Raw genomic sequence first — 56419 nt, 5'->3', positions numbered from 1 at the left:
GGCCAATCCATGCAATGCGATGGCGGTGCTGTAGGCGAGTATGCGTGACGGTTCGAAATGGACTGACGTGACGCGGTGCTGCGTGCGGACCATGTTCCACCTCCATGCGTGGGCGTGTGACGGATAACAACGCGCGGTGATGCAGGACGGAGCTGCAGGCTCCCTGTCTGCAGCTGCAGTGCGCCCGCAAATGCGCAAACCGGCAAGAGGGGCCGCTGTTTGCGGTTAAGCGCCGGACAGCTTCGTCCTCGCATGCGGACGGGTGCCCGTGGCACATATACGCATGGCGCTTGCCGGCCTCGCACACAACAACGGCGCCCGTAGGCGCCGTTGTTGGTGATGCGCCGGGTGCCGATCAGCGTCCCAGTTCGAACACCACATCCAGATTCACCGAGACCGTGGTTTCACCCGGCGACACGGCGGTATCCATCTCGGCCTTGGCGCTGCGGCCAGCGGCCATGGCCATCATCGGCATGGGCCGGAAGCCGCCCTGGCTGCCCTCGGAGATGCTGACGATGCGGCGCACGCGCAGGCCCAGCGACTTGGCATAGGTCTCGGCGCGGGCCTGTGCCTTTTTCAGGGCGGCCAGGCGGGCTTCGTCATAGACCGGCTCGGGCTGGTCGATTTCGAAGCTGGGGCCGTTGATCTGGTTTGCCCCCTGGGCGGCCAGGCTGTCGAGCACCTTGCCCAGTTTGGTGATGTCACGCACCTTCAGGCTGACCGTGTTGTTGGCCTGGTAACCGGTGATCTTCGGTGCTTCGTTCTCGGTGTAGCGGTACTGCGGGCTGAGGTTGATGCCGCTGGTCTGGATATCGCGCTCGGCGATGCCGGCCGCCTTGATCGCAGCCATCACCTTGTCCATCTGCAGCGCGTTCTCGCGCATGGCGGTGTTGCCGTCGGCGGCCTGGGTGACCACGCCGGCCGACAGCGTGGCCACGTCCGGCACCCGGCGCGCTTCGGCCTGGGCGGAGATGTTCAGCAAGGTGGCATCGCTGGCCACCACGGTGGGCACGGTTTGGGCATGGGCGGACATCGAAGCTCCCAGGGCAAGTGACAGGGACAGCAGCAGTGGCGCGAGGGCGGTGTGGCGCATGGTGATCCTCCTTGGATTGGACCGGAAAGGTGAACGCAGGGCGATGAACGGGTAGTGAGCCGTGTCGGGGTTTGGATGGCTTTCCTTGCTTCGCCGATCATTCAGTCAGGCCGCGCAGGTTATCCTTCTTCGATGCTCTATCTTGCCTCCCGCTCCCCCCGCAGAAACGAACTCCTGTCGCGGCTTGACGTGCCTTTCCGGGCGCTGGATCTGGAGGTGCCGGAAGTCCGCGGCGCGGACGAGACCCCCGAAGCCTACGTGCGGCGGGTGGCGCTGGACAAGGCGCGCGCCGGTCTGGCGCTGGTTGCGCAGGATACGGATGCGGTCGTGCTGGGCTCGGACACCGAGGTGGTACTGGGCGACCGGGTCTACGGCAAGCCGGTGGATGCGGCGGATGCGGCAGCGATGCTGGCGTCCCTGGCCGGGCGCACGCACCGGGTGATGACCGCGGTGGCGCTGGTCGCCCACGGGCGCGAGCGGGTCCAGCTGGTGAGTTCAGAGGTGACGTTCGCGGCCATGAGCGCGGCGCAGATCGCCGGCTACGTGGCCAGTGGCGAGCCGATGGGTAAGGCCGGCGGTTACGCGATCCAGGGCGGCGCCGAGCGCTTCATCAGCCATCTGGCCGGCAGCTATTCCGGCGTGATGGGCTTGCCATTGCAACAGACAGGGGAGCTGCTGCGCGAATTCGGCGCAGGGGCGGACGATTCCATGGACAAGGGGGAATGAAGGACGTGTCCGAAGAGATTCTGGTCAATGTCACCCCGCGCGAAACCCGCGTGGCGGTGATCGAGAACGGCATGCTGCAGGAGCTGCACATCGAGCGCGGCTGGCGCCGTGGTGTGGTCGGCAACATCTACAAGGGCAAGGTGCAGCGGGTGATGCCCGGCATGCAGGCCGCCTTCGTCGAGATTGGCCTGGAGCGCGCGGCCTTCCTGCACGCCAATGACGTGGTGCGACCGGCGCCGGTCACCGCCGATACCGAGGAAACCACCCCCACTCTGCCGCTGCCGTCCTCGGTGCCGATCGTGGAATTGCTGCGTGACGGCCAGGATATCGTGGTGCAGGTGGTCAAGGACCCGATCGGCACCAAAGGCGCGCGCCTGACGACCCAGATCAGCATTCCCTCGCGCTACCTGGTGCTGCTGCCGCAGTCCAAGATGGTGGGCGTGTCCGCCCGCATCGAGGATGACGCCGAGCGCGCACGCCTGAAATCACTGGTCACCGAGATCTCCGCCCAGCACGGCGGCTACGGCTATATCGTGCGTACCAATGCCGAAGGCCAGCCGGCCGAGGCGCTGGCTGAAGATATTTCCTATCTTTCGCGGGTTTGGGCGGTGGTCGAGCGGCGCGGTCGCGAAGTGCCGTCCTGCAGCACCATCTATGAAGACCTGAGCCTGCCACTGCGCTCGGTACGCGACCTGATTCGCAAGGATGTGGACAAGGTCAAGGTCGATTCCAAGGAAACCTTCGCCCAGTTGCAGGCGTTCGTGGCCAAGTACATGCCGGTGCTCGGCGAGAAGCTGGAGCTGTACGCCGGCGATCGCCCGATCTTCGACATGTTCGGGGTCGAGGACGAGATCGGCCGCGCGCTGGACAAGCAGGTGCCGCTCAAATCCGGCGGCTATCTGGTGATCGACCAGACCGAGGCGATGACCACGATCGATGTGAACACCGGTTCCTTCGTCGGCCAGCGCAACCTGGAAGAAACCGTGTTCCGCACCAATCTGGAGGCGGCGCAGGCAGTGGCGCGACAGCTGCGGCTGCGCAACCTGGGCGGCATCATCATCATCGATTTCATCGACATGGATGACGCCGAGCACCGCCGCCAGGTGCTGCGCACGCTGGAAAAGGCGCTGGCCCGTGACCATGCCAAGACCACCGTCTACGACTTCTCGCCGCTGGGTCTGGTGGAAATGACCCGCAAGCGTACGGTGGAAAGCCTGGAGCGCCAGCTGTCGGAGACCTGTCCGCAGTGCAACGGTCGCGGCAGCATCAAGACCACCGAAACGGTGACCTACGAGATCTTCCGCGAGATCACCCGTGCCGTGCGCCTGTTCGAGGCCGCGCGACTGCTGGTGATCGCCTCCAGCAAAGTGGTGGCGCGCATCACCGATGAGGAGTCCGCGGCGGTGGCCGAGCTGGAGGAGTTCCTTGGCAAGAGCATCCGCTTCCAAGCCGATGACCAGTACCTGCAGGAACAGTTCGATGTCGTGTTGCTCTGACATAGTCCTGATCCCCGTCGAGGAGGACGGCGTGGCCTGATGACCACGCTGTTGCGCCACCGTCTGCGTCGGTTGCGACGCCATGTGCTGTACGCGCTGGCGCTGGCGCTGGTGTGCGTGGCGTTGCTGGTGGGCACCTTCAGCCAGTTGCTGCCGCTGGTGCAGTCCCACCCGGACAAGGTCGCCGCATGGTTGAGCGCGCGCGCCGGGCAACCGGTGGCCTTCGAGCATCTGGACACCCGCTGGACCCGTCGCGGCCCGCTGCTGCGGCTTGACGGCCTGCGGATCGGCCAGGGCGAAGGGGTGCGGGTGGGCCAGGCCGAAGTGCTGGTGGCGCTGTATTCGGGGCTGCTGCCGGGTGCGCCGCTGACCGAGCTGCGGTTGCGCGGCCTTGCCTTGACCCTGCAGCGCGCCGAAGACGGCCGCTGGTCCGTGCAGGGGCTGCCCAGTGCACGCAACGGGGGCGACCCGCTGGAAACCCTGCGGCGGCTGGGCGAGTTGCAGGTGATCGGCGGCCGCCTGCGCGTGGATGCGCCATCGCTGGGCGTGGCGACCGAGATTCCGCGTATCGATCTGCGCCTGCGGGTGGACGGCCAGCGGCTGCGTGCCGGCGCCAAGGGCTGGATCGACACCGCGGCGCCGCCGGTGACCGCGGTGCTGGATTTCGACCGGCAGCAGGGCGATGGACAGGCGTGGCTGGCGGCCGCGCCGGCCGATCTGTCGGCCTGGTCATCGCTGCTGCGCTTTGCCGGGGTGAGTGTCCAGCAGGGGACAGGCGCGGCGCGGGGCTGGCTGCAGGTCCGTGACAACAAGGTCGTGTCGGTGACGGTCGATGCCGACCTCAACGGGCTGCTACTGGCCGGAGCGCCGTTCAGCGAAGGCACGAAGGCGCCTTCCACATTTCTGCACCGGGTGCAGGCACGCGCGCGCTGGAGGCAGATCGAGGGCGGCTGGCGGCTGGACGCGCCGCAATTGCGCATCGCCTCGGAAGGGCGCATGCAATCACTCGATGGTCTGCTGTTGGCCGGCGGCAACGATTTCGCCCTGCAGGGCAAGCAGATCGATGTCACGCCATTGCTGCGCGTGGCCGCACTGGGTGAACAGCTCTCTCCGCCCCTGCGTCAGTGGCTGCATCGCGCCCGCCCGGTGTTGCGGTTTTCGGATGTGAGCATCGCCGGCCACCGCGGCGGCGCGCTGCGGGGCCGTGGCGAGCTGGAAGAGGCGGCATTCGATGCCATCGGCGGCAGCCCGGGGCTCAGTGGTCTGCGCGGGCATTTCGAAGGGGATGGCCAGGCGGTGGCGCTGACGCTGCTGCCGGACCGCACGGTCAAGTTCGACTGGCCCACCGGCTTTGGCGTCACGCACGAGCTGAAACTGCGTGGGCAGCTGGTGGGCTGGCGCGAAGGCGATGGCTGGCAGGTGGGCACGCCGGCGTTGCGTGTGCAGGGCACCGATTATGCGGCCGATCTGCGTGGCGGACTGTGGTTCCAGGGTGACCGCACCCGTCCATGGATCAACCTGGCGGCCAAGCTGGACGATGTGCCGATGACCGTGGCCAAGCGCTTCTGGGTGCGCTCGCGTATGAGTGAGACGGCGGTGGCGTGGCTGGACGCGGCGCTGGTCGACGGTCACCTGCGCGACGGCATCGCATTGGCGGTAGGTGACATGGACGACTGGCCGTTCAATGGCCACAACGGTCGCTTCGAGGCGCGTGGCCGGATCGATGAGGGGGCGATCCGCTTCGCTGGCGATTGGCCGCTCATCAATGGCGTGGATGGCGACATCGCCTTTATCGCCAACGGTTTCGCGTTGCAGGGCAAGGGCGAGCTGGCCGGGGTGAAGATCGACAGCTTCCAGGCCGGGATCGCCGATTTCCGCGAGTCGCGCCTGCATGTGGCCGCACGTACCGTCGATGACAGCAGCCACCTGCTGGCGATGCTGCGCAAGAGTCCGCTGCAGGCCAGCTACGGCGAAACCCTGGACAACCTAGCAGTGTCCGGACCGGCGAGTGTGACCTTCGATCTGCTGCAGCCACTGCGCGGCGGCGCGGGCCGGCTTGCCGGCGAGGTGGAACTGCGCGGAGCCAGTCTGGCTGACAAGCGGTGGGATCTGAAGTTCGACAATGTGCGCGGCACGGCCAGTTACGGCGGCAATGGCTTTGACGCGCCGGCGCTGGCGGTGCGCCACAGGGAGCGTGATGGCCTGCTGACGCTGCGCGCCGGCGCGCCGGTGCGCGATCCGGCCCATGCGTTCGAGGCCGAGCTGACGGCGGCGCTGAGCGCCAGCGATCTGCTTGACCGGGCGCCCGAGCTGGATTGGCTCCGGCCCTATATCCAGGGCACCTCGCAGTGGACGATCGGAGTCACCTTGCCGAAGGGTGCGCCCGGCAACCGTTCCGTGCCGCCGACCCGGCTGACGTTGCGTTCGGCGCTGCAGGGCACGCGCCTGCAGTTCCCGGCACCGCTGGACAAACCGGCGGCCGAAGCGCTGGGCACCACGGTGTCGGCGGCGCTGCCGTTGGGCAGCGGCATCACTGAAGTCGCTTTCGGCCAGCGTCTGGCATTGGCCGCGCGCACCCACAATGGCAAGACCGGCGTGCAGGTCACGATGGGCAGCGATCGGGTGGACCGTGAGCCGCCGGCCGAGGGCCTGGTGGTCAGCGGGCGCACACCGGCGTTGGACGCGCTGGAGTGGATCGCCCTTGCGCGCGGCAGCAGCGGCGGCGACGCGGACAGCGCCGGGCTGGCGCTGAACCAGGTGGATGTGCTGGCCGAGCGGCTGTTGTTGATCGGCGGCCATTTCGACCAGACCCGGCTGCGTTTACGGCCCGAGCCGGGCGTCATCGGCGTGCAGCTGGACGGACCGGCACTGGCCGGCACGCTGACGGTGCCCGATGGCCGGGGCGGCACCGTGCGCGGGCAGTTGGCGCGGGTGCATTGGCAGGAAGCCGCGGGTATGGGCGAGGCTGGCGCGGCCGCCGATCCGCTCGATCCGGCCAATATCCCGCCGCTGGCATTGGATATCGAAGACCTGCGCGTCGGCAGGACCGCATTGGGCCGGACGGTGCTGCGGACCCGGCCGTTGGCCGATGGCCTGAAGGTCGAGCAATTGCAGTTCCGCGCCCCCAAACAGGCGATCGATGTGGAAGGCCAGTGGCGCGGCATCGGCGCCCAGGCGCACACGCACGTGGCGGTGCAGGTGGACAGCGAGAATCTCGGCGGGCTGATGGACAACCTGGGCTATGGCGGGCAGCTGCGCGCCGGCCAGGGCCAGGTGCGGTTCGATGCCCGCTGGCCGGGGGCGCCACGGGCGTTCCAGCTGGCCGCGCTGGAGGGCTCGCTGAGTCTGGACGCCCGCAACGGCCAGTTGCTGGAAGTTGAACCGGGCGCCGGGCGGGTGCTGGGCCTGCTCAGCGTGGCCCAGCTGCCCCGCCGGTTGATGTTCGATTTCCGCGATTTCTATTCCAAGGGTCTGGCGTTCAACCGCGTCGAGGGCCAGGTGCGCTTCGGCGACGGTGTGGCGCGTACCGACAAGATCGTCATGGAAGGACCGGCGGCGGACATCACCATCCGGGGCCAGACCGACCTGCGCAGCCAGCAGTTCGACCAGACCATCGATGTGAATCCGCGTTCGGGCAACCTGCTGACCGTGGTCGGCGCGGTGGCGGCCGGGCCGATTGGCGCGGCGGTCGGTGCTGCGGCCAACGCGGTGCTCGGCAAGCCGCTGGGAACCATCGGTGCCAAGACCTACAAAGTCACCGGGCCATGGAAAGATCCCACCGTGGATGTGGTCGAGCGCGAGGCGCCGCGTGTACCGCCGCCGCTGGTCAGCCCCGACAACCGCGGCTCTCCGTGATCCCCGCATCGGCTTGCGAACCGCGCCCAAGCCCCCATCTGGAATGACATGACTGATAACGTAATGACGCTTGCCGAGTCCCGCCTGCTGCTGCCGGCCGGGCTGGACGCCAACCGCCTCGAGCGCACCTTCGGCACCCTGCTGGGGCCGGGCATCGATTTTGGTGACCTGTATTTCCAGCACTCGCGGCGTGAAAGCTGGAGCGTGGAAGACGGCATCGTCAAGGACGGCGCCCACTCCATCGAGCAGGGCGTGGGTGTGCGGGCCATTTCCGGCGAGAAGACCGGTTTCGCTTATTCCGACGATATCCAGCCGGCCGCCTTGCTGGCGGCGGCGCAGTCGGCCCGGGCGATCTCCCGCGAGGGCGGCGCGCAGAACGTGCGCCCGCTGGTAAGCGGCGGCGGTCGTGTGTTGTATCCGGCGCTAGACCCGGTGGACAGCATCGGCAACGAAGCCAAGGTCGAGGTGCTCAAGCGCCTGGACCAGTACCTGCGTGCGGCCGATCCGCGCGTGCAGCAGGTGATGGTGAGCCTGTCCGGCGGCGTGGACACGGTGCTGATCGCGCGCAGCGACGGCGTACTGGCGGCCGATGTGCGGCCGCTGGTGCGTCTGAATGTGCAGGTCATCGTCGAGCAGGGGGGCCGCCGCGAATCCGGTTATGCCGGCGGTGGTGGCCGATACAGCTATGAAGAACTGTTTGCCGGTGAGCGCCCGGAAAGCTTCGCCCGCGAGGCGCTGCGCCAGGCACTGGTGAACCTGGAGGCGATTCCGGCCCCGGCCGGGGTGATGCCCGTGGTGCTGGGCCCGGGCTGGCCGGGTGTGCTGTTGCACGAGGCGGTCGGCCACGGCCTGGAGGGCGACTTCAACCGCAAGGGCACCAGCGTCTATGCCGGCCGTATTGGCGAGCGGGTGGCTTCACCGGGGGTGACCATCGTCGATGATGGCACCCTGGACGGGCGTCGTGGTTCGTTGAACATCGACGACGAAGGCACGCCCACCCGGTGCACCACGCTGATCGAGGACGGCATCCTGGTCGGCTACATGCAGGACACGCTCAATGCGCGGCTGATGGGCGTGGCGCCGACCGGCAATGGCCGCCGCGAATCGTTCGCGCACATGACCATGCCGCGCATGACCAACACTTATATGCGCGCCGGCACCCACGACCCGCAGGAAATGATCCGCTCGGTGAAAAAGGGCCTGTACGCGGTCAACTTCGGCGGCGGCCAGGTCGACATCACCAGCGGCAAGTACGTGTTCTCGGCGACCGAGGCCTACCTGATCGAAGACGGCAGGATCACCGCGCCGGTCAAGGGCGCCACGCTGATCGGCAACGGCCCGGAAACCATGCAGAAGGTGCGCATGATCGGCAACGACCTGGCGCTGGATGAAGGCGTCGGCATCTGCGGCAAGGACGGCCAGAGCGTGCCGGTGGGTGTGGGCCAGCCGTCGCTGCTGATCGAGGGCATCACCGTGGGCGGTACCCAGGCCTGAGCGGGACGCCGATGATGCCTGCGACGCTGAGCGCAGCGGCTGCCGGTGGATGCCGGCAGCCTGCGGCGGGCTCAGTCCTGCGCGTCGTCCTCGAGCTCGCCGTCATCGTCGCTGTGGGCCGCAGTCGCGCCGCCAATCACTGCCGGCAGCATCAGCCCGCGCAACACCTGGAAGATCTCGCGGAACGCGCGCGGCGGCTTGTTCTTGGCTTTTTCCGCCTGCGCATTGCGCAGCAGCGTGCGCAGTTGCTGGCGGTCGGCCTGCGGGTATTCGTCCAGCAGCTGGCCCAGCGCGCTGTCGCCCTCGGCCAGCAGGCGCTCACGCCAGCGCTCGATGCGATGCATCATCGCCACTTCCCGGCGCGAGGTCTCGCTGTTGGCGCTGAGCGCGTCACGGATGGCCTGCAGCGTGGCTTCATCCTCGCGGCGCATGTGCTTGGCCAGGAACGCCAGCTGGCGCTTGCGCGCGCCATGGGCGGTGATGCGCTTGCTGTATTCGATATGCGGCAGCAGGTCTTCGGGGATCGGCAGCCGCGCCAGCTGTGCCGGCGTCAGGTCCACCAGGGTTTCGCCCAGGGCAAGTATCTCCAGGGCCTCACGGCGGTTCTGGCTGCGGCTTTCGCCCAGGAATTCACCGGTTTCTTCGTCGCGTCCGCGCATCGTCTTCCACATCCTTACATTCGCCCCGCCTCGCGCAGGGCCATAACTATCGACAGGATAAAGCATTGAACGCCATTACCACCGATGCCGCCGGCATCGACGACAGCCTGCCCCGCCTGGAACAGCTGGCCGCTATCTCCCAGCGCCTGCTGGAAAAGGCCCGCGCCATGGGCGCCAGCCAGGCCGAGGTCAGCTGCAGTGAGGAACGCGGGCTGGATGTGAATGTGCGCCTGGGCGAGGTGGAGACCGTCGAGTCCACCCATGACCGCGGCATTGCGGTGACGGTGTACTTCGGCCAGCGCAAGGGCAGCGCCAGCACCGCCGACCTGCAGGAGTCCAGTCTGGAGGCCACCGTGGCGCAGGCCTGCGCGATCGCCCGCCATACCGAGGACGACCCGGCCGCCGGCCTGGCCGATGCCGGGCTGATGGCGACCGCGTTCCCGGACCTGGACGGCTGGCACCCGTGGGCACTCAGCGCCGAGCAGGCGGTGGATCTGGCGCTGGCCTGCGAGGCGGCCGGGCGCCAGGCCGATGGCCGGATCAGCAATTCCGACGGCGCTTCGGCGGCGACCGCGCAGAGCCTGTCGGTGTACGCCAACTCGCACGGTTTCATCGGCCGCGAGCGCAGCAGCCACCATTCCATCGGCTGCGCGCTGATTGCCGGGCAGGGCGATGGCATGCAGCGTGACGGCTGGTACACCAGTGCTATCGCCCGGGAAGACCTGGAAGATCCCGCGGCTGTGGGCCGGCGGGCCGCCGAGCGCACCGTCGCCCGGCTGCAGCCGCGTTCGCTGCCGACCGGCGAGGTGCCGGTGCTGTTCAGTGCGGAAATGGCGCGCTCGCTGATCGGCCACCTGCTCAGTGCGGTTTCCGGTGGCGCGCTGTATCGCCGTGCCAGCTTCCTGCTCGACAGCGCCGGCACCTCGCTGTTCCCGGACTGGTTCGCCATCGACGAGCGGCCGCTGCTGCGTCGCGGCCTGCGCTCGTGTGCCTTCGACGGCGAAGGCGTGGCCACCCGCGATTCGGCGCTGGTCAGCGGCGGCATATTGCAGCGCTACATCCTGAGCAGCTACTCGGCGCGCAAGCTGGGGCTGACCACCACCGCCAACGCCGGCGGCGTGCACAATCTCAAGGTCGCCGCCAACGCCGGTGACCGGGCTTCCCTGCTGGCGGGGATGGGCACCGGCCTGCTGGTGACCGAGCTGATGGGGCAGGGCGTCAATGGCGTGACCGGCGACTACTCGCGCGGCGCGGGCGGTTTCTGGGTGGAGAACGGCCAGATCGCCTATCCGGTGGACGGCATCACCATCGCCGGCAACCTCAAGCAGATGTTTGCCAGCATCGAGGCGGTGGGCAGCGACGTCGACCCGCGCTCGCATGTCTCCACCGGCTCGATCCTGGTGGGGAAAATGACGGTTGCCGGTAACGATTGACGTATCCTGTCGGTGAGCGGCGTGGACCGACTCCGGTCTGCCGCCGGACACAACAATCCAACAAAGGAATAAGGGGAACGCAATGAGCGACTTCGACAACATCACCACTCCGCCGCCGCCGCCGTCGAGCCCTGCGCAGGGCGATGACAACACGCTTGCCATGCTGGTGCATCTGTCGGGCATCGTGCTGTGGTTCATCGTGCCGCTGATCGTGTGGCTGGTGAACAAGGACAAGCCGGAGAAGGCGTTCCTCACCGACCAGTCCAAGGAAGCCCTCAACTTCCAGATCACGCTGACCGGGGTGTACATCATCGGCACGATCCTGACGGTCATCCTGATCGGCATGCTGATCAACTTCGCCGCGTGGGTCGCCTGCATCGTGCTGAGCATCCTGGCCGGTCTGGCCGCCAACCGGGGCGAAGCCTACCGCTACCCGTTCGCCATCCGCCTGATCAAGTAACCGGCGCAAGGTGAAACGAAAAGGCCCGGAAATTCCGGGCCTTTTTTGTGGGGCGATCTGTGGGTTCAGTGGGTGCGCTGCACCGTCAGCCGTGCCAATGCGGCCAGCGCGCTGGCGCCTTCGCCGTAGCCCTGCAGGCATTCGTCCATCTGCAAAGAAAGCGTCTGCAGGCGGGCCTTGGCGCCGTCCATGCCCAGCAGCGCCGGGAAGGTGGACTTGTCTTGGGCCTGGTCCTTGCCGGCGGTCTTGCCCAGCTGCTCGGAACTGGCTTCCACATCGAGGATGTCATCGCGCACCTGGAACGCCAGTCCCAGGGCGTTGGCAAACGTGTCGAGCGTGGCCAGGTCGGTTTGGCCGGCACCGCCGCACAACGCGCCCATGCGCACGGCCGCGCGGATCAGCGCGCCGGTTTTCAGTGCATGCATGCGCTCCAGCTCGGCCACCGTTTGCAACTGGCCGGTGGCGTCGATATCCAGCGCCTGGCCGCCACACATGCCGGCCGCACCGGAGGCGGTGGCCAGCGTGCGCAGGCAATCCACCGCCAGCGCCGGGGCCAGCGGCGCCCGGGCCAGCAGTTCGAAGGCGCGGGTCTGCAAGGCGTCGCCGGCCAGGATGGCAGTGGCCTCGTCGAAGGCGATATGGGTGGTCGGGCGGCCGCGGCGCAGCTCGTCATCGTCCATCGCCGGCAGATCGTCATGCACCAGTGAATAGGCGTGGATCAGCTCCACCGCTGCGGCCGGCGCATCCAGCAGGGCTTCGTCGGCATCGAACAGCTGCCCGGCGGCGTAGACCAGCAGCGGCCGCATGCGCTTGCCGCCGCCCAGTGCCGCATAGCGCATGGCGCGATGCAGCCCGTACGGGGTGGTGTCCGGATCGGGGAGCGCGGTGTCGAGTTGCTGTTCGGTACGGGCCAGCCAGCGGGTGAACAGGGCCTCAGTCGTCATTGCCGGCGGTATCGAAAGGTTCGGACTTTTCCGGCTGGGCCGGATCGCTCAGCAGGCGCACGCGCAGTTCGGCCTGTTCCAGCGCCTGCTGGCACTGGCGGTAGAGGCCGACGCCGCGCTCGTAGGCACCGAGCGACTGTTCCAGGCTCAGGTCGCCGGCTTCCATTTTTTCGACCAGCTGCTCCAGTTCTTCCAGCGACTGCTCGAAGTGGGCGACCGGGGAGATTTCGTTGGGGGACTTCTTGGGCATGGCCAAAGTGTGAGCGGCACGGCCGGTGGGGTCAATTCGATCCGCCGGCCGGTTGCCAGCGCAAGGTGGCCTGGTTCACCTCCAGCCAGTGCTGCAGGGTGTCGGAGATCAGGCAGTCACCGGCGGCGAGCACTTCATCGCCGGTGCACAGCAGCGGCAGGTACGGGCGTTGCCACGGAGGCAGTGTCGACTCCTGCAGCAACTGTTTGAGTGCATGGGAATGTGTGCGGCCGGGCAGCCGGATGCGTTCGCCGCCCTGGCGCGTCCGTACCGTCAGCGGTGTGGCGAAACCCTGCGTGCCATGCAGGTGCAAGGTTCCACCATCAGGCAGGGACAACGGCGCGGCCCCATCCCACTGCCGCTGCCAGCCGGCCGGCCATGGCGTAGCGGGGCGGCGGAGATGCAGCTGCTCACGCCAGCGGATGATCTGCACGTTCTGCCAGGCGAAGCTGGCCTGTGCGTCCGCCCGCGCCGACAGCAGCTGCTGTTCGATCGCCCGCACCCCGTTGCCGGGCAGCGGCGGGAGGTTCTGTTGGACCACCCAGGCGCGCAGCACCCGCGCACGTTGCGCTGCCGAAAGGTCCCGCAGCCGGGCCAGCGACAGGCTGCCGTCTTCCCTCTGGCAGGTCTGCAGTTCGTGCCGGTCCTGTGCGGCCAGCAGGCCTTCGGCCTCGGCGGCGAGGGCGGCGCTGCGGGCCAGTGCTGCGGCGGCGTGGGGCCAGCGTTGCGCCAGCAGCGGCAGCACCTGCAGCCGCAGGAAATTGCGGTCGAAGCGGTCGCTGGCGTTGCTCGGGTCTTCGATCCAGCGCAGGCCATGCTGCCGGGCATGTCTTTCCAGCGCGCTGCGCGGTGCATGCAGCAACGGCCGCCACAGTTGTCCTTTGCCGAAACCGCGGCGCTCACGCATTGCCGCCAGTCCGTCCACGCTGGAGCCGCGCAGCGCGCGCAGCAGGAAGGTTTCGGCCTGGTCGTCCTGGTGATGTCCCAGCGCCAGCCATTCGCCCGGCGCCATCAGCCGTTCGAACGCGGCATGGCGTGCCTTGCGTGCGGCCGCTTCCAGTCCTTCACCCCCGTCACGGGGAACCTCGAGGTGGACGACCTGCAGCGGGATGTTCCATTGCGCGCAGATCCGCCGGCAGTGCGCGTCCCAGTCGTCAGCCGTGGCCTGCAGCCCATGGTGCACATGCACCGCGCGCAGGCTGCCGGGCGCACGGCCGGGGGCGTGGGCGAGCAGGTGCAGCAATACGGTGGAGTCCAGCCCGCCGCTGAAACCGACCAGCACAGGAACATCGGCGGCGGCATCGAGCAGGGAGGAGGAGAGCGGATTCATGACGGTGCCGAGTATCGGCGCGAGGTGCGGCGATCGCAATTCGTATGACGGCGCCGTGCGCGCGGACTAGCGCATGCTCGTCAGGCGCTTGCCCTGCCGGTCGATACGGAAACGCTGCCCATCAACCAGGGCGTGGTGGCCATTGGCATCCGGCTCATTGTCGCGGCAGCCGTTGCAGACTTCGGCAACACCGCTGTTGAACGGAAAACCCCGGTCGGAATGTGCAGCCAACGCCGGTTGCAATCGCTCGTTGTAGTAGCCCAGCTTGCCGCCGACCACCGCGCGGACAAGGTCTTCCTTGACGTAGTCCGGGCCGTTGTCGCCGGTGATGACCGGCAGAAAACGGCCGTCGCGGCGCACGTAGTGGTGCTGCCGGCCGGCCACCAGGACGGCCAAGCCGTTGTCGTCGTAATCCAGCCGGGCCAGTGCCGCAGGCGATATTTCCCGTTGTCCGGGTGCGATCTGTCGCCAGCCGTTCAGCGGGGCAGACCGTGCTGGTCGTGCTGGTCGAGCGGGTGGCAGCTGCCGTTGGCGGCCAGCCCGATTGGGCAAAACAGCACCGCCAGCAGCGCGCTGGCGGTGAGGGCGCGGCGGTGGGAAAAACACCGCCGCGCGGGAGTCACTTGGCGGAGGCCTGGCGCTCGAACTTCTTCGGCTGCGGCAGCTGCACCGGCACCCCCTGCGCATCGCAGGTGCCGGCCGCGCACAGGCGTTCACGCAGACGCGGGGTGGCCTGCACGATCAGGTGGTAGAGGGTGTTCTGCTCCAGCGTGCCGCGCACCGCCTTGCTGCCGGGGCCGCGCGCCCAGATGCCGACATCCTCGCCGCCGTGCGACTCGCTCTTGGACGGCACCAGCGCCTCCTGCATGTAGTCCACGTGCTCGGTATCGACGTGGGTCAGGTCCGGGCGGCCAAGGGCGGCTTCGAAGCTGCTGGGCGAGTGCGGGAACTTCTTCGGCCCGGCCGGCTGCTGGTTGCTGGCGCCGGTATAGCCCGGGCCGTTGGCGTAGGTGAGCGTGGTGTAGGGCAGGCCCAGGCCGTCACGGGCCAGGTCCAGCCCGCCGGTGCCGTCCTCGCCGCCCTTGTCCTTGACCTTGCCCAGGATCGCGTTGCCGCGCGCCGGGTAGCCGACGAAGTTCAGCGTGTGCGAGTGGTCGGCGGTGACGATGATCAGGGTATCCTCGGCCGAGGTGGCGGCCACCGCGGCCTTGACCGCATCGGACAGGGCGATGGTGTCGCCCAGTGCGCGTGCGGCATTGCCGCTGTGGTTGGCGTGGTCGATACGTGCGCCCTCCACCATCAGCACGAAGCCTTCCTGGTGCTGGGAAAGATTGGCGATGGCGGCGCGGGTCAACTCGGCCAGCGACGGCTCGCCGCCACGGTCCTTGGCGCGGTCGTCCTCGTACTGCATGTGGTCCGGTTCAAACAGGCCCAGCAGCGCCGGCGCACGGGCCGCAGCCTTGAGCTTGTCGGCGTTCCAGACATAGGCGCCCTGCGGGTGCGCAGCCTGCCATTCGGCCACCAGGTTGCGGCCGTCCAGGCGCAGGCCGACCTTGTCGGCATACTCCGGATCCTGTTCGTTGACGGTGGTGAACTGGCCACGGCCGCCGCCCAATGCCACCAGCGGACCGCGTCCATAGCGGGCGGTGGCGATCAGCTGCTGGGCGATATCCGTGCAGCCGGCAGCCTTGGCGGCTTCGGGCAGGTGGGTGTCGTTCTCCCAGTTGCGGTCGGGCGAATGGGCGTAGGTGGCCGCCGGGGTGGCATGGGTCAGGCGGGCGGTGGAGACAATGCCGGTGGCCATGCCGGCGCTGTCGGCCAGCTGCAGCCAGGTCAGCAGTTCCTTGTCCAGGCTGTCGGCACAGTCGTTGCGGCTGCCGGCGCTGACGCCGATCGCGCCCATGTGGCTCTTCACGCCGGTGGTGATGGCGGTCATGGTGCCGGCCGAATCGGGGGTCTGCGAATCGGTGTTGTAGGTCTTGCTGAACGCCGTGGCCGGGAACTGCTCCCAGGACAGCAGGTTCTCTTCACCCGGATTGCCGTTGCGCTGGCCTTCCAGGATGCGTGCGGCGGCGACGGTGGTCAGGCTCATGCCATCGCCCAGGAACAGGATCACATTCTTGGCCTTGCCAGCCATCGCGCCGTTGGCGGCGGCCCGGGCGGCGCCGCTGCGGTACCACCACTGCGGGGTCTCGCCGGTCGGATGGGCAATGGCGGGGACGTCCACCGACACCGCGGCCGGGCTGGCCGGAGTGGAAGGCGACAGGCTGGTGCAGGCGCCCAGCAGCAGGGTCGAGACGGCGCAAAACAGAGGCGTGACACGTGACATGGCGATGATCGGGACTCACATGAACAAGCGCCCATTATGACGGCTGTGAAAAGTCGCGCCGATGACACGCAGCTTTTCCGTCAGGGCATCGTTCCTGGCGGCCGCCTGCGTTATGGTGCCACTCCCTGAAACAGCACCCGGATCTACGATATGAAGCTGGTCTCTGCCTGGTTGCGGATTCCGTTCTGGCAACGCGTGGTGGCAGGCTTCGCACTCGGCGCGCTGGCGGGCTGGCTGATGGGGCCGGCAGCGGAAACCTGGTTCGGACCGCTGGGCGAGCTGTACGTCACCCTGATCAAGATGATCGCCGTACCGCTGGTGTTCTTCGCGGTGATCAACGCCATCGGTTCGCTGCACGGGCAGAAGTCGGTCGCCGCGCTGGGCGGGCGTACCTTCCTGTGGTTCATCGTCACCGCCGCGCTGGCGGTATGCGTCGGGCTGGCGGTGGGCACGATCATGCAGCCGGGTACCGGCGGGCTGAAGCTGGCCGTGGACAGCGCCTACACCCCGCGCGATGTGCCGTCGGTGGCCAAGGTGCTGATGGATGTCGTGCCTTCGAACGTGTTCTACGCGCTGGCCGGCATCGGTACGCGGGTCAATGCGGCCGGCGAGACGGTGCTGGCCGCCGGGCGTGGCTCGATCCTGCCGGTGATCTTCTTCGCCGGCCTGCTCGGCTTTGCGATGGTGAAACTCGGCGAGAAGGTGACCGAGGCGCGCAAGCTGGTCGGACAGATGAGCGACATCATGATCCAGGTCACCCGCTTCGTGCTGGAAATGACGCCGCTGGGCACCTTCGGCCTGATCGCCGGGCTGGTGGGCAGCTACGGCTTCGAGAAGCTGCTGCCCCTGGGTAATTTCGTGCTGGCGCTGTACGTGGCCTGCGCGCTGCACATCCTCATCGTCTACAGCAGCCTGCTGCTGGCCCACGGGCTCAACCCGCTGAAGTTCTTCAAGGGCGCGGCGCCGGGCATGCAGGTGGCATTCGTGGCTTCCTCAAGCTTTGCGGCGATGCCGGTGGCGATGCGTTCGATCACCGACAACCTCGGCGTCAACAAGGACTACGCGTCCTTCGCGGTGCCGCTGGGCGCCAGCATCAAGATGGACGGTTGCGGCGCGATCTACCCGGCACTGTGCGCGGTGTTCATCGCCCAGTACACGGGCGTGCCGCTGACCCCGGAGCAGTACGTGGTGGTGATGATCGCCTCGGTGCTGGGCAGCTTCGGCACCGCCGGCGTACCTGGTACGGCGGTGGTGATGGCCACGGTGGTGCTGAGTGCGGCCAACCTGCCGCTGGAGGCGATCGGCTACCTGTACGCGATCGACCGCATCCTGGACATGATGCGCACCATGACCAACGTCACCGGACAGATGGTGGTGCCGGTGATCGTGGCCAAGGAAACCGGGTTGCTGGACCAGAAGGTCTATGACGCCGCGCTCAATCCGGTGGCATCCGATGCCGGTGGCAAGCCGCACGGCTGAGTGTGGCCGGGTCTCGCGGCCCTGTTGCTGCCCCTGACGATGCGCCGCGGTGAACGGCACCGGTGCCATCCTGCCGCGGCGCAGCCTGCGTTCCCCCGGCGGCTGATCGTCCAGCGCCGGAGCCGGGCGGCGTAGCACCTCCGGCTGGGCTTCGGGCCATCGCCGCCACCGGACCGGATGGGTTCCCAGGGCAAGTGGCAGGCGCGGTGCCGGGCAGTGGCACCAGCAGCCGGCTCACCTTGAAACGGCGAGGAGAAGGGATGCGCCTGTGTCATTGCGGGGGCGCGCTGCCGCCCGATGTGCGCAATGACGTCCCCGGTGTGACGCTGCAGGCATTGCTGCCCGAGCTCCGCCGTCCCGGCAACAAGCCCATAGCGCCGTTATGTTGCCGCGGCTATCAGATCAGCAACCGATGTTGCATGGCGTGTTTTCGTGTCGCTGGCCGGTAGCCGGCTGGCGCGATGGCGGGGGGAGGTGCTCGGACATGACGCGGACATACGATCCGTGCGCGGGAGGCCGCCCAGGTGCCACATGTAGCGGGCGGTTCTACGCCCGGCCTCTCCCTGGCTGCCTGCGCAGGCGGATTGGGATGTAACAGGGTGTAGCACAACGGTGTATCACTCCTGATACACCCCTCAAGCCCGCGTCCTGCCGCCATCGCGCGCCTGAATGATCGTCGAACCGGCGCCTGAAGCTGAAAACGGTGTTACAGGAAGGTAAGTTTCCCGTTTGCCCGATTCTCCGCAAGTTGCTGTTTTTATTGCCTAAATAAAGTTGGCACGGTTGCTGCGTAGTCCTGTCCGCAGATGAGATGTGGACGAGGAAATGGACAGCAACGTACATCGCTATCAGTGCATCGCCGCTTTCGCCTTGCTGGTCGCCATGCCGGTAACCGTCATGGCCTCGGGCGCCCGCCAGGGGGTCAAGGCACAGCCCGGCGAAATGGTGCTGCTGCGGGATGTCTCCGCACGGATGGCCTATCGCCCCGCGCCGCCGGGGATGGCGCTGATCGCCGAACCCTCGCCGAAGCGTGAAGTGGGAACCGCCCTGGGCGTCTCCATCGGGATGGATGAGCTTTCCGATGATGAATATGCGGCGATGGGCTCGGGCCTGACCCAGGCAGCGCCGCACCAGACCACGGTGGAACGGGTAAGCGCGACGGCGGTGACCGGCACGCTCGGACGGGCGACCGGTGACGGCGGCGTGCTTTCCGGCAATCAGCTTGGCCAGGCCATCGGTGGGCCGATGGGGGCTGTCAGCGGTGCCACGCGCGGCATTGGTGACCAGGTGCGCAGTGCATTTGCGCAGTTCCCGCTGGGTCAGCCGGCCGGCAGTGGTCCGGGCGGCAAGTGAGAGCGATGACCATGAACCGACTCGGATTTCTGCTGTTGGCGGGTGCATCGCTGGGGTTGGCCGCCCAGGCGCAGGCGCAGTCCCAGGATGACTATGCCGGAATGCTGACGTATCTGGCCAACAGCCGCATCGACGGCAATGTGCTGTCCGGCAGCAGCGGCGCGGTCGCGGTCAACATGGCCGCAGGCGATCTCAATCTGCAAGCCAATCTGCACAGCATGGCGATAGGCAAGACCGCCTTGGCGAGCGTCAGCGCCATCCAGAAACAACGGGGCAACCAGTTCGACATGCCACTGCACGCCAGCGCCACCCTGGGTGGCCAGGCGCTGGTTGGCGCGAACGGGATTGCCTCGATCAATCAGGCCAGTGGCAGCGGCAATACGGAACTCAACTCCGTAGTTGCTGTCTTGGCCGACCAGGGCATACGCGAAACGACCAATGAAGCGATGGCTTCGGCAGGCTCGTTCGCGTCGGCAGGGGGGCAGGGTACCGCCGGCGGACTGGCGTCCCCGGGAACCCGCAAGGTCGGAGTGGAAGCCTCCGCACTGCGTGGGTTCGAGGGTGTGCTGCAACTCAATCAGATCGCGGGATCGAGCAATGCCACGGAAAACCAATTGAGTATTTCCGTGCAGCCGACTCCGTGAAGCAAGGTTCCACCCACCCGTTGCAGAACCAGAAGAAGAGGGCACCATGAAAGCGAATATGAAATGGACGGTACTCGCCATGGCAGTTGCAGCACTGACCAGCAGTGCTGCGGCTTTCGCGCAGAGCGACCGCAACAACAACGACTATCCTCGTGGCGATCGGAACAGCCACAACGTCGAGGTGAGTCTGGACAAGGACATCAGTCTGAGCTCCGACATCGAATTCTGGGGCGATCCGGAAATCTGGGGCGATATCTATATCGACTCGGCCGCCATCGCATTGATCGACAACCGCCAGTCGGTGACCAACAACTCGGGTGAGAACACCCTGCTGACCAACGATGCCACCATCGCCGACGATGTCGCGATGGATGCCTCGGGCAACCTGGGCTTCAACGTTGCCGCCGGCGACAACAACACCCAGGACAACGCGGCCTCGCTGTCGGCGGCCGACGCCTCGTTCGCATTCGGCATGGCCGATGCGGAGGTCTTTGTCCACCAGAATGGTGCCAACAACGAGACCATGAACTACGGTGTGATCAACAATGCCGGCGTTGGCGGCAACGCGTTCAGTGGCGCCAGCGGCAACATCGGCGTGAACGTCACCTCCGGCAACAACAACGAGCAGAAGAACGCGCTCGCCGCCTCGGTGGCGACCAGCCGTTACGCGCAGTCCACCATCAGCTCCAACCAGGTGTCGATGGGCAACAGCGTCAGCAACGCCGGTTATGAGGAGGAACGCACCAATACCACCCAGGTCAGCCTGTCCGGCCCGGTCGCGGGTATGACGGTCGCGGTCGGTGGCGGTTCCTATAGCGGCACCGGCTCGGCGTATCAGAAAGACAACTACTATCTGGATACGTGGGATGGCGCATTGCCGCATCCGGATGGCAACGATACCGGTCATATCGACCTCGACAACGCCATCCAGAACGCCACTGCAAACCCGAACCGTCCGGGCGTGGGCGGCATCGCCTTCGATACGGAAGAAGAAGGCGAGCTGGGCTTCCTCGAGCTGGGCGCGGCGTACCTGTACGCCAACCTGAGCGGCACCGTGAACAACTCGTACACGGTCGCGGTCAATGCCACCAATACGGCAGCCCTGTCCGGCAGTGCGTTCTCCAGTGCGTCGGGCAACATCGGCGTGAACGTGTCGGCAGGTACCGGCAACCTGCAGGCCAACAGCCTCGCTCTGGCCGTGGCGCAACCGTCGACCGGCGGTGGTGGTGGCGGTGGTGGCAATCCCGGCGGCGAGTAACCCTGTCCGGTTCGCCGGTAGTAGATGGTGAGAGCAACAAACCCGGCCATCCGCCAATGGCCGGGCTACCCCGGGAGCCCCTGTCCCTCCTCCCCCTTGGGGCAGGGGCTCCTTCCTGCCATGGAGACGGTACCGGCATGATCCGCACGACAGTCGTTCTGTTGTTTGCCCTGCTGCTGCATGTCACGCCGGTACGTGCCGGCGAGGTGGGGTTCAGTGGCGTCCTGCCCAATGGCGCGCTGTATACCCAATCCATCGAGAGCATGAAGGAGCGCCGCTTCCGTTATCTGGTACGGCAACACACCGATTACAGCTGCGGTGCAGCCGCGTTGGCGACCATTCTCAAGTACGCCTATCACCTGGACGCCGATGAGGCGACGGTGATCGAAGGAATGATGGGAGTCTCCGATCCGGAACTGGTGCAGCAGCGCGGTTTTTCGATGCTGGACGTGAAGCGTTACGTGGAGTCCCTGGGAATGCGGGGGCGCGGTTACCGGGTCAGCGAGGAGCGGCTGCGCACCTTGCGCGTGCCCAGTCTGGTGCTGATGGATGTGCGGGGTTTCCGCCATTTCGTGGTGCTCAAGCAGGTGCTGGGCGACATGGTGGAAATCGGCGATCCGATCCTCGGCAACCGGGTGGTGCCGGTGGCCGACTTCCTGGAGGCATGGCCTTCGCGGACGGTGTTCGTGGTGGTTGGTAGTGACTTTGACCGCAACACGGTGCTGTTGCTCCCCAGTGAGAAGGCGAGCGCGCGCGCGCTTTACGCGCGACAGGGAAAGCCGATCACCGATGCCGAACTGGTGGATTTCGGCTTCACCCATGCCGACCTGTTTTGAAGGAGTAGGTTCATGAAAATTTGCAATCCATGCTGTGTGGGCCTGGCGCTGATGCTTGCGACATCCGCCCATGCGGCTGAATCCAAAAGCGTTGCCGGCAAAGGCCTGCAGGAGGTTCCGGATGCGGAGCTGGGTCTGATGCGCGGCCGTTACACGGTTGGAGGCAATGCGGTGGCCTGGTTCGGCGTGACGATGATATCCACCTGGCAGACGCAGACCGGCCAGACCCTGCAAGGGGCGATGAGGCTGGGTATGGATTTCACCAAGGGCAACACTCCGAAAGTCAGCTTCACCCCCACGGTGAGCATCACCGATGCCAACGCACCGTTGCCGGATACCAGTGGTCGCAGTATCGATGCGAGCGGACTGCAGAATGTCGCTGGTCTTACCCAGAGCATTCAGGTGGCCGGCGACGGCAACCGCGCCAGCAATGTCACCCACCTCAATGTCCGCAACGGCACCACCGCGCCGGATGGCTCGGGCGTGATCAATACCAGTGCGATCGCGCAGAACGGCAATGCGACCGCGCAGGTGCAGTTCGATGGCAATGCGGCCAAGTTGCTGCTGCAGGTCGACGGGCTGGGTGCGGTGGAGCAGTGGGTGCGCAGCGGCAGTGTCGGCCAGACCATCCAGTTGATGGGGGATGGGCAACTGGCGGGCAACCGGCTGCAGATCGATCTGGTCAGAAGCGCGTTGGCCGACAACGTGCCGCTCACCCAGAACGTCGCGCAGGCCATCACGCTGGCCCGCGGTTTGAACGGCGCCGGTGCATTTGGCCCGTGATTCCACTTCCAGCGTGATCGACGCTGGCAACCGAAAACCTTTCCAGGCAAGGGAGTTCACCGATGAAACGACTGGCGATGGCGGCGCTGGTGGGGGGGCTTGCACTAGGCTCGACGGAGGCTGGCGCGCAGGACGCGCCCAAGGCCAGCAACGAGGCCGATCTGAAAGCCCTGATGGGTCAGCTTGAAGCACTGAAGGCCAGTTATGCCCAGGAGGTGCGCAGGCTGCGTGAGCTGGATATGCAGGTGCAGGCGATGCAGGCGCGGATCAGCGGCAAGGCGGGCGGCATGACGGCACCCGCGGCGCCAGCAACCGACGCTGCGCCGGTCGCCGGCGCTTCTGCACCGACCGAGGGGTATGCCAGTTCGGCGGCCGAAGCGCAGGCCGCCAAAGACGCGGCCCGGCGCAGTGTCAATGACGTCAAACAGCAGCAGTCGGCGTTGTTCAACCAGAAGCTGACGCTGGAAAACAGCCTCACCTACGCACGCTATGACCGCAAACAGCTGACCTTGAACGGCTTCCTCGCGCTGGATGCGATTTTCCTGGGCAATATCGCGATCGAGAATGTCGAGTCCGATTCGCTGACCTACAATTTCGCCGCGCGCTGGGGGGTCAATCCCAAGCTCACGCTGAATCTGGATGTGCCCTACATCGCGCGTAAAACCATCTACCAGAAGGGCGGTGCGGGCGGCTCGGCTGGAGCGATCGCGCAGGAAGAAACCCATGGCGATGGCATCGGCGACGTGACCGTCAGTGCCAATTACAAGCTGTTCCCGGAAGGCCGGCGGCGTCCGGAAACCGTATTGAGTGTGGGCGTCACCGCCCCCACCGGCCGTGAACCCTATGGCCTGGACTGGAAGGTGCTGGAGCGCGACGATGATGACTTCATCCGCTTCGCGGTACCTGCGCAGCAGCCTACCGGCAACGGTGTGTGGCAGGCCAACGTGGGTCTATCGGCGGTGAAGACGGCTGATCCGGCGATCCTGTTCGGCAACATCGGCTACATCCACTCCTTCGAGCGCGGCTTCGACGACATCGACGGAAACCCCGATACGGTCAACCCGGGCGATGTGAAGCTGGGCGGCTCCTATTACTTCGGCGCGGGTGTCGCATTCGCCTTCAACGAACGTACCAGTCTGAGTATTTCCTTCAGTGATCGCATGAGCGCGCGTGCCTCGACGCGGTTCAAGGGCGGTCAATGGGTGAAAGTCATCGGCAGTGACGCCAACGCCGGAACCTTGAATCTGGGGGTCACCTACGCGCTCACCCCGCATGCGACGTTCGTCAGCATCCTGGGGATCGGCCTGACCCCGGATGCACCGGACTTCAGCCTGGCCTTCAAAGTCCCTTACATGTTGTAACCGACGGCATCAGCGCATCGTTTCCAGCGGCAGCTGGTGTTTGCGGCACAGACGGTAGATGGTGACCCGCGAGACCTTCATCAGTCTCGCGCAGGCACTGACGTTGTAGCGGCTCTGCTCGAGGCAGGACAGCAGCGTGTCCCGTTCGGCCGCGGCGCGGGCCAGATCCAGTTGCGCCCCCTCCGCTTCGGCACCCGTGGCGGTGAGTTCCAGGTCGGCACAGCTGATCAGCTCGCCCTCGGCGGTGATCGCGGCACGCTGCACGCGGTTGAGCAGTTCGCGTACGTTGCCTGGCCAGCTGAAATGGGCCATCGCATGGCGGGCGGCAGCGGTGTAGCCGCGCGCACGGATCGGATGCCGCGCGCGGAAGGCTTGCAGGAAGTGCCCGGCGAGCAATTCGATATCGCCTTCGCGCTTTCGCAAGGGAGGGATGACCAGGCGCAGGACATTGAGGCGGTAGTACAGATCGCTGCGGAATTGGCCGCGCGCCACCGCCTGCTCCAGATCCACGTGGGTGGCCGCCAGGATACGGACGTCGACGTTGATGGGCTGGTTGCTGCCGACCCGCTCGATGGTGCCCTCCTGCAGCACCCGCAACAGACTGGTCTGGGCGTCCAGCGGCAGGTCGCCCACTTCATCAAGGAACACGGTACCGGTGTGTGCGGTTTCAAACAGCCCCTGACGGCGCGAGGTGGCACCGGTGAACGCGCCACGCTCGTGGCCGAACAGTTCCGATTGCACCAGCGTGGCGGGAATGGCGCCGCAATTGATCGCATTGAAGGGTCTATCGCTGCGTTCGGACAGACGGTGCAGCGCATGCGCGGCCACCTCTTTGCCGGTACCGGTTTCGCCGGTGATCAGCACCGGCAGGTTGACTGGCGCGAATTTGCGCAAGGTCGCGCGCATGGCCAGCATCGAGGTGCTTTCGCCCAGCAGGCTGTCCAGCACGTTTTCAGCACTCTGGGAGACGGGGCTGTTACCCAGGATCTGCAGGTGCTGGACCAGCTCCTTCAGGTCCGGTGGATGCGGGAAGTGCCGTTGGCAGGCGGCCAGCAACCGGGCGGTGCAAGGTTCGCTGCCGGGAATGCCGGAAGTGATGGCCAACAGCGGCATGTGCCGGTGTTCGCTGGTGATTTTCTCGATGCGTTCCAGCTCTGACGCCGTTGTCTTGCGGAAATCGATCAGGCCGACAAGCGTGTCGCCGCCGCGCATGCCGATGTTCGCAGGTTGCTGGGGCAGTACCTCGCGGATCTGCCAGCCATCGGCAGCCAGTGCCATCCGTTCACGCATCCCCGGATGTCCGAACCAGATCACGCAGCGTTTTGGGGTAGAGACAGGTGTTGCAGCCATGCGTGGTCACCTTGCTTCTCAGGCCCACCTTATACCCCACCTGAAAACAGGCGCAATCACATTGCAGGCCTGAATAGGCGCGGTGAATTGCATGTCGCGCATTTATTTCTACCGGCTGCGCATTCACTTTTTTTTCAAAAAAAAGCCGCAGGGTGAGCTGCGGCCTTCAGAAGATGTGGCTGGAACGGCTTACAGTTCGACGCGGCGTGCCTGCATGAACTTGCCGCTCCAGTAACCGGTGAGCAGCGAATCGGTCCGTACGTCCTTGCCGGTGCTGGGGGCGTGCAGAAAACGGCCTTCACCGACATAGATGCCGACGTGGTCGATCCGGCCCTTGCGGCCGAAGAACACCAGGTCGCCGGCAACCAGGGCGGCGCGGTCCTTGATCATTTCCGAACTGGCCTGGCTGGCCATTTCACGTGACACGCGCGGCAGCTCGATGCCCAGCGCGGTGCGGAAGACATAGCCGACCAGTCCACTGCAATCGAAGCCGGCGTCCGGCGAGGTGCCACCCCAGCGGTAGGGCGTGCCCAGCAGGGTCATCGCGCGGCGCAGGATCGACTGGACCTTGCCGTCCTCGTCGCGGGCCAACGCGGCATCGGTGGCGGTGGCGACACTCTTGGAGGCGTCATAAGTGGAAAGCAGGCGGCTCAGGTCGCCGGCGAACATCGCCGAGCGGTCCATCAGCGGAATGGTGTCGTTGGCGGCCAGGTGGGGCAGCAGGGCCGCCAGTGTCGCCGTAGCCGCAGCATCGGCCTTGCTGCGCGGGGTTTCGTTCTTCGCGGCCGGCTTGGCGGCGGCGGGTTCTGCTTCGGCAGCGCTCTGGGCGAGGGCGGGAAGCGAGGTCAGGGCCAGTGCCGCGGCGCAAAACAGCCGGCGGAGCAGTGGATTCGAGTACTTGGGCTGGCTCGAGTAGGACGTGTTTTTATTCGTCACGCGGCAGTCACATAAAAAATCGATGGGCGATCATGCCCTGCCTGAGGATGCTTTTGGTACAAATTCCGTTAAATTTTCGTTTTACAGATGTTGAATTTGTTCATATTCAGTGTAGAACCCGCTTCGCGCCGCTGTAGTGGTCCCGCCAGTATGGGCCCTCCAGGGAGTCCAGCCGTACCGTGCCGCCGGTGCTGGGGGCATGCACGAACCGGCCTTCACCGACATAGATGCCCACATGCCAGACGTTGCCGCGGTCGCCGAAGAACACCAGATCGCCATTGGCCAGTTGCCGCGGATCGATCTTCGGTCCCTGGATGGCGGCCAGTTCCCGGGACGTGCGCGGCAGGTTCAATGCCAGCATGTCGCGATAGACATAGGTGACCAGGCCGCTGCAGTCGAAGCCCGATTCGGGCGTGTTGCCGCCGTAGCGGTAGGGCGTGCCGACCAGTCCCAGCGCCCGCATCAGTACCGCCGAGGTTGCGGCCGGATCGGCCGGGCGCACCGGGGAATAGCGGGATGCTGCCGGCGCCGCGTCCGGCCCGGGCGGGCTGTGGCCGCAGGCCGCCAAGGCGGTGATCGCAAGCAACAGCGCCGGCAGGCGCCACGTGTGAAAGCGGAAAACTGGCGTGATGTGCATGGAGCCTTGATAATGCGCCACCTCAGAAGGCCGTCATCATGGCGGCGCCCCCGGCGGCCGGCAAGGCCGTTCCAACACCTGCCTCGGGCAGCCAGCAGACAGAGTTAGGCATGAAGATCGAAAAAGACCGCGTTGTCCGTTTCCACTACACCGTCTCGGAAGTCGGCCAGGAGCCGATCGAGAGCTCCAAGGACCGTGATCCGCTGGCGATCCTGATCGGCCACGGCAACATCATTCCGGGCCTGGAAGCGGCGATGATGGACAAGGAAGCCGGCGAGAGCTTCGGCGTGGATGTGAAGTCGGCCGATGCCTACGGCGAGCGCCGCGAGGGCCTGACCCAGCGCGTGCCCAAGAAGCACTTCGGCAATACCCGTCTGGTGCCGGGTGCGCAGGTGATCCTGCAGACCAACTTCGGTCCGCGTGCGGTCACCGTGCAGAAGGTCGGCCTGACCGTGGTTGACGTCGACCTGAACCATCCGATGGCCGGCAAGGACCTGCACTTCGACGTGGAGATCGTGGAAGTGCGCGAAGCGGCCGAGGAAGAAGTGCAGCACGGCCACGTGCATGGCGACGGTGGTCACCAGCACTGAGTGCAGCTGCCAGTGTCATGAGATAAGGAACGGCCCGCCAACGCGGGCCGTTTTCCTGTGTGACGGGCAGGCTGCCGGCGCAACTTTCCCGCCCGCGGTCACCGGCGCCTGGGCGTTCTCCGCGGTTGATACCGGTTTGACGTTCCCAGCTGTTGCCCGGGTCGCATGATGCCGCCCACGTATGCCAGAAGGAGTCCTGAGCTTGTCCGATCTCACCTACCACCCTGTTGCACCGAACGAACGTATCGGCACGCTGGATGTGCTGCGTGGCCTGGCGCTGTTTGGCATCCTGCTGATGAACATCGAGGCCTTCAGCGGGCCGATGGATCTGTCCTTCACCGGTATCGACCAGCACTGGCAGGGGATCGACCGCTGGGCCGATGGCTTCGTCTACCTCTTCGTGCAAGGCAAATTCTTCACCCTGTTCTCGCTGCTGTTCGGTGTGGGCTTTGCGGTGATGGCGCAACGCGCCGAGACGGCAGGACGCGACTTCGCCCGGTTCTACCTGCGCCGCAGCCTGGGGCTGCTGGTGATCGGCGTGCTGCATGCGGTGCTACTGTGGTCTGGCGACATTCTGATCGCCTATGCGTTGCTGTCCTTCCTGCTGCTGGCGTTCCGGCAGGTGCCGGCGCGCTGGCTGCCGTTGTTGGGGGTTGCCAGCTATCTGGCCGCCGTGGCGTTGCTGCTGCTGATCGGGCTGGTGATGCAGTTCGTGCCCGATGACGCCAGGGCGGCAATGACCAGCGAGGCACTGGCCAGTATCGAGCGCCAGCGCCAGGCCTATGCGCACGGCGGCTATCTGGACGCGCTGCGGCAGCGTCTGCGCGATATCGGGGTGGCGATGAGCGTGTTGATGCTGGTCGGGCCCCAGGTGCTGGGCATGTTCCTGATCGGCAGCTGGTTCGCGCGCAGCGGCGCGATCATCCGCCCGGACCAGCATGCCCGCCTGTGGGCAGGCCTGCGCTGGCTGGTGCTGCCGGCCGGGCTGGCGGTGATGCTGCTGAGCGTCTACACCCTGGACTATATCGCTCCGGGCCGGTTCGACCTGCGCGTCGGAATCGCCTCGGCGCTGACCGCGATCGCCGGATTGCTGATGTGCCTGGGCTACCTGGGCTGGGGCGTGCGGCTGAGCGGGGCGTTGCACTGGCTGGCACCGGCCGGGCGCATGGCACTGAGCAACTACCTGCTGCAATCGCTGGTGTGCACGCTGGTGTTCTACGGCTACGGGCTGGGCTGGTTCGAGCAGACGGGTCGTGCCTGGCAGCTGCTGTTTGCTGTGCTGCTGTTCGGTGTGCAGGTCATCGTCAGCCACTGGTGGCTGCGGTACTTCCGCTTCGGGCCGGCGGAATGGCTGTGGCGTGCGTTCACCTATCTGCAGGTGCCGCCGCTGCGCCGGCCCCGCGACGCGGCGCAGTAGGTCGGCTGGCCGCGGATGCGCTGATGACAACGGCGGCGCCATCGGACTTGCCGCGACGTCGGTGTTGGTCGAGCTCGCGCGATCGGGATGCGTGCCGAATTCAGATCGCGTTGATGGTGCCAGACACGCGCGTCGCGGCATGCTCACGCCTGGCTCGCGGCCGCTCATGGCATGCTCCGGACCGGTGTGTGGAGTGGGAGCTGACAAGCGATGACTGACCTGACGACTGGCCGCGCGCCCGTAACCGCCCTGATCTTCCCTCATGGCGGGGGCGTGCAATGAGCGCACGCGATTTCGATGTGGTGGTGATCGGGGGGGGCTCGGGCGGATTGGCCGCCGCGTTCCGCGCCGCGTCCTATGGCGCGCGCGTGGCGATGCTCGAGCCGGGGGATCTGGGCGGCACCTGCGTCAATGTCGGCTGCGTGCCGAAAAAAGCCATGTGGCTGGCGGCGGAGCTGGCTGAGCGCATCACGCTGGCGTCGCGGCTGGGCTTCGACGTGCCGCAGAGACCGCGGGTGGACTGGCCCGAACTGGTGCGGCAGCGCCAGCAGTACATCGCCAATATCCACGTCAGCTACCAGCGCCGCCTGGACGAAACCGGCGTCACCCGCGTGCACCAGCGCGGACGGGTGATCGATGCGCACACGGTCGAATGTGCCGATGGCACCCGGCTGCGTACGCAGCACATCGTCATCGCCACCGGCGCCCAGCCGGTGCGCCCGCGTTTCCCCGGCGCGGAGCTGGGGGGGGTATCCGATGATTTCTTCGCACTGCGCCGGTGTCCGTCCCGAGTTGGAATCGTCGGTGGCGGCTATATCGCGGTGGAGCTGGCCGGCGTATTGCGCGCGCTGGGCGCCGAGGTGGTGATGCTGGTGCGCGGGCAGCGTCTGCTGGAACGCTTCGACGCCGAGCTGGCCGATCAGCTGATTGAGAACCTGCGCCTGCAGGGGGTGGAGCTGCACTTCGGCTGCCAGATCCAGCGGCTGGAGCAGGACGGTGGGCAGATCCGCGCCACCCTGGACAACGGAACGGAGCAGGCAGTGTTCGAGCAGGTGATCTTCGCTACCGGGCGGGCGCCCAACACCCGGGATCTGGGGCTGGAGCAGGCCGGTGTGGTGCTGGGTGAGAAGGGCCAGGTGGTGGTCGACGCATTCCAGACCAGTGCGGTGCCGAGCATCCACGCGGTCGGCGATGTGGCCGGGCACGTGACCTTGACGCCCGTGGCGGTGGCCGCCGCGCGCCGCTTGATGGACCGCCTGTTCGGTGGCCAGCCGCAGGCGCGGCTGGACTACGACAACGTGCCCAGCGTGGTGTTCTCGCATCCGCCGTTGGGCAGCGTGGGTCTGAGCGAGGAGGAGGCGCGCAAGCGCTTTGACAGGGTAAGCACCTACCACAGCCGGTTCCGGCCGATGCTGCAGGCGCTGGGCGAGGGCGAGCTGCGCACCGTGTTCAAGATGGTCTGCGCGGGCGAAGAGGAGAAAGTCGTCGGCATCCACCTGCTGGGTGAGAGCGCCGACGAGATCCTGCAGGGCTTTGCGGTGGCCCTGAAGGCCGGCATCACCCGGGCGCAGATGAACGACACGGTGGCCATCCACCCGACCTCGGCCGAGGAAGTGGTGCTGATGCGCTGACCATGGAGCGCTGGCCGGTTTCATGCCGCTGGACGCGGCCGGATAATGGGCCGCTCATCTCCCCCTGCGATGCTGTCGTCCCGTGACTCCTTCTTCCCCGCGCGTGACCGGATCGCCGGTTGCGGGCTTGCCATCCGCTTCCTCGCCGCTGCCAAGCAGTTCCCGTCGCGTGCTGGTCAGCGGCCTGCTGATGGCCGGCGCCGGCGCCATCATGGCCTCGGGCAAGGCGGTGATCGTCAAGCTGGCCTACCGGCATGGCGTGGATGCCACCGCATTGCTGGCGCTGCGCATGCTGGTGGCGTTTCCATTTTTCCTGGCGATGGGGATCTGGGCCGCGCGCCGCGCGTCGCCGTTGGCGCGCGGTGATCTGTGGCGGGTGGCGGTGCTGGGTTTTACCGGTTACTACCTGTCCAGCTATCTGGATTTCCTGGGCCTGAAGTACATCACCGCGACGTTGGAGCGACTGATCCTGTACTTGAGCCCGACGCTGGTGGTGCTGATCGCGCTGGTGGTGCTCAAGCAGCGGCCGACGCGGCGGCAGGTGGCGGCGCTGGCGGTGAGCTATCTGGGCGTGTTGCTGGCCTTCGGCCATGACATCCGGCTTGATGGGGCTCGCACCTTGCTCGGTTCGGCGCTGGTGTTCGCCAGTGCACTGAGTTACGCCGTCTATCTGTTCGGCAGCGGCCAGGCGGTGGCGCGGATCGGCGCGGTACGGCTGACGGCCTATGCCAGCACGGTGGCCTGCGTGCTGTGCATCGGCCAGTACCTGCTGTTCCAGCCGGTGGCGGCGCTGTGGACGTATGCGCCGCCGGTGTATGGGCTGTCGCTGCTCAACGGCACCGTGTGCACGGTGCTGCCGGTGCTGGCGATCATGGTCGGGGTCAAGCGCATCGGGTCATCGCTGGCCGCGCAGGTGAGTATGCTGGGTCCGGTTTCCACCATTGTGCTGAGTGTATGGCTGCTCGACGAACCGATGGGCCCGTGGCAGAGCGCCGGCACCTTGCTGGTGCTGGGCGGGGTGCTGCTGGTGGGCAGCGGCGTGGCGAAGAAGCAATGAGTGCGGGGCCGGCTCCGGCAGTGGGTCACGTACGGATCTACCAGGTGATCCGGCAGATTCCGTATGGGCAGGTGCTGGGCTATGGCGAGGTCGCGGCCAGGGCCGGCCTGCCGGGGCGGGCGCGGCTGGTTGCCCGCCTGCTGGGCATGAACGACGATCCGGCGCTGCCCTGGCACCGGGTGCTGCGCTCGGACGGTCGCATCGCGATGGCCGAAGGCTCGGCCGGCTGGCACGAACAGAGCCAGCGCCTGCGTGCGGAGGGTGTGGTGGTCGAGAACGGGCGGGTCAGGCGGCCGCGGCCCGCGCGCGATCTGGATGCGGCGGTCTGGGGGCCGGGCTAGACGCTGCGGCTATCATGTCGGCAATTCCAATGGATGCCGACATGTTTTCCCGACTGCCTACCATTACCCGGGCGCTGCTGATCGCCAATGTGGTGCTGTTCTTCCTGCAGCAGCCGTTCCTGCTGGGGAACGACACCTTCGCTCCGTTCATGCTGTGGCCGCTCAGCGAGCACGGCTTTGATGCGTTCTCGCCGGGGCAGAACTTCCAGCCGTGGCAGCTGCTGACCTACGGCTTCCTGCACGGCAGCTTCGGCCATCTGTTCTTCAATATGCTCGCGCTTTTCATGTTCGGTGCGCCGCTGGAGCAGACCTGGGGCGAAAAGCGCTTCCTGACCTATTACCTGGTGACGGTGGCCGGCGCCGGTGTCTGCCAGCTGCTGGTGGCCGCGCTGATGGGTGAGGGCGCTCCGGTGCTGGGTGCCTCGGGCGGGGTGTTCGGGCTGCTGCTGGCGTTCGGCATGCTGTTCCCGAACCAGCGGGTGATGCTGCTGTTCCCGCCGATTCCGATGAAGGCGCGGACCTTCGTGATCGTGTTCGGCGCCATGGAGCTGATGCTCGGCTTCACCGGCTGGCAGCCGGGCGTGGCCCACTTCGCGCATCTGGGCGGCATGCTGTTCGGCTGGCTGCTGATCCGTTACTGGCGCGGGCAGCCGCCGTTCAAGCCGCGCGGGGGCGGCGGCAGCGGGCGGCCGAACCACCTGCGGCGGGTGAAGTAGGTCCGATCGAGGGCAAAGAAAAAGGCGCGGATTCCGCGCCTTTTTCATGTCCCGCATCAGCCGGCGGTCAACGCCAGATCCTGATCTGCTCGGCGTCGGTACGCTGCATCGGCTGGCCCGGCTTGCAGCTGAAGCTGGCGCCGAAGGCCGGCAGGTTGGACAGCGGCGCGTTGCTGCGCCAGCGGCCCGGCGCATGCACATCGCTGGCCAGACGCTGCACCGCCTCGTTGGGCGAGAGCTGCGCCGGCCACAGGCCCGCCCACGCCTTGAAGAAGGCCTGCCTGTCGGCCGGCTTGGCATCGGGCTGCGCGGCGCTGAAGGCTTCCCAGGCGATCTCCACCCCCGAGATGTCGGCCATGTTCTCGTCACGGGTCAGCTGGCCGTTGACCTTGGCATCCTTCACGCCCGGGAACGGATAGGCGCTGTACTGGGCGGCGACGCGGTTGCCGATCAGTGTCCAGGCGGTCTTGTCGGCCGGCGTCCACCAGCTGCGCAGCTCGCCCCGGGCATCGATCAGCGCACCCTTGGCATCGACGGCACGGCTGATCTCGTGGGCCACCAGCGCACCGTAGGCACCGAACTTCTCCGCGGTGCTGGCCTTGTCGACGAAGATCGGCCCCTGCAGCGCGGCGGCGGTGACGATCAGGCGGTTCTGCGCCAGGTCGTAGTTGATCGCCGGCTGCTGCGGCAGCACGTCCCAGCGACGGTCGGCGTTGCCCTTGCCGATACGCTTCATTTCCTGGCCGTGGCGCCAGGTCGAGGCGATCAGCATGTTGCCGCCGAAGCTGCCGCGGCCCATCGGCTGCACGGTGTAGTCCAGATCGCGCAGCGGGGTGCCGATCTCGATCTTCAGTGCGGCCAGCTTGGCTTCGGCTTCGGCCTTGGCTTCAGCGCTGAGCCATGTGCTGCGCTTGACGGCGGCCAGCTGCGCCTCGCGGATCTGGTCGACCATCACCCCGGCCTGGCGGCGGGCATCGCGGCTGAGGTAGGTGGCGGCGTACTCGTGGCCGAGCATCGGGCCGGCGGCGACGTTGATGGCGTCCAGCACCGCATCGGCGCGGGCCGGGGCGATGGTCTGCCCACGCAGCACGCGGCCACGGAACTCGAACGAAGCGTCGCGGAAGCCCTTGGACAGGTAGGGGGCCATCGCATCGCCCACGCGCCAGCGCAGGTAGGCCTTCCACTGCGCGGCCGGCAGCCGCGCGACCATGCCGTTGAGCTGCTGGAACAGGGCCGGATCGGCCATCGACACCAGGTCGTCGTTGACGCCCTGCGCCTTGAGGAATGCGTCCAGCTGCAGGTTGCGGTAGCGGCCCAGGTCCTTGGTCGGGACCGGCGCGTAGTTGTTGAACGGGTTGTTGATGTCGGCTACCGGCTGCGCGCTGCGCGCCAGCTCGGTTTCCAGCGCGATGACCTGCGCCGACTCGGCGTCGAGCTGGTTGGCCGGGGTGCCGGTCAGCGCCAGGATCTGCTTCACATAGGCACGGTAGCGGCCCATCAGCGCGACGGTGTCGGCATCGGTGCGGGTGTAGAACGCCGGGTCCGGCAGACCCATGCCGCCCTGCATGAAGTAGCCGATGTGGCGGTCCAGCGCCTTCAGGTCCACGTCCGGGGCGAAATTGAAGGCCACCGGAATGCCGACCTGGTGCAGCGCGGCGATCGAGGCCGGCACATCCTTGGCCTTCTTGATGGCGTTGATGCGGGTCAGCAGCGGCGCGATCGGCTTGGAGCCGTCGGCTTCCACCGCCGCCTCATCCAGGCCGCTGGCCCAGAAATCGCCCAGCAGTTTCTGCACGTTGCCCTGCGGGGCATTCATCGCGCGATCAAGCAGCTGGCGCTGCTGGAGACGGGTGTTGCCGGCCAGCTGGCCCAGCGCGGTGACCGCGCCGGTCTGCGGCACCGGATTGGCCTTGAGCCAGTCGGCGTTGGCCACTTCGTAGAAATCGGTACAGGCGGCACTGGCCGCCGGGGCCCGGGCGGGAGCTTTCTTGCGGGCGGCCTCGGCATCGGAGCTGGACAGCACGGTGACCAGGCTCAAGGCCAGGGCAAGCGAAAGCGGGCGAACGTTGGGCATGTGATGCATATCCGCGGAAGGACAAAGTGGGCGGAGTTTAGCAAGCCGTGGCAAGGCCGAGGGAGCGCCATCGCCGCGTTGTGCGACCCGCGTCCTGAAGCGGCGGCGTGGCGATCGGAGATAAAAGAAGGCCCGGCAATGCCGGGCCTTCGGGTGTCACCTCACGGCGTGGCCGCGATTACCAGATCACCACCTGCTTGTCGCCGGTGCGGACCATCGGCGAACCGGCCTTGCACTGGAACGCGGCGGCGAAGGTCGGCAGGTTCGATGGCGCGCCCATCGCGCGGAACTGTGCCGGGGCGTGCGGATCGGTAGCCAGGCGGACCTTGGCGTTCTCCGGGGTGTACTTGGTACGCCACACGGTGGCCCAGTTGGCGAAGAAGCGCTGATCGCGGGTCAGCCCCTCCACCTTCGGATCCTCCTTGCCGGCCGTGGCCTTCTGCAGGGCGTCGTAGGCCGTGGCCAGACCGCCGAGGTCGGCGATGTTCTCGCCCAGGGTCAGCTTGCCGTTGACGTTCTGCTCGCCCACCTTGTACTCGTTGAACTGGTTGACCAGCTTGCCGGTGCGGCTGGAGAAACCCTTGGCGTCGGCCGGGGTCCACCAGTTCTCGAAGTTGCCGGTCGGCCCGAAGCGGCTGCCCTGGTCGTCGTAGCCGTGGGTCATCTCGTGGCCGATCACCGCGCCGATGCCGCCGTAGTTCAGTGCATCGTCGGCGTTCGGATCGAAGAACGGCGGCTGCAGGATGGCGGCCGGGAACACGATCTCGTTCTGCAGCGGGTTGTAGTAGGCGTTGACCATCTGCGGGGTCATGCCCCACTCGGTCTTGTCCACCGGCTGGCCGATCTTGCCCAGCGCCCACTTGTAGTTGAAGGCGTTGGCCGCGCGGACGTTGCCCAGGTAATCGTCGTGGGTGGTGTTCAGGCCCGACCAGTCACGCCACTTGTCCGGGTAGCCGATCTTCGGGGTGAAGGTTTCCCACTTGGCGATGGCCTTGGCCTTGGTCTCGTCGCTCATCCACGCCAGATTCTGGATGCGGTCCTTCAGCGCGTCGGCCAGGTTCTTCACCAGCACTTCCATCTTGGCCTTGGCTTCGGGCGAGAAGGCGACCTTGACGTACATCTGGCCGAAGGCTTCACCGGCGTTGTTTTCCAGCGTGCCCAGCACCTGCTTCCAGCGCGGCTTGATTTCCTTCTGGCCGTTGAGTTCCTTGCCGTAGAACGCGTAGTTCTGCTGCACGAAATCGTTGCTCAGGTAGGGCGATGCGCTGTCCACGGTGTGGAAGCGCAGGTAGGCGCGCCACACGGCCGGATCGGTATCGCCGAGCATCTTGCTCACTTCCTGGTGGAAGGCCGGCATGGCCAGCGAGAACGTCGCCGGCGCGGCGATGCCCTGGGCCTGGAAGAAGGCGCTCCAGCTGAAGTTCGGGGTCAGCTTGTCGGCGTCGGCCACGGTGACCGGGTTGTAATACAGCGACACGTCACGCGACAGCTCGACGCTGGACTTGGACGCCTTGGCCAGCCGGGTCTCGAACTTGATCACGTCCTCGGCCTGCTTGGCGGCGTCGGCCGCCGGCACGCCGGCCAGCTCCAGCACCTTGGCCACGTGGTCCTGGTAGGCCTTGAGCTTGTCGGCCTTGCCGGCCTCGGTGTAGTAGGTGGTATCCGGCAGGCCCAGGCCGCCCTGGCTGGCGTAGGCCATGTTCATGGTCGAATTCTTGAAGTCCGCCTCCGGGCCGAAGCCGAACAGCATGTTCTCGCCCTTGGCCGCGCTGCTGCGCAGGTAGTTGGCGATGGCGGCGGTATCGGTCAACGCATCGATCGCGGCCAGGTCGGCCTTCAGCGGGGTGATGCCCAGCGCATTGATCTTGGCTTCGTCCATGCCCGAGGCCCAGAAGTCACCGACGATCTTTTCGATGCCGGTGGCGTTCTTCATCGCCGCGGCCTGCTCGGCCAACTGGTGCTGCACGGCCACCGAGCGCTCGTCCAGGATGGTGAAGGCGCCCCAGCTGGTGCGGTCGGCCGGAATCTCGTTGGCATTGAGCCACTTGTCATTCACGTAGCCGCCGAAATCGGTGCAGGCGTCCTTGCTGGGATCCAGATCCGCGGCGCTGAAGGCGTTGTAGGCCGGCAGCTTGGATTCGTCCAGCTTCAGTTCGGTGGCGGCAGCGGCCGGCGCGGCGGCCGGAGCAACCGGGGTTTCTTCTTTCTTGCAGCCGACCAGCACGGCCGACACGGCCAGGGTCAGCAGTAGGATCTGCGGTTTGCGAGCGATCACGGGATAGGCCTCCAGGCCGGTTTCGGAGCACAGATGGGGCCGCGGGAGCCGGGGCCAACGCAGGAAGATACGCCTGAAACCGATGAGGAAAGGGTGTAGAAGGTCATGGGCCGCGAATGCGTTCGCCCGGGCCGCCGGTAGTGCTATACAGCGGCCATGACCAAGACAGCGAATCGTCCGTGGGACGCGATTGTGATCGGCGGCGGCCACAACGGCCTGGTCTGCGCCGCCTACCTGGGCAAGGCCGGCAAACGCGTGCTGGTGCTGGAGCGGCGCGACGTGGTTGGCGGTGCGGCGGTGACCGAGGAGTTCCACCCGGGTTTCCGCAATTCGGTGGCCGCTTATACCGTGTCGCTGCTGCAGCCCAAGGTGATCGCCGAGCTGGCGCTGGAACGGCATGGCCTGCGGGTGGTGCCGCGGCGGATCAACAATTTCCTGCCCTTGCCGCAGGGCCGGTACCTGCTGGCCGGTGGCGGGCGCACGCAGGCCGAAGTGGCCAAATTCTCGGCGCGGGATGCCGAGCGCCTGCCTGCCTACGAGCGGCGTCTGGAGATTTTTGCCGATGTGCTGCGCGCACTGGCACTGCAGGCGCCGCCCAACGTGACCGATGGCCGCTGGCTGCAGGCGCTGCCGGAACTGTGGAAGGCCGGTCGACTCGGACTGCAGCTGCACTCGCTGGATGCGGCGCTGAAGCAGGAACTGCTGGACCTGTTCACCCTATCGGCGGCCGAGTATCTGGACCGCTGGTTCGAGAGCGCCCCGATCAAGGCACTGTTTGGTTTCGACGGCATTGTCGGCAATTACGCCAGTCCGTATACGCCTGGCACCGCCTACGTGCTGTTGCACCACGTGTTCGGCCAGAGCAATGGCGTTAAAGGGGCCTGGGGGCATGCCGTCGGCGGCATGGGCGCGATCACCCAGGCGATGGCGCGCGCGGCTTTGGCGGCGGGGGTGGAGATCCGTACCGGAATGGGCGTTGCGAAGGTGCTGGTCGAACAGGGCATGGCGGTCGGCGTGCTCACCGGCAGCGGCGAAGAACTGCGCGCCAACGCTGTCGTCGCCAACGTCAATCCGAAGCTGCTGTACGAGCAGCTGTGTGATCCTGCCGATGTGCCCGTCGCCACGCGGGAGCGCATGCACAACTGGCGCTGCGGATCGGGCACATTCCGCATGAACGTGGCGTTGTCGCGGCTGCCAGACTTCCGCGCGCTGCCCGGGCCGGGCGACCATCTCACCGCCGGCATCATCCTTGCCCCGAGCTTGGACTACATGGATCGCGCGTATCTGGACGCACGCCAGTACGGCTGGTCGCGCGAGCCGGTGGTGGAAATGTTGATCCCCAGTACCCTGGACGACTCGCTGGCGCCGCCGGGGCAGCACGTGGCCAGCCTGTTCTGCCAGCACGTCGCGCCGCAACTGCCCGAGGGGCGCAGCTGGGACGATCACCGCGAGGAAGTGGCCGACCTGATGGTCGCCACGGTCGACAAGTACGCCCCGGGTTTTGCCGACTCCGTATTGGGTCGGCAGATCCTGAGTCCGCTGGATCTGGAGCGCACCTTCGGCCTGATCGGAGGCGATATCTTCCATGGCGCGTTGAGCCTCAACCAGCTGTTCAGTGCCAGACCGATGGTCGGCCAGGCCAACTACCGCGGTGCGATCCCGGGCCTGTATCTGTGCGGCTCCGGCACCCATCCCGGCGGCGGCGTCACTGGAGCGCCGGGGCACAATGCGGCGCGGGAGATACTGAAAGACAACGGCCGCTGATGCGGCCGTTGGGGATGGTTCCGGAACGTGTTCAGCGCTTTCCTGCGCCCTCGTTCAGCTTTGGCATTGCGTCCTCCGTGACCGGTTCTGGAGCATCCACCTGTGGCGCCACCTGGGGAATGCGCGAGTGTTTGTCAGGCGCGGCCGGCACCTGCTCCACACCGCCGATATCCACTCGCGCCACTCGCGGCTTCATCCAGATCGCGTCATGCCAGGCCTGGTACTGCTTCGGATCCCAATAGCGGTCGTCGTAGAACTTTGTTGCGTCGATCTCCTCCATGCTGCCGGCAGGACCGGGCACGTAGATCTTCAAGTTGCCGGCGAAGCCCGTACGGCTGCCTGTCACGGCTTTTCGCTCCTTGCGGATCTCGTTGGCGATTCGTGGGAGTGCCGCCTCGTCTCCATAACGCGCGTAGATATCCTGCCCCAGACTGATCGCGCGCTCCCGCTGTGCTTCGTCGAGAGCCGCCCAGTAACGTTCGCGGAGCTCGAGAAATCCCTCGTAACCGCGCTCTGCGGCCATATCCATCCAGGCGTAAGCGGCTGACTTGTCCTGTGGGGTACCCGTACCATTCCACAGCATCTCAGCCACCATGCCCTGCGAGGGCTTATCTGCGTAATACGCAGCCCGCTGAAAAAACTTGAAGGCGTCATCGAGCTTTCCGGCTTGGCGCTTTTCCAGCGCCAGCAGCCTGAAGCGCAGATCCGGATGGCCATTGAGGAAGCCGGCGCTGATCATCAGCGCATCCTGGGTTGGGTCCTCAGTCAGGGGGGCAGTGTTCTTTCCGGCCCAGGCCAGGTCGGTGCTGGCCATTGCCAACAGTACAACGGTGAGGGTGGCGGCGCTTCTACGCATCTGTGGTTTCCTTGGTGCTGTCCATGTCGTCGGGGGATATTGGGTGGTCGAAACGTTGGGCGAAATTGCCGAAAGTCACTCTCTCCGGCGGAACGAAGGGGCGTGAACGCCCCTTCGTTGCCCTCTGCCAGGACGTATCTGGCGCGCGGATGTGACGGCGTTCAGGTGCCGTCGATCGCCGGGGCGGGGCCTCCCACGCTGACCTTGCCTTCGCCGATGTGGCGATTGAAGAAGTTCAGCATTTCCGTGTAGACCTTCACCCGGGCTTCTTCGCCGTAGAAACCATGCATTTCACCTGGCTGGATGATGATCCCCTCCGGTTTGTTGCCCGCTTCGGTCAGGGCTTTGGCCATCAGTTCAGTCTGTTCCGGCGGTGTCCGCACATCACGTGCGCCAGCAGCGAGGTAAACAGGAATCTTCACCTCGGCGGCGCGGCGCGCCGGTGAGTTCTGCGCCCAGATGCTCGCATCAGTACCGTGGGTGCGGCGCAGGAAGCGCTGGCCATTCGCGCTATCGGGAATGTCGCCACGCTTGAACATCATGTCGATGTCGTACACGCCGACGTAACCGAAGGTGCATTTGAACAACCCGGGCTCGCGGATCGGTGCCATTAGTGATGAATAGCCGCCGAAACTGCCGCCGTATATACAGATCCGGTTGCGATCCGCATGGCCGTTGTCGATCGCCCAATGTGTGGCATCGAGGATGTCATTCTGGATACCTTGGCCCCATTGCTGATGGCCCGCGTTCTCGAACGCCTTGCCGTATCCACCAGATCCGCGGAAATTGACTTGCAGCGTGGCGTAACCGCGGCTGGCGAACAATTGGGCTTCGGGGTTGTAGCCCCAGTTGTCGCGGGGGCCGATCGGTCCGCCATGCGGATTGACGATCAGTGGCAGATTCTTGCCGTCGCTGCCGTTGGGGATGGTCAGATAGCCATAGATGGCGCGGCCATCACGCGCAGTGAAAGAAAAGGGGCGCGTGGTTGCCAGCTTCTTCGGATCCAGATGCGCTTGGCGCGTCATCAGAAAGCGGGCTTTGCCGCTGTCGCGGTCGTACAGGTAAAGCTCGCCTGGATTGGCGTCGCTGTAGACCGACACCAGAATTTTCCGGCCATCTTCGGTATAGCTGGAAAAATCCACCATCTGCCCATCGAAAGCGGCTGCCAGCGATGCATACAACTCCGCATCCGGGTGCGATTCATTGAGCATCGTCACTTTCGGGGCGCCGGCCTCGGTCACCACGGCCAAGGGTGTATTGCGGTCGGTAGACCATATCACTCGGGAAACCTCGGCCACCGGATCGGCAAACAGCTGGCGGAATTCGCCGGTAGTGGTGTCCAGGGTGCCTATGGCCGCTGGCGCCTTGCCGTCGTCTTGGCTGGCGTACACGATTCCATCGTCCGTGGTGCGGTCCACCCAGAGATGCTTGCCATCGGTCTTGGAGGCGTTCACCAGGGTCCAGTTCTGGCCGTCGCGGCGATACAGCTCAGTGCGCTCGTCGTATTCGCCGGATTCGTCACGGCTGGAGGAACACACCGCAAAGCGCGGTTCCTTGGCGGCGTCCAGGGCGATGGAACAATTGGACTTCGGCGCGCGGCCAAGCGAGGTGCGGCGGCCGCTGACGGTATCCACCCGGTACACCTCCGTGCCCGCGCCTTCCGTTGAGCGCGGATATCGGGCCTGCATTATCACATTGCGGTCGTCGCCCTTGAGCGAGTCAAGCAGGGAGTAGCTCTCGGCCCCCACCGTCTTGCCGCGCTGGGTGGCGTCACGGGTGCCGTAGAAGATGACAGGCACAGGCTGCGTGCCATCGGCGTTCACCGCAAACCATTCGCCGGTATTGAACGGCTGGGCGAAGCCGCCCATCTTCTTTACCGCGTTGAACATCAGCCTGTCAGGCGAGATCCACTGGAAGGAGCCGACGCTCTTCTTGTCCGGCAGCTGGTTGACCTTCAGTACCTTCAGGTCCGAGGTCCGCAACACGGTGAGGACATCCTGATCACCATGATCGACGGTGACCGCGAGGTATTCACCGTTCGGGGATATGCGTGCATTGCCATAGGCGGCATGCCCCATGAAATCCTTGACCGAGTACTGCTGCGCGTGTGCGCTACCGGCGCCGGCCAGTGCGATCGCCAGCATCAGAGGGGTGAGGTACTTCAAATCCATACTCCTTGGATGACGGGTGTAGGAAAACGGAGCCCGGCATTTAGCCGGGCTCCGTGTGTCACGAAAGTGGCCCTATCAGAAACGGTAGGACACGGTCAGGTTGTAACGGCGGCCCAGCGGATCCGCGCCGATGTACTGCTGGAAGTACGGGTAGGCGGTATAGGTCGGATCTTCGCGGAACTGGTTGTTGGTCAGGTTGATGACCGTGAACTCGGCGCGTACGTTCGGGGTGAACTTCTTGCCGACCTGCAGGTTGTAGACCATCCACGGTGCCAGGCGCTTGTCCCACGCATTGTTCCAATTGGAACCGATACGGGTACCGAACAGGGTCACCGCCCAGTCGTCGCGGCTCCAGCCCAGGGTGCCGCGGGCACGGCTGCGCTGGCTGTAGTCGAACAGCGGCAGGTCACGGTAGTCGGTCAGCGTATCGTCGTCGTTCTCCTGGTACTTGTTGGTCAACACCAGCGAGTAGCCCAGGTCCAGCTTGAAGGTGCCCAGACGGTCGGTGTCGTAGGAGTACTTGAACGAGGCGTCAATGCCGCTGGTTTCCTGCAGCGCTGCATTGATATAGGCGGTGTTGATCTTCTGGATGCGGCCATCCAGCGTCGTGCCCGGTGCGCTGGTGCGCGTGACCAGCGAGGTGAGGTTCTGGCAGTACGCCGAATCCATGCTGTACTCAAACGCCGAGCCGTCAGGACGCGTGCCCAGGCGGCAGTTCGCTTCGTTCTGCAGCAGATAGGTAGAGCTGAGCTGCGTGGAAGCATCCTGCAGGCGGATCTTGTAGTAGTCCACCGTGAGCGACATGTTGTCGACGATGTCCCACACGAAGCCGGCACCCCAGGACTTCCCTTCCTCTTCCTTCAGCAGCGGATTGCCGGCAATCAACGACTGTGCCTGGTAGAGCGTGATGTCATTGGTGGTATTGCACTGAGCGCGGGTACGCCCCGGCGTGCCCGCTGCCTGGCCCAGACCGGTGCCCGAACGGCAGCTGTATTCGTCCAGGATGGTCGAGAAGGACGCGGCACCCTGGGCATAGACCAGCTGCATGTCCGGAGCGCGGAAGCTGGTGGCATACGAGCCGCGGAGCAGCAGGTTGTCGAACGGACGGAATTCCAGGCCGATGTTGTAGGTCTTGGCGTCGTCTACCGCGGTGATGTCGTCGTATTTGTCCCAGCGGCCGGCGAGGTTCATCGACAGGTTGCTGAAGATCGGCACGCGGAATTCGGCGCCGACGGCATAGCGGTCACGCGAGCCGTGGGTTTCGCCAGAGCTGGTCAGGTTGTAGATCGTGTTCTCGTCGATCGGACGGGTCTGATCGGTGCGGTAGTCGCTGACCAGGTCGGTCGTCTGGCGGGTGGCTTCAAGCACTGCGGCAAAGCCCAGCGGACCCGCCGGCAACTCGAACAGGTCGCCGCTGACGTTGAAGTTGGCCGTACCGGAGGTGGATTCGGCTTTGTTCTTGACCCGCGTGGCGAACGAGCGGTAGATCTCTGGGGTGATCGGCGCGTTCCAGCGGTCCAGATTCAGATTGTAGACAGGGTAATTGCCGTTGTAGCCCAGCTGCGGGCCCAGGAAGTAATCGTGGACAGCCTTGGCCAGCAGGCGCGGGCGATCGGCTTCGTACTCGTACTTGCCGTAGTTGACGCTGGCTTCCCAGTCGAAGCGGTCGGCGATGGTGCCGGTCACGCCCAAGGTGATGTCGTAGGTCTGCTCGTCGTACAGCGTCGACGCAGCTTCGTTGCCGCCGAGTTCGGACGGCATGAATACGCGCTGCAGCTGAATCAGGTCCTTGAGCGTGGCATCGTAGTAGGCACTGGTGGCCGCACCGGTCGGGCTCTTGGTGAAACGGTCGCCCGACGTGCCCCAGAATTCGGTACCGCCGGACGCCTTGGCGTCGGTGGTGTAGTAGCTGACGTTGCCGAAGCCCTGGATGTTGTCGGTGAAATCGAACGTGCCCGAGAAATAGCCGCTGTAGGAGTTGTTCTTGTTCGAGATCGAGCGGCTGGCACTGCTGTCGTAGCTACCGCAGTAGGTGCCGCGCGCGGGCGTAGTCACCGTGGTGAAGCCCAGCGCATCACAGGCTGCGGCGTCATACACCACGTTGTGGTTCCGGATGTGGCCGTTGAGGCCGGCGGCGCTCAGTGCCACCAGGCTCAGGCCCGGGTTGACCGCGATGCCATACGGATTGTTGCGGGTGTCAGCCAGTACATCGCGCTGGCTGGCGAACACCGGTTCATTGGCGTTGTACTGGAAGGCATACATCGCCGTCCAGCGGTCGCCGGTGGTGCCACCGGTGTATTCGAGCTTGAAGCTGTCGCCGCCACCTTCCTCGGTGGTGCCGGCGCTCAGGCGGATTTCGTTGCCGTCATAGTTCTTGCGGGTGACGATGTTGACCACACCGGCAACCGCGTCAGAGCCGTAGATCGCCGAGGCGCCGCCCGTCAGCACTTCCACGCGCTCGACGATCGCGCTCGGGATTGCCTTGATGTTGACCACGTTGTTGTCGCGGTTGTAAGGCTGCGGGTACTGCGCCGGGCGGCGGCCGTTGATGAGGGTCAGGGTGTAGCCCGGGCCCAGGTTGCGCAGGTTCACTACCTGGGCGTTCGGCGTGAAGCCGGTGACGGCCAGGTCGCCGGTGAACGAACTGGTGGTGTTCTGGGTCAGCGTCTGCAGCATGTCGCCGACGGTCTGGAAACCCTCGCGGTCGATATCTGCACGGGTGATGACCGTGACCGGAGCCGGACCTTCTACGTCCACGCGCTTGATGCGCGAACCGACGACCGAGACACGATCAAGGTTGGTTGCCTTCTCGCCACTGGCAGCGGCTTGGTCTTGGGCAAAAGCGGCGCCCGGCAAAATGATCGCTGTCAGTAGAGCGCTGCTCAGCACATTGCGCTTGAATGAATTGGTCTTGCTGCTCTGCACGTGTATCTCTCCCTTGGAGTCTAGAATCGGCGGTACATGCTTAGTGGCCAAGTTGGCAATGAAGTCGCCTTGGTCGCCTTCATGAACGTAACCTGACATTAACGAATAATTCATGGAAATGCACTAATTTTGAAAATGTTTCATAGGAAACCTGTGGTATGAAATCAGCCTCTCCATTTGCCTCGTTGGCCTCCCATCGCGTCCAGAAGGGCCTCTCCCCCCATCCCCGCATCCGCAATGTCATTGCGGTGGGCTCGGGCAAGGGCGGGGTGGGCAAATCCACCACGTCGGTGAACCTGGCGTTGGCGCTGAAGGCGTTGGGTGCGCGGGTCGGGGTGCTGGATGCGGACATCTATGGTCCAAGCGTGCCGGCGATGCTTGGCTTGAGCGGTCGTCCGGAAAGTCCGGACAACAAGACCATCGAGCCGTTGCGGGCGTTCGGTGTGGAGGCGATGTCGATCGGCTTCCTGATCGAGGAAGACTCGCCGATGATCTGGCGTGGACCGATGGCGACCACGGCGCTGACCCAGCTGTTCAACGACACGCTGTGGGACGACCTGGACGTCCTGCTGATCGACCTGCCGCCGGGCACCGGTGACATCCAGCTGACGCTGTCGCAAAAGATTCCTGTCGCCGGTGCGGTGATCGTGACCACGCCGCAGGACATTGCCACGCTGGACGCGCGCAAGGCGCTGAAAATGTTCGAAAAAGTCGAAGTGCCGGTGCTGGGCGTCGTCGAGAACATGGCCTTGCACACCTGTTCGAACTGTGGCCATGTCGAGCATCTGTTCGGCGAAGGCGGCGGCCAGCGCATCGCCGAGCAGTACGGGGTGCCGTTGCTGGGCTCGCTGCCGCTGGATATCGGCATCCGCGAGCAGGGGGATGCCGGCACGCCAATTGTCGCGGCGGCACCGGAATCAGCGGCGGCGCAGGCCTACCTGGCTGCGGCACGACGGATGGTGGAGGAACTGGACAAGCGTCCGCGCGCCAGCATTCCGATCAGCGCCTCGTTGCTCTGAGGGCGCTCTGCGCAAGGGGCCGGCATCCGGCCCCTTCCTATATATAGGTGATGAGGATTCGCGGCTGTGGTCTGGTGCCGGGCCTGGGCTAGAATCGACCACCCCAGCCGCAGGCATGTTGCGGCGCAACGAAACCAGGATCACACTGAATGAGCATCAAGAGCGACCGCTGGATCCGCCGCATGTCCGAGCAGCACGGCATGATCGCGCCGTACGAGGCCGGCCAGGTGAAGCAGGTGGATGGCCAACGGATCGTCAGCTACGGCACCTCCAGCTACGGCTATGACGTGCGTTGCTCGCGCGAGTTCAAGGTGTTCACCAACATCAACTCCACCATCGTCGATCCGAAGCATTTCGATCCGAAGAGCTTTGTCGATATCGAGGCCGACGAGTGCATCATCCCGCCGAACAGCTTCGCGCTGGCCCGCACCGTGGAGTATTTCCGCATTCCGCGTGACACGCTGGTGGTGTGCCTGGGCAAGAGCACCTACGCGCGCTGCGGGATCATCGTCAACGTGACCCCGCTGGAACCGGAGTGGGAGGGGCATGTGACGCTGGAGTTCTCCAATACCACGCCACTGCCGGCGCGCATCTATGCCAATGAAGGCGTGGCGCAGATGCTGTTCTTCCAGGCTGATCGGGACGACATCTGCGAAACCTCGTACAAGGATCGCGGCGGCAAGTACCAGGGCCAGACCGGGGTGACCCTGCCGCGCACCTGATGGTGGCCGTGGGGCGATACGAAAAAGGGCGCGGAATTCCGCGCCCTTCTGCTTTCCGGTCGTTGCGGCGGCTTACTTGCCGCGGCCGAACAGCATGCCGATGCCCACCGCCACCAGGATCGCCGGCCACCAGGTGGCCAGCATCGAGCCGATGTTCCCGTTGATCCAGCCCAGGTTTTTGGCCAGGAAAAACAGGCCGACGATGATCAGGATCAGGGCGGCGATCAGGTTGGAGCGCATCGGCTGGTGTGTCCGTCGGTGAAGGTGGCCTATCGTAGCCGCTGCCGCCAGATTTCGACACGCTGGGTCAGCACATCGGCATCAAAGCGCTGCGCCTTGCCGCTGCCCCACACCGGCCCCGGCCAGGCGGCATCGTTCTCGTTGCGCCCGATCAGGTGGATATGCAGCTGGCGCACGATATTGCCCAACGCGCCGATATTGATCTTGGTGACGTTGGGCTTCTGCCTCAGGTGCTGCGAGATCTGGTTGATCTCGGCCAGCAGCAGGCGCTGCTGACCGCCATCCAGATCGATCCACTCACTGGCGTTGGCCACGCGCGGGACCAGCACGATCCACGGAAAACGGTCGTCGTTCATCAGCCGGATCTGGGACAGCGGGCCGTCAGCGATCAACACGCTGTCGGTCGCCAGGCGGGAATCGAGTTCGAAATCGGACGTCACAGCTTCGGTCATCGCAGGTTCTCGCTGAAGAAGGCCAAGGTACGTTCGCGCGCCAGTGTGGCGCTTGGGGCGTGGTAATGCGGGTCGGCCTCGCGGTTGAAGGCGTGGCCGGCCGGGTACACATATACCGGCATTGCCGGTTGCTTTTCACGGTGCGCTGCAACGGCGGTGGCAGGGATCGAGGGGTCTTGGTCGCCAAAGTGGAAGATGGCCGGGGCTTTGAAGGGCATGTCGATAAACGGCACATTGCGCGCCCCGTAGTAGCTGGCCGAGGGCAGGCCCAGCCGTTGCGCGGCCAGCAGCGCGATGGTGCCCCCCCAGCAATAGCCGACCGTGCCGACCTTGCCATAGGGCGCCAGTGCCGCAGCGGCGGCGTGGACCACGGCCACGGCGCGGTCCACCCCCAGCGCGTCCACCAGTGCCTTGCCGCGTGCGGTGCCGGCGGCGTCGTAGTCCAGCTCCAGGCCCGGTTCGAGCAGGTCGAAGAAGGCCGGGGCCAGCACCGCATAGCCGTCGGCGGCGTACTGCCCGGCGACATCGCGGATATGGGCGTTGGCGCCGAAGATCTCCTGGATCACCACCAGGCCGCCGCGCGGCGTGGTGGCGGGCAGGGCTTGCCAGGCACGGACCGGGCCGGCGGCGCCGGGAAGATCGATCCACTGGGACATGGGTGGGACTCCTTTGCGGGGCTGCCAATTAACGCATGCCCTTGTTCAGCATGGTGCCGGATGTGCCGGCTGACGACCGGTATAATCGCCGCCTTTCCGGCCCTGCGGCCCTTCGGCTCCGGCCCCCAGAATTCTGTGAACATGTCCCAGCTGAACCCCAAAGTCGGCTTCGTCAGCCTTGGCTGCCCGAAAGCCCTCGTCGATTCCGAGCGCATCCTCACCCAGCTGCGGGTGGAGGGCTACGACATCGTCCCGTCCTATGACGCGGCCGACGTGGTGGTGGTCAATACCTGCGGCTTCATCGACTCGGCCGTGGCCGAATCGCTCGATGCCATTGGCGAGGCGATGAACGAGAACGGCAAGGTCATCGTCACCGGCTGCCTGGGCAAGAAGGGCGACATGATCCGCGAGCATTACCCGGACGTGCTGTCGGTCTCCGGTCCGCAGGACTACACCACGGTGATGGAGGCGGTGCATGCCGCGCTGCCGCCCAAGCACAACCCGTTCGTGGATCTGGTCCCGGACTACGGCATCAAGCTGACCCCGCGGCATTACGCCTATCTCAAGATTTCCGAAGGCTGCAACCACCGTTGCAGCTTCTGCATCATTCCCTCGATGCGCGGCGATCTGGTGTCGCGTCCGGTTGACGAGGTGCTGCGCGAGGCCGAGCGTCTGGTCAAGGGGGGCGTACGCGAGCTGCTGGTGGTGTCGCAGGACACCTCGGCCTACGGCGTGGACCGCAAATACGCGCCGGGCACCTGGCGCGGCAGGGAATACGCCACGCGGATGAAGGCGCTGTGCGAAGGTTTGAGCGAGCTGGATGCCTGGACCCGCCTGCACTACGTCTACCCGTACCCGCACGTGGACGACGTGGTGCCGCTGATGGCCGAAGGCAAGATCCTGCCGTACCTGGACATCCCGTTCCAGCACGCCAGCCCGCGCATCCTCAAGCTGATGAAGCGTCCGGGCGCGGTCGACAAGACCCTGGAGCGGGTGCTGCGCTGGCGGCAGATCTGCCCGGACATCACCGTGCGCTCGACCTTCATCGTCGGCTTCCCGGGCGAGACCGATGCCGAGTTCGAGCAATTGCTGGATTTCCTCGATACCGCCCAGCTCGACCGCGTCGGCGCGTTTGCCTACTCGCCGGTGGAAGGCGCCACCGCCAACGACCTCCCGGACCCGGTGCCGGAGGACGTGAAGCAGGAACGTCTGGCCCGTTTCATGGAGAAGCAGGCCGCCATTTCCGCCGCCAAACTCGAAGCCAAGATCGGCAGCGTGCAGCAGTGCCTGATCGACGGTATCGAAGACGGTATCGCGGTGGCCCGCTCCAAGGCCGATGCCCCGGAAATCGATGGCCTGGTGCATATCCAGAACGCCGATGAAGCCAAGCTGCACGTAGGCCAGTTCGTCAATGTCCAGATCACCGACAGCGACGAGCATGACCTGTTCGGTGACGCAGTCATCGAGCACGCCAAGCCGGCGTTCGACCTCAAGGTGCTGTGACCGGATCGGTCACGGCTCCAAGCGCTGGCAACGGCCGGCGCCGCTTCATCGCCCCGCCCCGCGGGGAGGTGGCGCCAGCGTGTTTCACGCATCCGCTTTTCGCCGACTTTGGCGCCTGTCGCGACTGGATGACGGCCCCGGCGTGGCCCGCCATCGCCGCGCTCAACGCGCGCATGCCACCGTCGGGCAAACGGTTCGTGGAGCAGGACGGTGCATTGTTGGCCGATGGCCTGCATTACGAGACCCGTATCGCGCAGGGATACATCGCCACGCGTCCGCAGAACTGGCATGACCTGTTCAATGCGATGGTCTGGGTGCGTCATCCGGCCATCAAGCATGCTCTCAACCTGCAGCAGTGCCGGCACATCGCGCAGATGGGGCCGGGTGAGCGCAATCGTGCGCAGCAGGCGCTGACCCAGTTCGACGAGACCGGGGTCATCGTGCGGGTACGCGACAGCCGTCTACTCGATGCCTGGGACAAGCACGAGTGGCCCCGGCTGTTCCATACCCATGCCGCGCAGTGGCGCAATGGCGATATCGCGGTTGCTGCGGTCATCGGTCATGCGCTGATGGAGCAGATGCTGGTGCCGCGACGGTTGCTGGTTGGCAAGTGCGTGGTGGTGCAGGGGGGAGAGGATCTTGCCTGCGTTGCGCGTGTCGCCGCGGCCATTGCCGATGGCGCTGTTCTTGCCACGCCCGCCGAACTGCGGCCCTTGCCCTTGGCCGGCATTCCCTGCTGGCACCCCCGGCAGGATCCGGATTTCTATGCGCAGGCCGACTACTTCCGGCCGCTGCGCGACGGACGCGCCTATCCTCCGGCACTGCGCTGAGGTCGCAACGTCGCTGCGCAGGCCCGGTTGACGCGCTGGTGCTGCCAGCGGCGCGTGAACGTGTAGCAGTGCGCGCGGGCGCAACCGCTCCGCGCGCTTGTCAGAACGCGATGTCGCGGCTCTCGCCAGCGAAGGCCAAGGTCAGTCCGCCCGGACCGATGTTCATCATCCCGGTGATGCTCATCGGCAGCAGATGCAGGCTGACATTCTCCTGCGCGCAGGCGGCGCGCAGCTGTTCCAGCGCGGGCGAACCGTGCAGATCCTGCAGGGGGCCGGCGTAGGAGATGATCACGTGCGGCGCGTACAGGCCGCGTTGCACCTGGCGGGCGGCAACCGCGAACAGGCGGGCCCATGCGTCAGCGCGTCCACGGCACTTGGCGACCGGGCGGGTATCGCCCTGGCGGCCCAGCACGATGGGTTTGATATCCAGCGCGCCGTCCAGCAGCACGCTGGCCAGGCTGATGCTGCGATCGCCGCGCACCCGCGAGCGGGCGCGTGCGTAGCCCAGGTTGTCGGGCACGTAGTAGGTGTGGGTGGCGTCGATGATGCGCTGCAGTTCGCCGCGTATGTCCTTGGCCGGCACCTGCGCGCGCAGCAGGTCCTGCAGCACCATGGCGGGAATGCCGGAGCCGGCAAACATGTTGCGGGTGTCGATGACCCGGAACTGGAACGGACGGGCGATACCTTTTTCCTGGCGGGCCTGACGGATGGCGCTCGTGGCCAGCAGGCTGCCGTGGCTGGCAGCCTCGTGGATCGGGCTGCGGCTGGCGGTGATGGTCAGGCAATAGACCGAGTCGTAGTCCAGCGCGAAGTGTTCCAGGAAGAAACGGCTCATCTGTGCCGCATCGAGCGGCAGGGATTGTCCGGTGGCGCCTTCGCCGTTGGCGTTCTCGCGCATGTAGCGGGCGGTGGCGCTGGCGTCATGCTGGTCGATGTAGGTGGTGCTGCCGATCCGGATCGGAATCGGAATCACCGCCACATCCGCGCTGGCGAGAAAAGCCGGCGCCACATCGCAGGAGGCATCGATCACGATGCCGGTGCGCGCCGGGCGGCGCGGGTTGCTACTGAGGTCACCGCTGGCTGCGGTTTTTTCCGGGTCGAGCACCTGCATCTGGCGTCCTTTCGCGATGGGTAACCGCGAAGAAAAAACATGCGGCAGGGGCGCGGGTCAAATACACGATGACCGGATGCGGCAGGAGGCTCACATCCCCTTGATTCCATGGTGCACGCGTGGTGTCTGCATGCGCCGGCGTATGTGCGGATTGCGCGAATTTTCGGCGCGGTCAGTCCGGCGCATAGTGGATGGACAGCACGGCGAAGGTGTGCGGTCCGGCGGGCAGCTCCACGGTGAATTCGTCATCGACGCGCTTCTTCAGCAGCGCGCGCGCCAGCGGCGAATCGATGCTGATCCAGCCGGCGGGCGCGTCGGTTTCGTCCGGACCGACGATGCGATAGATCACCGTTTCGCCCGAGTCCACGTTCTCCAGTTCGACTGTCGCACCGAAGAACACCGCGTCCGGATCACTGGGCCGGGTATCGACCACACGCAGGGCTTCCAGCCGTTTGCTGAGGTAGCGCACGCGGCGGTCGATCTCGCCCAGCTGCTTCTTGCGGTAGGTGTATTCGGCGTTCTCCGAACGGTCACCTTCTGCGGCGGCGGCAGCCAGTGCCTTTACCACTTCCGGCCGGCGCTGCCGCCACAGCTCATCGAGCTCGGCCTTCAGCCGCGCATGGCCCGGCGCGGTGATCAGTGCGGTACTTTTTTCAGCGGGAGGGCGCCAGCGGCTCATGGAGTCAGCGCTTTCCGCCGAAGATGCCCCCGAGGATGCCGCGCACGATCTGGTTGCCCAGCTTGGTGCCGACGGTGCGGGTGGTCTGCTTGGCCATGGTTTCGAGCATGCCTTGGCGGCGCCTGGTGCCGAAGATCGCATCCTTGATCGCCTGGCCAAAGCCGCTGTCCTGTTCGTCGTCCTGCTCGCGGGTGCGGGCCTTGGGGGCGTCGGCCTGTTCCACCACCTTCTGCGCACGCTGGGCCAGCCGTTCGGCGGCCGATTCGCGATTGATGGCGGTGTCGTAGCGGGTGCCGACCGGGCTGCCTGCGCGTACCTGCGCACGCTCCGTCTCGGTGATCGCGCCCATGCGGCAGCGCGGCGGCGCGATCAGGGTTTTCTGTACCGGCGAGGGAATGCCCTTGTCCTGCAGCGTGGAGACCAGGGCTTCGCCGGTGCCCAGCTGCGAGAGCGTGGCGGTGACATCCAGTTTGGGGTTGGGCACGAAGGTCTCGGCGGCGGTCCTGACCGCCTTCTGGTCGCGCGGCGTGAACGCGCGCAGTGCATGCTGCACGCGATTGCCGAGCTGGCCGAGGATGTTGGCTGGCACGTCATCGGGAAACTGCGAGCAGAAGTACACGCCCACGCCCTTGGAGCGGATCAGCCGCACCACCTGCTCGATGCGCTGCACCAGCGCCGGCGGGGCATCGTCGAACAGCAGGTGGGCCTCGTCGAAGATGAACACCAGTTTGGGCTTTTCCAGGTCGCCCACTTCCGGCAGTGTTTCGAACAGCTCCGACAGCAACCACAGCAGGAAGGTCGAATACAGGCGCGGCTTGAGGATCAGCTGGGCGGCGGCGAGGATGCCGATCACGCCGCGGCCGTCGTGGTTGACGCGCATGATCTCGGCCAGCTCCAGTGCCGGCTCGCCGAAGAAGGCTTCGCCGCCGTCCTGCGACAGGCGCAGCAGCGCACGCTGGATCGCCGCCACCGACTGCGCGCTGACCAGTCCGTACCCGGTGGAGATGTCCTTGCGCTCCTCGGCGACCAGGTTCAGCAGCGCGCGCAGATCATCCAGATCCAGCAGCAGCAGGCCGCGGTCGTCGGCCAGCTTGAACACGATATCGAGCACACCGGCCTGGGTGTCGTTGAGCTCCAGGATGCGCGCCAGCAGGGTCGGGCCCATCTCGCTGACGGTGGTGCGTACCGGATGGCCGAGTCTGCCGTACAGGTCCCAGAACACGGTGGGACTGGCGGCCGGCGCGTAGTCTTCCACACCGATGTCGGCCGCGCGCTGGGCCAGCTTGTCACTGATCTCGCCGGCGACCGCCAGACCGGCCACATCGCCCTTCACGTCGGCCAGGAACACCGGCACGCCGATCCGCGAGAAGCCCTCGGCCAGCGTCATCAACGTCACCGTCTTGCCGGTGCCGGTAGCGCCGGCCACCAGGCCGTGGCGGTTGCCAAAACGCGGGAGCAGGGTGACGGCGATGTCGTCGGTGACGCCTTTGCCGAGCAGGATCGGGTCCATGGAGGCACTCATAGATGAACGAAGGGGGATTCTACCGGCCGACTATATCGGCGCCGCAGCCATGTTGCCCCCGGGCAAGCGGGGCGGCTACCCTGCCTGACCCTTCGCGTGCAGTGCTGCTGATGTCCGTTTCCCTGTCTTCCCTCCGCACCTGGCCGCTGCTGCTGGCGACCAGCCTGTTGATCGCCGCTCCTTCGGCCCACGCGCTGTCGGCCCGTGACCAGGCCAAGGTGAGCGCCCTCCACGAGCGCATGACCGCCGCGGAAAAGCGCTATACCGATGCGCTGGTGCTGATGGACAACGCCGATCCCAAGGGCAGCAGCGAGGGCGATGCGGCGCTGGAGGACATGGAAGATGTGATCGCCGACTGCATCGCTCAGAAGGGCTGCCAGGTCGGTGGTCTGCTTGCCACCTACAAGCGCCTGCTCAAGCAGCGCGCGGACAGCGCCGGGGAGAGCGACGGTGACGAGGCCATCGGTCCGCTGGAAGCCGATCCGGACCATGTCGCGCCACTGGTCGCCGATGTGCCGGAGGCGGCGCGCGCGGCGGCCCTGTTGAACGACCACCGCCACGCATTCGATGACATGGTCGAGTACAACCCGGCGGTGCAGGCCGGCATCCGGCGCTGGCTCACCGACATGCGTCCGGCGTTGCTGACCAGCTATGAGAACTACATGAACCTGCGTGCGGTGATGTGGCCGGAGTGGGAGAAAAGCGCGCTGCCGGAAGCGTTGCTGTTCGGCATCATGGCCAAGGAATCCAACGGCCGTGTGCATGCCTCCTCGCGCGCCGGCGCGGCCGGGCTGATGCAGTTCATGCCCGCCACCGGCCGCCGTTTCGGCCTGGGCCCGGACGGCACCGGTTTCGATACCCGGTTTGATGCCCGCAGCGCGGCCGAAGCCAGCGCCGCCTACATGAATGAGCGCATGCGGGTGCTCAACAAGAACATCGAGTACGCGCTGGCCGCCTACAACGGGGGCGAGGGGCGCGCGGCCCGTATCTACCGCGAAGCCGGCGGGCAGAGCTTCTGGACCGATTCGGCCTATTCCCAGTTCCCGGGCGAAACCAAGGACTATGTGCCGATGGTGATCGCCGCGGCGTGGATCTTCCTGCACCCGCAGCAATATGGCGTGGAGTTTCCCAAGGTCAACGCGCAGCCGGCGACGCTGCGCCTGGCCAAATCGACCACCATCTACGAGCTGACCATCTGCCTGGGCAGCGCCGGTACCCGTGACGGCTACATGCGCGTGTTGCGGAACCTCAACCCGCGCTACGAGGCCGACGGCTGGATTCCGGCCGGCACCACGATCAACGCGACCACCCGTATCGCCGGGCTGTACAACCGCTACTGCGTCAGCGGCCCACGCGCGGATCTGGCCCGTACCCTGATCACCGCCGATCTGAATGCCGCGATCAAGCGCCCGTCGGCGGCGACATTCACCGGCAGTGTCGCGGTAGGGGATGTGCAGTCCATGCAGGCCGCACAGGTGGCGGGCCCTGCGGCCGTGCCTGCACCACGTCCGGTGGCTCCGGCGCGGCGCGCCGCGCGAACCTACAAGGTCGCCAAGGGCGACACGGTGGGCCGTATCGCCAGCCGCTTCCAGTGCGAAGTGCCTGCCCTGGCACGTGCCAACGGCCTGCGCGCACCGGCCTACGCGATCAAGCCGGGCCAGAGTCTGAAGCTGGAAGGCTGCGGCCGCTGAGCGGCCTGCGGGCGGGACACGAAAAAGGGCGCCCGGTGGCGCCCTTTTTCCATTGTTCCCACAGGTGCGGGTTACTTCAGCCGCGCCAGCGCCTGTCCAAGCTGCACCGGGCTTTCGGCTTTCAGCGAGGGATCGAACTCGGCCACGCCCGGCGGCAGCAGCACGATCACGGTGGAGCCGTAATTGAAACGGGCCGCGCCGCAGGAATATCAGGACGCCGCAGCGGTGGGCGCGTCGCCACGCGCCACGATGCCACCGCGCCGGGGGGTGGTACTTCAGCCGCGCCAGTGCCTGTCCAAGCTGCACCGGGCTTTCGGCCTGCAGCGAAGGATCGAACTCGGCCACACCCGGCGGCAGCAGCACGATCACCGTGGAGCCGTAATTGAAACGCGCCGCGCCGCAGGAATGACAGGGCGCCGCAGCGGTGGGTTACTTCAGCCGCGCCAGCGCCTGTCCAAGCTGCACCGGGCTTTCGGCCTTCAGCGAGGGATCGAAATCGGCCACGCCCGGCGGCAGCAGCACGATCACCGTGGAGCCGTAATTGAAACGCGCCATCTCGGCGAAGCGTTCCAGCGTGATGCCCTTGCCACGCCAGTCCTTGCGGGTGATGCGATCGCCATAGGCCGGGATTTCCTCACCGCTCCACACCGTCTCCACGCCCGAAACCAGCAGTGCGCCGACCATCACCTGCACCATCGGGCCGAAGTCGGTGTCGAAGTGGCACACCAGCCGCTCGTTGCGGGCGAACAGGCGCGGCACGTTGGCCACCGCGTCGGTGCCAACGCTGAACAGACGGCCGGGCACGTGCACGGTCTCGCGCAGGGTGCCGGTCCACGGCATGTGCACGCGGTGGTAGTCGCGCGGAGACAGGTACACCGTGGCGAACAGGCCGTTGTGGAACGGCGCCGCGTCGGCGGCGTCGCCCAGCAGCTCGGCGGCGGTGAACGACTGGCCCTTTGCCTGGAAGATGCGACCGTCGGCGATCGGGCCCAGCTGGCTGATGCGGCCGTCGGCCGGCATGGTCAGGGTGCGCGGGTCGGCCGCGGCCGCGCGCGCGCCGGGCTTCAGGGCGCGGGTGAAGAAGGCGTTGAAGCTGGGGTAGCTGCGCGGGTCCGGGTTGGCCGCTTCGGCCAGGTTGACGTTGAACTTCTCCGTCACCGTATCGATCAGCCAGCGCGAGAGGCGCGGGTTCTGCGAGTAGGCCAGCGAACGGGCCATCGAGGAGAGCAGGCGATGCGGCAGGACGTAGCTGAGCGTTGTTACCAGACTCATGGGGCGGTTTTCTCGGTGAGCTTGAGCAGGTCGGTGGCGATGGCCTGCGGGTTGAACGGTGGACGCATCAGCCCGGCCAGGCGGCCCTGCGGATCGAGCACGGCGATGCTGGCCGAGTGATCCATGCTGTAGTCATCGGGGTTTTCATCGAAATGCTTGCCGGGGGACTTCTGGAACACCATGCCCAGCGAGGTGGCAA

Annotated in this window: 49 protein-coding genes and 1 pseudogene (2 of these 50 running past the window's edge); 25 read left to right on the top strand and 25 right to left on the bottom strand. The window is 66.1% G+C overall.

Features of this window, described 5'->3' with window-relative positions; translation table 11 throughout:
• Together ARC78_RS00530 and ARC78_RS00525 are read right to left on the bottom strand one after the other, a co-directional pair.
• A protein-coding gene (locus ARC78_RS00530) for an energy transducer TonB (protein WP_054659468.1) crosses the window boundary here: on the bottom strand, nt 1–93 show its 5' portion. Its footprint begins 579 nt before the window's first position; only the first 93 of its 672 coding nucleotides appear in the window; its start codon is at nt 91–93; its stop codon lies off the left edge, out of view.
• A 262-nt stretch (nt 94–355) separates the two neighbouring features.
• Nucleotides 356–1093, bottom strand: a complete 738-nt coding sequence (locus ARC78_RS00525) for an SIMPL domain-containing protein (protein ID WP_054659470.1) — start codon at nt 1091–1093, stop codon at nt 356–358.
• Between the two features lie 132 nt (nt 1094–1225).
• Here ARC78_RS00525 and ARC78_RS00520 point away from each other — a divergent pair, with 132 nt between their 5' ends.
• From ARC78_RS00520 to tldD, 4 genes are read left to right on the top strand one after another with little or no spacing between them, the layout of a single operon-like run.
• A complete protein-coding gene (locus tag ARC78_RS00520; protein WP_057505494.1) occupies nt 1226–1819 on the top strand; it encodes a Maf-like protein in 594 nt (197 codons plus the stop codon).
• Nucleotides 1820–1824: 5 nt separating this feature from the next.
• A complete protein-coding gene (gene rng, locus ARC78_RS00515) occupies nt 1825–3315 on the top strand; it encodes a ribonuclease G (protein ID WP_054659472.1) in 1491 nt (496 codons plus the stop codon).
• Nucleotides 3316–3354: 39 nt separating this feature from the next.
• Complete coding sequence (locus ARC78_RS00510; protein WP_057505493.1) at nt 3355–7170, top strand: YhdP family protein; 3816 nt, start codon at nt 3355–3357, stop codon at nt 7168–7170.
• Nucleotides 7171–7218: 48 nt separating this feature from the next.
• Nucleotides 7219–8664, top strand: a complete 1446-nt coding sequence (gene tldD, locus ARC78_RS00505; RefSeq protein WP_057505492.1) for a metalloprotease TldD — start codon at nt 7219–7221, stop codon at nt 8662–8664.
• A gap of 71 nt (nt 8665–8735) precedes the next feature.
• Here tldD and yjgA read toward each other — a convergent pair whose 3' ends face one another.
• Entirely contained in the window at nt 8736–9323 is a 588-nt protein-coding gene (yjgA, locus tag ARC78_RS00500) for a ribosome biogenesis factor YjgA (RefSeq protein WP_054660944.1), read from the bottom strand.
• 65 nt (nt 9324–9388) lie between these two features.
• Between yjgA and pmbA the strand changes: the two genes are divergently transcribed.
• Complete coding sequence (gene pmbA, locus ARC78_RS00495) at nt 9389–10756, top strand: metalloprotease PmbA (protein ID WP_057505491.1); 1368 nt, start codon at nt 9389–9391, stop codon at nt 10754–10756.
• Between the two features lie 82 nt (nt 10757–10838).
• A complete protein-coding gene (locus ARC78_RS00490; RefSeq protein WP_054660612.1) occupies nt 10839–11216 on the top strand; it encodes a DUF4870 domain-containing protein in 378 nt (125 codons plus the stop codon).
• Nucleotides 11217–11281: 65 nt separating this feature from the next.
• On the opposite strand, the gene ARC78_RS00485 is transcribed toward ARC78_RS00490, so the two are convergent.
• The 5 genes from ARC78_RS00485 to ARC78_RS00465 form a co-directional block, all read right to left on the bottom strand.
• Nucleotides 11282–12160, bottom strand: a complete 879-nt coding sequence (locus tag ARC78_RS00485) for a polyprenyl synthetase family protein (protein WP_057505490.1) — start codon at nt 12158–12160, stop codon at nt 11282–11284.
• Nucleotides 12150–12410 carry an exodeoxyribonuclease VII small subunit gene (locus tag ARC78_RS00480; protein ID WP_054660940.1) on the bottom strand — a complete coding sequence of 87 codons (261 nt, stop codon included), beginning with the start codon at nt 12408–12410 and terminating at the stop codon, nt 12150–12152. The genes ARC78_RS00485 and ARC78_RS00480 overlap by 11 nt, the downstream gene beginning before the upstream one ends.
• 31 nt (nt 12411–12441) lie before the next feature.
• Nucleotides 12442–13740 (bottom strand): tRNA lysidine(34) synthetase TilS, encoded by a 1299-nt coding sequence (tilS, locus tag ARC78_RS00475; protein WP_057505489.1) that lies wholly within the window; start codon nt 13738–13740, stop codon nt 12442–12444.
• 66 nt (nt 13741–13806) lie between these two features.
• On the bottom strand, nt 13807–14136 hold the full coding sequence (locus tag ARC78_RS00470) for a hypothetical protein (RefSeq protein WP_054659705.1): 330 nt from the start codon (nt 14134–14136) through the stop codon (nt 13807–13809).
• A 223-nt stretch (nt 14137–14359) separates the two neighbouring features.
• Nucleotides 14360–16069, bottom strand: coding sequence for an alkaline phosphatase (locus ARC78_RS00465; protein ID WP_057505488.1), 1710 nt, complete (start codon nt 16067–16069; stop codon nt 14360–14362).
• Between the two features lie 150 nt (nt 16070–16219).
• Here ARC78_RS00465 and ARC78_RS00460 point away from each other — a divergent pair, with 150 nt between their 5' ends.
• From ARC78_RS00460 to ARC78_RS00430, 7 genes are all read left to right on the top strand, one after another.
• The gene (locus ARC78_RS00460; protein WP_054659707.1) at nt 16220–17548 is read left to right on the top strand and encodes a dicarboxylate/amino acid:cation symporter; all 1329 of its coding nucleotides are present in this window, start codon (nt 16220–16222) and stop codon (nt 17546–17548) included.
• An 825-nt stretch (nt 17549–18373) separates the two neighbouring features.
• Entirely contained in the window at nt 18374–18901 is a 528-nt protein-coding gene (locus ARC78_RS00455; RefSeq protein ID WP_054658639.1) for a hypothetical protein, read from the top strand.
• 11 nt (nt 18902–18912) lie between these two features.
• A complete protein-coding gene (locus ARC78_RS00450; RefSeq protein WP_057505501.1) occupies nt 18913–19545 on the top strand; it encodes a hypothetical protein in 633 nt (210 codons plus the stop codon).
• A 46-nt stretch (nt 19546–19591) separates the two neighbouring features.
• On the top strand, nt 19592–20803 hold the full coding sequence (locus tag ARC78_RS00445) for a hypothetical protein (protein WP_054658629.1): 1212 nt from the start codon (nt 19592–19594) through the stop codon (nt 20801–20803).
• A 137-nt stretch (nt 20804–20940) separates the two neighbouring features.
• Nucleotides 20941–21639, top strand: a complete 699-nt coding sequence (locus ARC78_RS00440; protein WP_054658631.1) for a C39 family peptidase — start codon at nt 20941–20943, stop codon at nt 21637–21639.
• Between the two features lie 12 nt (nt 21640–21651).
• A complete protein-coding gene (locus ARC78_RS00435; protein ID WP_054658633.1) occupies nt 21652–22422 on the top strand; it encodes a hypothetical protein in 771 nt (256 codons plus the stop codon).
• 62 nt (nt 22423–22484) lie between these two features.
• Nucleotides 22485–23783 (top strand): transporter, encoded by a 1299-nt coding sequence (locus ARC78_RS00430; RefSeq protein ID WP_241772607.1) that lies wholly within the window; start codon nt 22485–22487, stop codon nt 23781–23783.
• Between the two features lie 9 nt (nt 23784–23792).
• Here ARC78_RS00430 and ARC78_RS00425 read toward each other — a convergent pair whose 3' ends face one another.
• The 3 genes from ARC78_RS00425 to ARC78_RS00415 form a co-directional block, all read right to left on the bottom strand.
• Nucleotides 23793–25133, bottom strand: coding sequence for a sigma-54 interaction domain-containing protein (locus ARC78_RS00425; RefSeq protein WP_054658635.1), 1341 nt, complete (start codon nt 25131–25133; stop codon nt 23793–23795).
• Nucleotides 25134–25322: 189 nt separating this feature from the next.
• The gene (locus ARC78_RS00420; protein WP_083468449.1) at nt 25323–26069 is read right to left on the bottom strand and encodes a C40 family peptidase; all 747 of its coding nucleotides are present in this window, start codon (nt 26067–26069) and stop codon (nt 25323–25325) included.
• A gap of 106 nt (nt 26070–26175) precedes the next feature.
• Entirely contained in the window at nt 26176–26706 is a 531-nt protein-coding gene (locus tag ARC78_RS00415; RefSeq protein ID WP_057505487.1) for a C40 family peptidase, read from the bottom strand.
• Nucleotides 26707–26816: 110 nt separating this feature from the next.
• On the opposite strand from ARC78_RS00415, the gene ARC78_RS00410 reads away from it, so the two are divergent.
• The 6 genes from ARC78_RS00410 to ARC78_RS00385 all read left to right on the top strand — a co-directional run bounded on the left by ARC78_RS00410 (nt 26817) and on the right by ARC78_RS00385 (nt 32458).
• A complete protein-coding gene (locus tag ARC78_RS00410; protein WP_054660744.1) occupies nt 26817–27296 on the top strand; it encodes an FKBP-type peptidyl-prolyl cis-trans isomerase in 480 nt (159 codons plus the stop codon).
• A gap of 181 nt (nt 27297–27477) precedes the next feature.
• Complete coding sequence (locus ARC78_RS00405; protein ID WP_057505486.1) at nt 27478–28713, top strand: DUF418 domain-containing protein; 1236 nt, start codon at nt 27478–27480, stop codon at nt 28711–28713.
• A 278-nt stretch (nt 28714–28991) separates the two neighbouring features.
• On the top strand, nt 28992–30344 hold the full coding sequence (gorA, locus tag ARC78_RS00400) for a glutathione-disulfide reductase (protein WP_054660277.1): 1353 nt from the start codon (nt 28992–28994) through the stop codon (nt 30342–30344).
• A gap of 127 nt (nt 30345–30471) precedes the next feature.
• Nucleotides 30472–31401 (top strand): DMT family transporter, encoded by a 930-nt coding sequence (locus ARC78_RS00395; protein ID WP_054660279.1) that lies wholly within the window; start codon nt 30472–30474, stop codon nt 31399–31401.
• The gene (locus ARC78_RS00390) at nt 31398–31742 is read left to right on the top strand and encodes an MGMT family protein (protein ID WP_199398877.1); all 345 of its coding nucleotides are present in this window, start codon (nt 31398–31400) and stop codon (nt 31740–31742) included. The genes ARC78_RS00395 and ARC78_RS00390 overlap by 4 nt, the downstream gene beginning before the upstream one ends.
• A gap of 41 nt (nt 31743–31783) precedes the next feature.
• Entirely contained in the window at nt 31784–32458 is a 675-nt protein-coding gene (locus tag ARC78_RS00385; protein WP_054657689.1) for a rhomboid family intramembrane serine protease, read from the top strand.
• Nucleotides 32459–32525: 67 nt separating this feature from the next.
• On the opposite strand, the gene ARC78_RS00380 is transcribed toward ARC78_RS00385, so the two are convergent.
• On the bottom strand, nt 32526–34532 hold the full coding sequence (locus ARC78_RS00380; RefSeq protein ID WP_054657675.1) for a M13-type metalloendopeptidase: 2007 nt from the start codon (nt 34530–34532) through the stop codon (nt 32526–32528).
• Between the two features lie 178 nt (nt 34533–34710).
• Nucleotides 34711–36804, bottom strand: a complete 2094-nt coding sequence (locus ARC78_RS00375) for a M13 family metallopeptidase (RefSeq protein WP_199398878.1) — start codon at nt 36802–36804, stop codon at nt 34711–34713.
• Between the two features lie 159 nt (nt 36805–36963).
• Here ARC78_RS00375 and ARC78_RS00370 point away from each other — a divergent pair, with 159 nt between their 5' ends.
• Entirely contained in the window at nt 36964–38571 is a 1608-nt protein-coding gene (locus ARC78_RS00370; protein WP_057505484.1) for a phytoene desaturase family protein, read from the top strand.
• Nucleotides 38572–38602: 31 nt separating this feature from the next.
• On the opposite strand, the gene ARC78_RS00365 is transcribed toward ARC78_RS00370, so the two are convergent.
• The 3 genes from ARC78_RS00365 to ARC78_RS00355 form a co-directional block, all read right to left on the bottom strand.
• Entirely contained in the window at nt 38603–39427 is an 825-nt protein-coding gene (locus ARC78_RS00365; protein WP_057505483.1) for an SEL1-like repeat protein, read from the bottom strand.
• Nucleotides 39428–39588: 161 nt separating this feature from the next.
• Nucleotides 39589–41592, bottom strand: a complete 2004-nt coding sequence (locus ARC78_RS00360; RefSeq protein ID WP_241772605.1) for an alpha/beta hydrolase family protein — start codon at nt 41590–41592, stop codon at nt 39589–39591.
• Between the two features lie 81 nt (nt 41593–41673).
• A complete protein-coding gene (locus ARC78_RS00355; RefSeq protein WP_158499965.1) occupies nt 41674–44622 on the bottom strand; it encodes a TonB-dependent receptor domain-containing protein in 2949 nt (982 codons plus the stop codon).
• Between the two features lie 59 nt (nt 44623–44681).
• On the opposite strand from ARC78_RS00355, the gene apbC reads away from it, so the two are divergent.
• Both apbC and dcd read left to right on the top strand, forming a co-directional pair.
• Nucleotides 44682–45542, top strand: coding sequence for an iron-sulfur cluster carrier protein ApbC (gene apbC / locus ARC78_RS00350; RefSeq protein WP_057505481.1), 861 nt, complete (start codon nt 44682–44684; stop codon nt 45540–45542).
• A 149-nt stretch (nt 45543–45691) separates the two neighbouring features.
• Nucleotides 45692–46264 carry a dCTP deaminase gene (gene dcd / locus ARC78_RS00345; RefSeq protein ID WP_054657685.1) on the top strand — a complete coding sequence of 191 codons (573 nt, stop codon included), beginning with the start codon at nt 45692–45694 and terminating at the stop codon, nt 46262–46264.
• 72 nt (nt 46265–46336) lie between these two features.
• On the opposite strand, the gene ARC78_RS16835 is transcribed toward dcd, so the two are convergent.
• The 3 genes from ARC78_RS16835 to ARC78_RS00335 are packed head-to-tail and all read right to left on the bottom strand — an operon-like array spanning nt 46337 to nt 47612.
• A complete protein-coding gene (locus ARC78_RS16835; RefSeq protein WP_089153126.1) occupies nt 46337–46504 on the bottom strand; it encodes a LiaI-LiaF-like domain-containing protein in 168 nt (55 codons plus the stop codon).
• A gap of 29 nt (nt 46505–46533) precedes the next feature.
• A complete protein-coding gene (locus tag ARC78_RS00340) occupies nt 46534–46956 on the bottom strand; it encodes an HIT domain-containing protein (protein WP_054657687.1) in 423 nt (140 codons plus the stop codon).
• Complete coding sequence (locus tag ARC78_RS00335) at nt 46953–47612, bottom strand: dienelactone hydrolase family protein (protein ID WP_057505480.1); 660 nt, start codon at nt 47610–47612, stop codon at nt 46953–46955. The genes ARC78_RS00340 and ARC78_RS00335 overlap by 4 nt, the downstream gene beginning before the upstream one ends.
• 141 nt (nt 47613–47753) lie before the next feature.
• Here ARC78_RS00335 and rimO point away from each other — a divergent pair, with 141 nt between their 5' ends.
• Both rimO and ARC78_RS00325 read left to right on the top strand, forming a co-directional pair.
• On the top strand, nt 47754–49115 hold the full coding sequence (rimO, locus tag ARC78_RS00330; RefSeq protein ID WP_054659002.1) for a 30S ribosomal protein S12 methylthiotransferase RimO: 1362 nt from the start codon (nt 47754–47756) through the stop codon (nt 49113–49115).
• Nucleotides 49112–49945 carry a DUF3025 domain-containing protein gene (locus ARC78_RS00325; protein WP_054659000.1) on the top strand — a complete coding sequence of 278 codons (834 nt, stop codon included), beginning with the start codon at nt 49112–49114 and terminating at the stop codon, nt 49943–49945. Before rimO ends, ARC78_RS00325 begins: the two co-directional genes overlap by 4 nt.
• Nucleotides 49946–50045: 100 nt before the next feature.
• Here ARC78_RS00325 and ARC78_RS00320 read toward each other — a convergent pair whose 3' ends face one another.
• The 3 genes from ARC78_RS00320 to ARC78_RS00310 all read right to left on the bottom strand — a co-directional run bounded on the left by ARC78_RS00320 (nt 50046) and on the right by ARC78_RS00310 (nt 53245).
• Nucleotides 50046–51056: a DegV family protein gene (locus ARC78_RS00320; RefSeq protein ID WP_057505479.1), complete on the bottom strand. Its 1011-nt coding sequence runs from the start codon at nt 51054–51056 to the stop codon at nt 50046–50048.
• A 172-nt stretch (nt 51057–51228) separates the two neighbouring features.
• Nucleotides 51229–51735 (bottom strand): transcription elongation factor GreB, encoded by a 507-nt coding sequence (greB, locus tag ARC78_RS00315; RefSeq protein ID WP_054658998.1) that lies wholly within the window; start codon nt 51733–51735, stop codon nt 51229–51231.
• 4 nt (nt 51736–51739) lie between these two features.
• A complete protein-coding gene (locus ARC78_RS00310) occupies nt 51740–53245 on the bottom strand; it encodes a helicase HerA-like domain-containing protein (RefSeq protein WP_057505478.1) in 1506 nt (501 codons plus the stop codon).
• Nucleotides 53246–53367: 122 nt separating this feature from the next.
• Between ARC78_RS00310 and ARC78_RS00305 the strand changes: the two genes are divergently transcribed.
• Nucleotides 53368–54948, top strand: a complete 1581-nt coding sequence (locus tag ARC78_RS00305; protein ID WP_057505498.1) for a transglycosylase SLT domain-containing protein — start codon at nt 53368–53370, stop codon at nt 54946–54948.
• Between the two features lie 71 nt (nt 54949–55019).
• On the opposite strand, the pseudogene ARC78_RS16505 reads toward ARC78_RS00305, so the two are convergent.
• The 3 genes and pseudogenes from ARC78_RS16505 to ARC78_RS00295 all read right to left on the bottom strand — a co-directional run.
• A pseudogene (locus ARC78_RS16505) lies at nt 55020–55127 on the bottom strand (archaetidylserine decarboxylase); the annotation flags it as partial.
• A gap of 250 nt (nt 55128–55377) precedes the next feature.
• Nucleotides 55378–56220, bottom strand: coding sequence for an archaetidylserine decarboxylase (gene asd / locus ARC78_RS00300; RefSeq protein ID WP_057505477.1), 843 nt, complete (start codon nt 56218–56220; stop codon nt 55378–55380).
• Nucleotides 56217–56419, bottom strand: partial view of an SCO family protein gene (locus ARC78_RS00295; protein ID WP_057505476.1) — the 3' portion only. The gene runs 445 nt beyond the window's last position; only the last 203 of its 648 coding nucleotides appear in the window; its start codon lies beyond the right edge, outside the window; it ends in the stop codon at nt 56217–56219. Before ARC78_RS00295 ends, asd begins: the two co-directional genes overlap by 4 nt.

The sequence above is a fragment of the Stenotrophomonas pictorum JCM 9942 genome (assembly GCF_001431585.1).
In the GTDB taxonomy this organism is placed as follows: domain Bacteria; phylum Pseudomonadota; class Gammaproteobacteria; order Xanthomonadales; family Xanthomonadaceae; genus Stenotrophomonas; species Stenotrophomonas pictorum.
This window is presented reverse-complemented; position numbering and strand designations above follow the sequence as displayed.

What these genes read in the sequence shown, in the direction of transcription:
- ARC78_RS00525 (WP_054659470.1), bottom strand. Translation starts at nt 1,093, where the DNA reads ATGCGCCACACCGCCCTCGCGCCACTGCTGCTGTCCCTGTCACTTGCC.
- ARC78_RS00520 (WP_057505494.1), top strand. Translation starts at nt 1,226, where the DNA reads ATGCTCTATCTTGCCTCCCGCTCCCCCCGCAGAAACGAACTCCTGTCG.
- ARC78_RS00510 (WP_057505493.1), top strand. Translation starts at nt 3,355, where the DNA reads ATGACCACGCTGTTGCGCCACCGTCTGCGTCGGTTGCGACGCCATGTG.
- tldD (WP_057505492.1), top strand. Translation starts at nt 7,219, where the DNA reads ATGACTGATAACGTAATGACGCTTGCCGAGTCCCGCCTGCTGCTGCCG.
- yjgA (WP_054660944.1), bottom strand. Translation starts at nt 9,323, where the DNA reads ATGCGCGGACGCGACGAAGAAACCGGTGAATTCCTGGGCGAAAGCCGC.
- ARC78_RS00490 (WP_054660612.1), top strand. Translation starts at nt 10,839, where the DNA reads ATGAGCGACTTCGACAACATCACCACTCCGCCGCCGCCGCCGTCGAGC.
- ARC78_RS00485 (WP_057505490.1), bottom strand. Translation starts at nt 12,160, where the DNA reads ATGACGACTGAGGCCCTGTTCACCCGCTGGCTGGCCCGTACCGAACAG.
- ARC78_RS00480 (WP_054660940.1), bottom strand. Translation starts at nt 12,410, where the DNA reads ATGCCCAAGAAGTCCCCCAACGAAATCTCCCCGGTCGCCCACTTCGAG.
- tilS (WP_057505489.1), bottom strand. Translation starts at nt 13,740, where the DNA reads ATGAATCCGCTCTCCTCCTCCCTGCTCGATGCCGCCGCCGATGTTCCT.
- ARC78_RS00465 (WP_057505488.1), bottom strand. Translation starts at nt 16,069, where the DNA reads ATGTCACGTGTCACGCCTCTGTTTTGCGCCGTCTCGACCCTGCTGCTG.
- ARC78_RS00460 (WP_054659707.1), top strand. Translation starts at nt 16,220, where the DNA reads ATGAAGCTGGTCTCTGCCTGGTTGCGGATTCCGTTCTGGCAACGCGTG.
- ARC78_RS00455 (WP_054658639.1), top strand. Translation starts at nt 18,374, where the DNA reads ATGGACAGCAACGTACATCGCTATCAGTGCATCGCCGCTTTCGCCTTG.
- ARC78_RS00450 (WP_057505501.1), top strand. Translation starts at nt 18,913, where the DNA reads ATGAACCGACTCGGATTTCTGCTGTTGGCGGGTGCATCGCTGGGGTTG.
- ARC78_RS00445 (WP_054658629.1), top strand. Translation starts at nt 19,592, where the DNA reads ATGAAAGCGAATATGAAATGGACGGTACTCGCCATGGCAGTTGCAGCA.
- ARC78_RS00440 (WP_054658631.1), top strand. Translation starts at nt 20,941, where the DNA reads ATGATCCGCACGACAGTCGTTCTGTTGTTTGCCCTGCTGCTGCATGTC.
- ARC78_RS00435 (WP_054658633.1), top strand. Translation starts at nt 21,652, where the DNA reads ATGAAAATTTGCAATCCATGCTGTGTGGGCCTGGCGCTGATGCTTGCG.
- ARC78_RS00430 (WP_241772607.1), top strand. Translation starts at nt 22,485, where the DNA reads ATGAAACGACTGGCGATGGCGGCGCTGGTGGGGGGGCTTGCACTAGGC.
- ARC78_RS00425 (WP_054658635.1), bottom strand. Translation starts at nt 25,133, where the DNA reads ATGGCTGCAACACCTGTCTCTACCCCAAAACGCTGCGTGATCTGGTTC.
- ARC78_RS00415 (WP_057505487.1), bottom strand. Translation starts at nt 26,706, where the DNA reads ATGCACATCACGCCAGTTTTCCGCTTTCACACGTGGCGCCTGCCGGCG.
- ARC78_RS00410 (WP_054660744.1), top strand. Translation starts at nt 26,817, where the DNA reads ATGAAGATCGAAAAAGACCGCGTTGTCCGTTTCCACTACACCGTCTCG.
- ARC78_RS00405 (WP_057505486.1), top strand. Translation starts at nt 27,478, where the DNA reads ATGCCAGAAGGAGTCCTGAGCTTGTCCGATCTCACCTACCACCCTGTT.
- gorA (WP_054660277.1), top strand. Translation starts at nt 28,992, where the DNA reads ATGAGCGCACGCGATTTCGATGTGGTGGTGATCGGGGGGGGCTCGGGC.
- ARC78_RS00390 (WP_199398877.1), top strand. Translation starts at nt 31,398, where the DNA reads ATGAGTGCGGGGCCGGCTCCGGCAGTGGGTCACGTACGGATCTACCAG.
- ARC78_RS00385 (WP_054657689.1), top strand. Translation starts at nt 31,784, where the DNA reads ATGTTTTCCCGACTGCCTACCATTACCCGGGCGCTGCTGATCGCCAAT.
- ARC78_RS00380 (WP_054657675.1), bottom strand. Translation starts at nt 34,532, where the DNA reads ATGCCCAACGTTCGCCCGCTTTCGCTTGCCCTGGCCTTGAGCCTGGTC.
- ARC78_RS00370 (WP_057505484.1), top strand. Translation starts at nt 36,964, where the DNA reads ATGACCAAGACAGCGAATCGTCCGTGGGACGCGATTGTGATCGGCGGC.
- ARC78_RS00365 (WP_057505483.1), bottom strand. Translation starts at nt 39,427, where the DNA reads ATGCGTAGAAGCGCCGCCACCCTCACCGTTGTACTGTTGGCAATGGCC.
- ARC78_RS00355 (WP_158499965.1), bottom strand. Translation starts at nt 44,622, where the DNA reads ATGTCAGGTTACGTTCATGAAGGCGACCAAGGCGACTTCATTGCCAAC.
- apbC (WP_057505481.1), top strand. Translation starts at nt 44,682, where the DNA reads ATGAAATCAGCCTCTCCATTTGCCTCGTTGGCCTCCCATCGCGTCCAG.
- dcd (WP_054657685.1), top strand. Translation starts at nt 45,692, where the DNA reads ATGAGCATCAAGAGCGACCGCTGGATCCGCCGCATGTCCGAGCAGCAC.
- ARC78_RS16835 (WP_089153126.1), bottom strand. Translation starts at nt 46,504, where the DNA reads ATGCGCTCCAACCTGATCGCCGCCCTGATCCTGATCATCGTCGGCCTG.
- ARC78_RS00340 (WP_054657687.1), bottom strand. Translation starts at nt 46,956, where the DNA reads ATGACCGAAGCTGTGACGTCCGATTTCGAACTCGATTCCCGCCTGGCG.
- ARC78_RS00335 (WP_057505480.1), bottom strand. Translation starts at nt 47,612, where the DNA reads ATGTCCCAGTGGATCGATCTTCCCGGCGCCGCCGGCCCGGTCCGTGCC.
- rimO (WP_054659002.1), top strand. Translation starts at nt 47,754, where the DNA reads ATGTCCCAGCTGAACCCCAAAGTCGGCTTCGTCAGCCTTGGCTGCCCG.
- ARC78_RS00320 (WP_057505479.1), bottom strand. Translation starts at nt 51,056, where the DNA reads ATGCAGGTGCTCGACCCGGAAAAAACCGCAGCCAGCGGTGACCTCAGT.
- greB (WP_054658998.1), bottom strand. Translation starts at nt 51,735, where the DNA reads ATGAGCCGCTGGCGCCCTCCCGCTGAAAAAAGTACCGCACTGATCACC.
- ARC78_RS00310 (WP_057505478.1), bottom strand. Translation starts at nt 53,245, where the DNA reads ATGGACCCGATCCTGCTCGGCAAAGGCGTCACCGACGACATCGCCGTC.
- ARC78_RS00305 (WP_057505498.1), top strand. Translation starts at nt 53,368, where the DNA reads ATGTCCGTTTCCCTGTCTTCCCTCCGCACCTGGCCGCTGCTGCTGGCG.
- asd (WP_057505477.1), bottom strand. Translation starts at nt 56,220, where the DNA reads ATGAGTCTGGTAACAACGCTCAGCTACGTCCTGCCGCATCGCCTGCTC.